At 46.1% G+C, this 57,671-nt stretch carries 56 protein-coding genes, 2 tRNA genes and 1 riboswitch (2 of these 59 cut by a window edge); of the genes, 52 read left to right on the forward strand and 6 right to left on the reverse strand.

The features are described 5' to 3' along the window. The 17 genes from WMO62_RS00485 to WMO62_RS00565 all read left to right on the forward strand — a co-directional run. A protein-coding gene (locus WMO62_RS00485) for an ABC transporter permease (protein WP_349143434.1) crosses the window boundary here: on the forward strand, nt 1–837 show its 3' portion. The gene continues 516 nt to the left of window position 1, outside the view; the window shows 837 of its 1,353 coding nt (coding positions 517–1,353); its start codon lies beyond the left edge, outside the window; its stop codon occupies nt 835–837. 123 nt (nt 838–960) lie between these two features. After that, nucleotides 961–2,760, forward strand: coding sequence for an oligoendopeptidase F (pepF, locus tag WMO62_RS00490; RefSeq protein WP_349143435.1), 1,800 nt, complete (start codon nt 961–963; stop codon nt 2,758–2,760). Between the two features lie 3 nt (nt 2,761–2,763). Further along, entirely contained in the window at nt 2,764–3,540 is a 777-nt protein-coding gene (locus tag WMO62_RS00495) for a nitroreductase family protein (protein WP_349143436.1), read from the forward strand. Between the two features lie 88 nt (nt 3,541–3,628). Continuing rightward, nucleotides 3,629–3,700, forward strand: a tRNA-Gly gene (locus WMO62_RS00500). Between the two features lie 170 nt (nt 3,701–3,870). Further along, nucleotides 3,871–5,325, forward strand: coding sequence for a DUF1846 domain-containing protein (locus tag WMO62_RS00505; protein WP_349143437.1), 1,455 nt, complete (start codon nt 3,871–3,873; stop codon nt 5,323–5,325). Between the two features lie 103 nt (nt 5,326–5,428). After that, nucleotides 5,429–9,187 carry a phosphoribosylformylglycinamidine synthase gene (locus tag WMO62_RS00510; protein WP_349143438.1) on the forward strand — a complete coding sequence of 1,253 codons (3,759 nt, stop codon included), beginning with the start codon at nt 5,429–5,431 and terminating at the stop codon, nt 9,185–9,187. Between the two features lie 71 nt (nt 9,188–9,258). Continuing rightward, nucleotides 9,259–9,346: transfer RNA gene (locus WMO62_RS00515), tRNA-Ser, on the forward strand. A gap of 339 nt (nt 9,347–9,685) precedes the next feature. Further along, entirely contained in the window at nt 9,686–10,096 is a 411-nt protein-coding gene (locus WMO62_RS00520) for a Sec-independent protein translocase subunit TatA/TatB (RefSeq protein ID WP_117496661.1), read from the forward strand. Then, on the forward strand, nt 10,093–10,269 hold the full coding sequence (locus WMO62_RS00525; protein WP_118438083.1) for a Sec-independent protein translocase subunit TatA/TatB: 177 nt from the start codon (nt 10,093–10,095) through the stop codon (nt 10,267–10,269). Before WMO62_RS00520 ends, WMO62_RS00525 begins: the two co-directional genes overlap by 4 nt. Beyond that, nucleotides 10,247–11,041 (forward strand): twin-arginine translocase subunit TatC, encoded by a 795-nt coding sequence (gene tatC / locus WMO62_RS00530; RefSeq protein WP_178756724.1) that lies wholly within the window; start codon nt 10,247–10,249, stop codon nt 11,039–11,041. Before WMO62_RS00525 ends, tatC begins: the two co-directional genes overlap by 23 nt. 3 nt (nt 11,042–11,044) lie before the next feature. Continuing rightward, entirely contained in the window at nt 11,045–13,081 is a 2,037-nt protein-coding gene (locus tag WMO62_RS00535) for an FAD-dependent oxidoreductase (RefSeq protein WP_349143439.1), read from the forward strand. Nucleotides 13,082–13,166: 85 nt separating this feature from the next. Further along, nucleotides 13,167–14,501, forward strand: a complete 1,335-nt coding sequence (gene rsxC / locus WMO62_RS00540) for an electron transport complex subunit RsxC (RefSeq protein ID WP_118438081.1) — start codon at nt 13,167–13,169, stop codon at nt 14,499–14,501. 14 nt (nt 14,502–14,515) lie between these two features. Next, entirely contained in the window at nt 14,516–16,063 is a 1,548-nt protein-coding gene (locus WMO62_RS00545) for an RnfABCDGE type electron transport complex subunit D (RefSeq protein ID WP_349143440.1), read from the forward strand. 12 nt (nt 16,064–16,075) lie between these two features. Beyond that, entirely contained in the window at nt 16,076–16,753 is a 678-nt protein-coding gene (gene rsxE, locus WMO62_RS00550) for an electron transport complex subunit RsxE (protein ID WP_117496666.1), read from the forward strand. Continuing rightward, nucleotides 16,750–17,322 (forward strand): electron transport complex protein RnfA, encoded by a 573-nt coding sequence (locus WMO62_RS00555; protein ID WP_349143441.1) that lies wholly within the window; start codon nt 16,750–16,752, stop codon nt 17,320–17,322. The genes rsxE and WMO62_RS00555 overlap by 4 nt, the downstream gene beginning before the upstream one ends. A 15-nt stretch (nt 17,323–17,337) precedes the next feature. Continuing rightward, nucleotides 17,338–18,126, forward strand: coding sequence for an RnfABCDGE type electron transport complex subunit B (locus WMO62_RS00560; protein ID WP_349143442.1), 789 nt, complete (start codon nt 17,338–17,340; stop codon nt 18,124–18,126). Between the two features lie 2 nt (nt 18,127–18,128). Continuing rightward, nucleotides 18,129–19,163: an FAD:protein FMN transferase gene (locus tag WMO62_RS00565; RefSeq protein ID WP_349143443.1), complete on the forward strand. Its 1,035-nt coding sequence runs from the start codon at nt 18,129–18,131 to the stop codon at nt 19,161–19,163. 242 nt (nt 19,164–19,405) lie between these two features. Here WMO62_RS00565 and WMO62_RS00570 read toward each other — a convergent pair whose 3' ends face one another. Next, nucleotides 19,406–21,145 (reverse strand): Rqc2 family fibronectin-binding protein, encoded by a 1,740-nt coding sequence (locus WMO62_RS00570; RefSeq protein WP_349143444.1) that lies wholly within the window; start codon nt 21,143–21,145, stop codon nt 19,406–19,408. A 114-nt stretch (nt 21,146–21,259) separates the two neighbouring features. Between WMO62_RS00570 and WMO62_RS00575 the strand changes: the two genes are divergently transcribed. The 11 genes from WMO62_RS00575 to nudC all read left to right on the forward strand — a co-directional run bounded on the left by WMO62_RS00575 (nt 21,260) and on the right by nudC (nt 31,305). Next, nucleotides 21,260–22,138: a YicC/YloC family endoribonuclease gene (locus WMO62_RS00575; RefSeq protein ID WP_117496680.1), complete on the forward strand. Its 879-nt coding sequence runs from the start codon at nt 21,260–21,262 to the stop codon at nt 22,136–22,138. 22 nt (nt 22,139–22,160) lie between these two features. Beyond that, nucleotides 22,161–22,793 (forward strand): guanylate kinase, encoded by a 633-nt coding sequence (gene gmk / locus WMO62_RS00580; protein ID WP_349143445.1) that lies wholly within the window; start codon nt 22,161–22,163, stop codon nt 22,791–22,793. A 2-nt stretch (nt 22,794–22,795) separates the two neighbouring features. After that, nucleotides 22,796–23,050, forward strand: a complete 255-nt coding sequence (rpoZ, locus tag WMO62_RS00585; protein WP_118440030.1) for a DNA-directed RNA polymerase subunit omega — start codon at nt 22,796–22,798, stop codon at nt 23,048–23,050. Between the two features lie 36 nt (nt 23,051–23,086). Further along, complete coding sequence (gene ptsP, locus WMO62_RS00590) at nt 23,087–24,703, forward strand: phosphoenolpyruvate--protein phosphotransferase (protein WP_117496683.1); 1,617 nt, start codon at nt 23,087–23,089, stop codon at nt 24,701–24,703. 30 nt (nt 24,704–24,733) lie between these two features. Beyond that, nucleotides 24,734–24,991, forward strand: a complete 258-nt coding sequence (locus WMO62_RS00595) for an HPr family phosphocarrier protein (RefSeq protein ID WP_117496684.1) — start codon at nt 24,734–24,736, stop codon at nt 24,989–24,991. Nucleotides 24,992–25,316: 325 nt separating this feature from the next. Further along, nucleotides 25,317–26,480, forward strand: a complete 1,164-nt coding sequence (locus WMO62_RS00600) for a CdaR family transcriptional regulator (protein WP_118440028.1) — start codon at nt 25,317–25,319, stop codon at nt 26,478–26,480. 2 nt (nt 26,481–26,482) lie between these two features. Continuing rightward, nucleotides 26,483–27,454, forward strand: coding sequence for a leucine-rich repeat protein (locus WMO62_RS00605; protein WP_349143446.1), 972 nt, complete (start codon nt 26,483–26,485; stop codon nt 27,452–27,454). A 24-nt stretch (nt 27,455–27,478) separates the two neighbouring features. Then, on the forward strand, nt 27,479–28,795 hold the full coding sequence (locus WMO62_RS00610) for a vWA domain-containing protein (protein WP_349143447.1): 1,317 nt from the start codon (nt 27,479–27,481) through the stop codon (nt 28,793–28,795). Further along, nucleotides 28,792–30,141: an AAA family ATPase gene (locus tag WMO62_RS00615; RefSeq protein ID WP_349143448.1), complete on the forward strand. Its 1,350-nt coding sequence runs from the start codon at nt 28,792–28,794 to the stop codon at nt 30,139–30,141. The genes WMO62_RS00610 and WMO62_RS00615 overlap by 4 nt, the downstream gene beginning before the upstream one ends. 13 nt (nt 30,142–30,154) lie before the next feature. Then, on the forward strand, nt 30,155–30,484 hold the full coding sequence (locus tag WMO62_RS00620; protein ID WP_435390407.1) for a DUF1622 domain-containing protein: 330 nt from the start codon (nt 30,155–30,157) through the stop codon (nt 30,482–30,484). Beyond that, nucleotides 30,481–31,305, forward strand: a complete 825-nt coding sequence (gene nudC / locus WMO62_RS00625) for an NAD(+) diphosphatase (protein WP_147601942.1) — start codon at nt 30,481–30,483, stop codon at nt 31,303–31,305. The genes WMO62_RS00620 and nudC overlap by 4 nt, the downstream gene beginning before the upstream one ends. A 62-nt stretch (nt 31,306–31,367) precedes the next feature. On the opposite strand, the gene folK is transcribed toward nudC, so the two are convergent. The 4 genes from folK to folE are packed head-to-tail and all read right to left on the reverse strand — an operon-like array spanning nt 31,368 to nt 34,067. Then, nucleotides 31,368–32,186 (reverse strand): 2-amino-4-hydroxy-6-hydroxymethyldihydropteridine diphosphokinase, encoded by an 819-nt coding sequence (gene folK / locus WMO62_RS00630; RefSeq protein ID WP_349143450.1) that lies wholly within the window; start codon nt 32,184–32,186, stop codon nt 31,368–31,370. A 3-nt stretch (nt 32,187–32,189) separates the two neighbouring features. Continuing rightward, the gene (gene folP / locus WMO62_RS00635) at nt 32,190–33,005 is read right to left on the reverse strand and encodes a dihydropteroate synthase (protein ID WP_117496692.1); all 816 of its coding nucleotides are present in this window, start codon (nt 33,003–33,005) and stop codon (nt 32,190–32,192) included. A gap of 19 nt (nt 33,006–33,024) precedes the next feature. Next, a complete protein-coding gene (locus tag WMO62_RS00640) occupies nt 33,025–33,510 on the reverse strand; it encodes an HD domain-containing protein (protein ID WP_349143451.1) in 486 nt (161 codons plus the stop codon). Then, the gene (gene folE / locus WMO62_RS00645; RefSeq protein WP_117496693.1) at nt 33,510–34,067 is read right to left on the reverse strand and encodes a GTP cyclohydrolase I FolE; all 558 of its coding nucleotides are present in this window, start codon (nt 34,065–34,067) and stop codon (nt 33,510–33,512) included. Before folE ends, WMO62_RS00640 begins: the two co-directional genes overlap by 1 nt. 146 nt (nt 34,068–34,213) lie before the next feature. Further along, a riboswitch (THF riboswitch) is annotated at nt 34,214–34,310 on the reverse strand. Nucleotides 34,311–34,502: 192 nt separating this feature from the next. Between folE and WMO62_RS00650 the strand changes: the two genes are divergently transcribed. The 16 genes from WMO62_RS00650 (at nt 34,503) to WMO62_RS00725 (ending at nt 47,738) form a co-directional block, all read left to right on the forward strand. Then, nucleotides 34,503–35,099, forward strand: coding sequence for an anthranilate synthase component II (locus tag WMO62_RS00650; RefSeq protein ID WP_349143452.1), 597 nt, complete (start codon nt 34,503–34,505; stop codon nt 35,097–35,099). Then, the gene (gene pabB, locus WMO62_RS00655; protein WP_349143453.1) at nt 35,089–36,486 is read left to right on the forward strand and encodes an aminodeoxychorismate synthase component I; all 1,398 of its coding nucleotides are present in this window, start codon (nt 35,089–35,091) and stop codon (nt 36,484–36,486) included. The genes WMO62_RS00650 and pabB overlap by 11 nt, the downstream gene beginning before the upstream one ends. A 9-nt stretch (nt 36,487–36,495) precedes the next feature. Continuing rightward, on the forward strand, nt 36,496–37,224 hold the full coding sequence (locus tag WMO62_RS00660; RefSeq protein ID WP_349143454.1) for an aminotransferase class IV: 729 nt from the start codon (nt 36,496–36,498) through the stop codon (nt 37,222–37,224). Between the two features lie 114 nt (nt 37,225–37,338). Beyond that, a complete protein-coding gene (locus WMO62_RS00665) occupies nt 37,339–38,673 on the forward strand; it encodes a putative ABC transporter permease (RefSeq protein ID WP_349143455.1) in 1,335 nt (444 codons plus the stop codon). Next, complete coding sequence (locus tag WMO62_RS00670) at nt 38,664–39,074, forward strand: DUF3592 domain-containing protein (protein ID WP_349143456.1); 411 nt, start codon at nt 38,664–38,666, stop codon at nt 39,072–39,074. Before WMO62_RS00665 ends, WMO62_RS00670 begins: the two co-directional genes overlap by 10 nt. Nucleotides 39,075–39,076: 2 nt before the next feature. After that, nucleotides 39,077–39,526 (forward strand): hypothetical protein, encoded by a 450-nt coding sequence (locus WMO62_RS00675; protein WP_349143457.1) that lies wholly within the window; start codon nt 39,077–39,079, stop codon nt 39,524–39,526. Nucleotides 39,527–39,954: 428 nt separating this feature from the next. Beyond that, nucleotides 39,955–40,086, forward strand: a complete 132-nt coding sequence (locus tag WMO62_RS00680) for an ATP-binding protein (protein WP_349143458.1) — start codon at nt 39,955–39,957, stop codon at nt 40,084–40,086. A 132-nt stretch (nt 40,087–40,218) separates the two neighbouring features. Then, nucleotides 40,219–40,671: a YaiI/YqxD family protein gene (locus WMO62_RS00685; protein ID WP_349143459.1), complete on the forward strand. Its 453-nt coding sequence runs from the start codon at nt 40,219–40,221 to the stop codon at nt 40,669–40,671. A 112-nt stretch (nt 40,672–40,783) separates the two neighbouring features. After that, complete coding sequence (locus WMO62_RS00690) at nt 40,784–40,984, forward strand: helix-turn-helix transcriptional regulator (protein WP_117496704.1); 201 nt, start codon at nt 40,784–40,786, stop codon at nt 40,982–40,984. A gap of 3 nt (nt 40,985–40,987) precedes the next feature. Next, nucleotides 40,988–41,320 carry a HipA N-terminal domain-containing protein gene (locus tag WMO62_RS00695; protein WP_117496705.1) on the forward strand — a complete coding sequence of 111 codons (333 nt, stop codon included), beginning with the start codon at nt 40,988–40,990 and terminating at the stop codon, nt 41,318–41,320. Further along, complete coding sequence (locus WMO62_RS00700) at nt 41,317–42,279, forward strand: HipA domain-containing protein (RefSeq protein ID WP_118759873.1); 963 nt, start codon at nt 41,317–41,319, stop codon at nt 42,277–42,279. Before WMO62_RS00695 ends, WMO62_RS00700 begins: the two co-directional genes overlap by 4 nt. Nucleotides 42,280–42,474: 195 nt before the next feature. Beyond that, nucleotides 42,475–43,725 carry a histidine--tRNA ligase gene (hisS, locus tag WMO62_RS00705; RefSeq protein ID WP_117496706.1) on the forward strand — a complete coding sequence of 417 codons (1,251 nt, stop codon included), beginning with the start codon at nt 42,475–42,477 and terminating at the stop codon, nt 43,723–43,725. Between the two features lie 14 nt (nt 43,726–43,739). Continuing rightward, nucleotides 43,740–45,521 (forward strand): aspartate--tRNA ligase, encoded by a 1,782-nt coding sequence (gene aspS, locus WMO62_RS00710; RefSeq protein ID WP_118440345.1) that lies wholly within the window; start codon nt 43,740–43,742, stop codon nt 45,519–45,521. 155 nt (nt 45,522–45,676) lie between these two features. Further along, nucleotides 45,677–46,495, forward strand: a complete 819-nt coding sequence (locus WMO62_RS00715) for a hypothetical protein (RefSeq protein WP_349143460.1) — start codon at nt 45,677–45,679, stop codon at nt 46,493–46,495. Between the two features lie 21 nt (nt 46,496–46,516). Continuing rightward, complete coding sequence (locus WMO62_RS00720) at nt 46,517–47,290, forward strand: hypothetical protein (protein WP_349143461.1); 774 nt, start codon at nt 46,517–46,519, stop codon at nt 47,288–47,290. Continuing rightward, the gene (locus WMO62_RS00725) at nt 47,280–47,738 is read left to right on the forward strand and encodes a hypothetical protein (protein ID WP_118717953.1); all 459 of its coding nucleotides are present in this window, start codon (nt 47,280–47,282) and stop codon (nt 47,736–47,738) included. Before WMO62_RS00720 ends, WMO62_RS00725 begins: the two co-directional genes overlap by 11 nt. Before the next feature lie 9 nt (nt 47,739–47,747). Here the strand turns inward: WMO62_RS00725 and WMO62_RS00730 are convergent, their stop codons facing one another. Next, nucleotides 47,748–49,124 carry an MATE family efflux transporter gene (locus WMO62_RS00730; protein ID WP_349143462.1) on the reverse strand — a complete coding sequence of 459 codons (1,377 nt, stop codon included), beginning with the start codon at nt 49,122–49,124 and terminating at the stop codon, nt 47,748–47,750. Nucleotides 49,125–49,560: 436 nt separating this feature from the next. Here WMO62_RS00730 and trpE point away from each other — a divergent pair, with 436 nt between their 5' ends. The 8 genes from trpE to WMO62_RS00770 all read left to right on the forward strand — a co-directional run. Next, on the forward strand, nt 49,561–51,033 hold the full coding sequence (trpE, locus tag WMO62_RS00735; protein WP_349143463.1) for an anthranilate synthase component I: 1,473 nt from the start codon (nt 49,561–49,563) through the stop codon (nt 51,031–51,033). Further along, entirely contained in the window at nt 51,030–51,599 is a 570-nt protein-coding gene (locus WMO62_RS00740) for an anthranilate synthase component II (protein ID WP_349143464.1), read from the forward strand. Before trpE ends, WMO62_RS00740 begins: the two co-directional genes overlap by 4 nt. A gap of 50 nt (nt 51,600–51,649) precedes the next feature. After that, nucleotides 51,650–52,675: an anthranilate phosphoribosyltransferase gene (gene trpD / locus WMO62_RS00745; RefSeq protein WP_349143465.1), complete on the forward strand. Its 1,026-nt coding sequence runs from the start codon at nt 51,650–51,652 to the stop codon at nt 52,673–52,675. Nucleotides 52,676–52,708: 33 nt separating this feature from the next. After that, the gene (gene trpC / locus WMO62_RS00750) at nt 52,709–53,566 is read left to right on the forward strand and encodes an indole-3-glycerol phosphate synthase TrpC (RefSeq protein ID WP_349143466.1); all 858 of its coding nucleotides are present in this window, start codon (nt 52,709–52,711) and stop codon (nt 53,564–53,566) included. Further along, on the forward strand, nt 53,563–54,210 hold the full coding sequence (locus tag WMO62_RS00755) for a phosphoribosylanthranilate isomerase (protein ID WP_349143467.1): 648 nt from the start codon (nt 53,563–53,565) through the stop codon (nt 54,208–54,210). Before trpC ends, WMO62_RS00755 begins: the two co-directional genes overlap by 4 nt. Before the next feature lies 1 nt (nt 54,211). Continuing rightward, nucleotides 54,212–55,408, forward strand: a complete 1,197-nt coding sequence (trpB, locus tag WMO62_RS00760; RefSeq protein WP_349143468.1) for a tryptophan synthase subunit beta — start codon at nt 54,212–54,214, stop codon at nt 55,406–55,408. Next, complete coding sequence (trpA, locus tag WMO62_RS00765; RefSeq protein ID WP_349143469.1) at nt 55,401–56,174, forward strand: tryptophan synthase subunit alpha; 774 nt, start codon at nt 55,401–55,403, stop codon at nt 56,172–56,174. The genes trpB and trpA overlap by 8 nt, the downstream gene beginning before the upstream one ends. A gap of 336 nt (nt 56,175–56,510) precedes the next feature. Beyond that, on the forward strand, nt 56,511–57,671 hold the 5' portion of the coding sequence (locus WMO62_RS00770; RefSeq protein WP_349143470.1) for an AAA family ATPase. 324 nt of this gene lie beyond the right edge of the window; 1,161 of the gene's 1,485 nt are visible here — the first part of the coding sequence; it begins with the start codon at nt 56,511–56,513; its stop codon lies beyond the right edge, outside the window.

Here is a 57,671-nt window from a genome sequence, read left to right on the forward strand (position 1 = left end):
GCCATAGATGTGGATCTGATGAATCAGCCGGTGTTTGTGATCTTTGATACGGATGCCTATTATCAGTCACAGAATGGTGGAAGTGGAGACGGCAGTAAGCCTACAACTCCTCCGAAGAAATACATTATTCCTACTTGCGGAATGCTGGCTGGAGGGACTGATGAATATAGTGAAAACAGCTATAGTGTTTATGCTGATATTGATGCACTGAAAGCAGAGCTGAAGAAAATCTTCAAAAATAAAGTGATCCCGGGACAGCCTACGACAAAATCCGGGAAACCTTATAAAGAACTCTATTATGAACAGGTCTATGTACGGGTTGATAAGATGGAAAATGTAACAGAAGTACAGAAGACCATACAGGAAATGGGCTATGGCGCCAACAGCAATGCGGAATGGATGGAGCAGACCCAGGAACAGATGAAGATGATCCAGCTGGTGCTTGGAGGAATCGGTGCGGTATCCTTGTTTGTTGCGGCGATCGGTATTGCAAATACCATGATGATGTCTATCTATGAACGGACGAAGGAGATCGGTATCATCAAAGTGCTGGGCTGTGATCTTGGAAATATCAGAACTATGTTTCTGCTGGAAGCTGGATTTATTGGATTTTTCGGAGGTTTGATCGGTTTGATCCTGAGTGGCATTATATCAATTGTGATCAATATGATTGCCGGATCTGCAGCAGGAGGATACTACGAAGGAATCTCTTACATTCCAATCTGGCTGGTGGTAATATCGCTGGCATTTGCGGTGCTGGTAGGCATGGTGGCAGGATTTTTCCCGGCACTTCGGGCAATGAAGCTGAGTCCGCTTGCAGCGATCCGTAATGAGTAAAAAGAAGGAGGGACATTGTGAAACCTGTTTTGAAAAGCAGATTTTACAGTGTCTTTTTTTCTATCTTGCATTGACTTCTAGGAGCTTTGCGTTAAAATAAGAAACGGTGAAAGGAAGAATACGATGGCAGATAGAGGATTGTGTACAAGAGAGGAGATCCCCGCAGAGGCAAAGTGGGCGATTGAAGATTTATATAAAAATGACGATGAATGGGAGGCGGATTTTACCCGATTGAAGGAGCACCTGCCGGAATTGTCTGCTTATGAAGGTCGGCTGGGCGAGAGTGCGCAGACCCTCCTTTCCATGCAAAGATTATGTGACAAAATGAATATGCTCGCAGAAAAAGTGTATGTTTATGCCAATCAGCGACTACATGAAAATACAGATAATGCCGTCTATCAGAATCTGGCAAGCCGCGCACAGAGTCTTCTGGTGGAGATGTCCGAGCGGACTTCTTATATTGAGCCGGAGATCATGGAGCTGCCAGAAGGAACCATTGAGAAATATTTACAGGAAAACGGTGAACTTCGGGTATATGGGCAGTATTTTGAAAATATGATCAGACAAAAGGCACATGTTCTGCCCGGAGAGATGGAAAAGCTTCTGGCATCTGCCGGTGAACTGGCAGAAAGTCCAAAAGATATTTTTTCCATGTTCAACAATGCAGATATCCGTTTTCCGAAGATCACAGGGGAAGATGGCACGGACGTGGAAGTGACCCATGGACGTTTTATTTCTCTGTTGCAGAGCAAGGATCAGAGGGTGAGAAAGGATGCATTTGAGGCATTGTACGGAGTTTATGAGAAATTCCGCAATACCCTGGCAGCAACGTATCGTGCGAACGTGAAGCAGGAAGTATTCTTTGCGAGAGCGAGAAGATATGGATCAGACCTGGAGGGGGCACTGGATGGAAGCCATATTCCGGTGTCTGTCTATGACAATCTGATCCATGTGGTGCATGAGCATCTGCCGCTGATGCATCGGTATGTGAAAATACGTAAAAAACTGCTGGGTCTTGATGAATTGCATATGTATGATCTCTATACACCCATGACAGAGAACAGTGGAGAACATTTTTCTTTTGAAGATGCAAAGGAAACAGTTCTGGAAGGGCTGGCACCCATGGGAGAAGAGTATCTGTCCCATTTGAAAGATGGATTTGAACATGGCTGGATCGATGTGTATGAGAATCAGGGAAAGAGAAGCGGAGCCTATTCCTGGGGAGCATATGGCACGCATCCATATGTGCTGCTGAATTATCAGGGGACATTAAATGATGTATTTACCCTGGCACATGAGATGGGGCATGCACTCCACTCCTGGTATTCTGACGAGACACAGCCGTATATTTATGCCGGTTACCGGATCTTTGTTGCAGAAGTAGCATCTACCTGCAATGAGGCACTGTTGATCCATCATTTGCTGAAAAAGGCCAAAGATCCGAAGACAAAAGCATATCTGATCAATTATTTTCTGGAGCAGTTCCGTACAACGCTGTATCGACAGACCATGTTTGCGGAATTTGAAAAGATCACCCACGGACTGCAGGAGGCGGGCGAAGCACTGACGGCTGAACGTCTGTGCAGCATTTATTATGATCTTAACAAAGCATATTTTGGTGAAGATATCTGTATTGACCGGCCAATTGAGATGGAATGGGCAAGGATACCCCATTTCTATACGCCATTTTATGTGTACCAGTATGCAACTGGATTTTCCGCAGCAATTGCACTTTCAGGGAAGATCCTGAGAGAAGGAGAAGCAGCAGTAGAGCAGTATAAGAAATTCCTGAAAGGAGGAAGCTCTATGTATCCGCTGGAGCTTCTCAGACTGGCAGGAGTGGATATGGAACAGAAAAAACCGGTGGAGGATGCGCTTTTAGTGTTCTCTGAATATCTGGATGAGATGGAAAGGCTGGCATAAAGCATGACATCATACGAAGCAATTTTCCGAAGAAGATCCATTCGGAAATACAAAAACGATGAAATTTCTCCGGCAATGCTGGAGAAAATTGAAAAATTCGGTGAGGATGCAATCGGCATCCGCCCGGATATTCAGGTGAAATGGAAGATTTTCCATAAGGAAGAGCATCAGTTAAAAGGTCTGTTCCGTGTGGATGCTCCTTATTATGTTGTGCTTTATTCGGAAATCTGCGAAGATTACCGGAAGAATGCGGGATGCCTTATGGAGCAGTTATCCTTGTATCTCTTTACCAAAGGCATTGGAAGCTGTTATCAGGGAGGTGCAAAGCTTAAAAAAGACCAGGAGAAAGATCTGGAGCTGGTCATGATCATGGCATTTGGGTATCCGGCAGAACCTCTGGAGCGCTCTTATGAGGATTTTCGGAGGATTGAACTGAAGAAGCTGGTAACGATCCGGGGAGCTTTTGGAAAAGTTCAGAGAAAGCTTCTGGAAGCAGCCAGACTGGCACCGTCGGCCATGAACCGTCAGCCATGGAGATTTGTGTCTTCTGAAGATCGGATCCATCTGTTTGTTAAAAAACCGGGGAAACTGGGATATCAGACCCAGCAGGATTTTAATCTGTTTGATGCAGGTGTGGCTCTGTCCCATATGCTGGTGACGGCGGAGGATCAATGGTTTGATCTGGAGTATCAGAAGCTGGACAGCATTCTGGAAAAAGAGTTTCAGAACTATGTTTATGTGGGTTCTTTGCTGATTCTCAATGACAGTGAAAAAATCTGACATAAAATCATGGATTTTATATTGACAAATCTGCCATGTTCGGGTAGAATACTGATTGTCGCTGATGCAGTGACAGAACAGGCAGTTTGCACGAGTGGCTCAGTGGTGGAGTATCGCCTTGCCAAGGCGAGGGTCGCGGGTTCGAATCCCGTCTCGTGCTCTAAAATAAAGAGGTTTCGTGTATTGCGGAATCTCTTTTTTGTTTTTACTGCCTGAAAAATGTTTCGGACAAACATTTTGTATTCTGTCATGCTTTGCATCCGTGAGTTAAATAGAAAGAAAATCCGGAGTTTTATCCGGAAATGAACAGCAGACAACAAGGAGGAGATCATGAGAAAAGGCTTTGACAATGACAAGTATCTGGCGATGCAGTCAGAACATATTCGGGAACGGATTCAGCAGTTTGACAATAAACTGTATCTGGAGTTTGGCGGCAAGCTTTATGATGATTATCATGCATCCCGCGTACTGCCGGGATTTGAGCCGGACAGTAAACTTCGTATGCTGATGCAGCTTGCAGATCAGGTGGAGATCGTTATTGTGATCAGCGCAGAAGATATTGAGAAAAATAAAGTTCGTGGAGATCTGGGTATCACTTATGATTCGGATCTGCTGCGTCTGAAGGGCATCTTTGAGTCTAAGAATCTGTACGTGGGAAGTGTCTGCATTACGCATTATGCAGGACAGTACAGCGCACAGATGTTCCAGAACCGTCTGGAAAAGATGGGCGTGAAAGTATATCGTCATTACCTGATCCCAGGGTATCCGAACAATATTCCGCTGATCGTGAGCGAGGATGGATATGGCCATAATGAATATATTGAGACAACCAAGCCGTTGGTTGTTGTAACAGCACCTGGACCGGGAAGCGGAAAGATGGCGACCTGTCTGTCCCAGCTCTACCACGAACATAAACGCGGAGTTCGTGCTGGTTATGCGAAATACGAGACTTTCCCAATCTGGAATCTGCCTCTGTCTCATCCGGTGAACCTGGCTTATGAGGCGGCAACCGCAGACCTGAACGATGTGAACATGATCGATCCGTATCATCTGGAAGCCTATGGAAAGACAACTGTCAACTACAACCGTGATGTGGAGATCTTCCCGGTATTGAAAGCAATGTTTATGGAGATCTACGGTGAGTGTCCGTACAAATCCCCTACAGATATGGGTGTGAACATGGCCGGAAACTGCATTGTGGATGATGAGGCATGCAGGGAGGCATCTGGTCAGGAGATCATCCGCCGTTACTATCAGACGCTGGTAAATATTGCCAGAGGTAAATCAAAAGAAGAGGAAGCTTATAAGATCGAGCTTCTGATGAATACAGCAGGCGTATCGGTAAAAGACCGTAAGGTAGTTCCGGCAGCTCTTAAACGTGCAGAAGAGACCGGATATACTGCAGTTGCCATGGAGCTGGATGACGGAACGATCATTACAGGCAAGACCGGGGAGTTGCTTGGAGCATGCGCAGCTTTGCTCATCAAAGCACTGAAGCATCTGGCAGGCATCGGAGAAGACGTGCTTTTGATCACTCCTAACGTGATCCGTCCGATCCAGAGACTGAAGGTAGACTACCTTGGTAGCAAGAATCCGCGTCTTCACATGGAGGAAGTGTTGATCGCTCTGTCTGCAAGTACGGAAACTAATCCACTGGCAGATCTGGCTCTGAAGCAGCTTCCGCGTCTGCGGGGCAGTCAGGTACACAGTTCCCGTATGCTCAGTGCAGCTGATGAGAAGACCTTCCAGAAGCTGGGAATCATGATGACCTCAGAGCCAAAATAAAAATAGATTTATAAGAATAAGTAATAAAATAAATTATATATATTAAATTTACTAATCTAAAAAAGTGTGGTATGATAGCTTCAAAAAGGTACGCATACATACAATGGAGGGAAATAGCATGGTAAGACGCGTCTTTGTTGAGAAGAAACAGGCATTTGCAGTAAAAGCAAAGGAACTGGAAGAAGAGATCAGAAGCTATCTGGGCATTCAGACCGTGACAGGAGTCCGCGTGCTGATTCGCTACGATGTGGAAAATATTGGTGATGAGACCTTCGAGAGAGCATGCCAGACGGTATTTTCAGAGCCGCCGGTAGATGTACTGTATCGGGAAGAGTTTGAGACTGCACCGGATGCAAGCGTCTTTGGTGTGGAGTTCCTTCCAGGACAGTTCGATCAGAGAGCAGATTCTGCTGTACAGTGTGTACAGTTCCTGAATGCTGCAGAAAAACCGGTGATCCGTACTGCAACGGTCTATGTGATCGAAGGAAATGTGACGGCAGAAGAGTTGTCTGCTATCAAATCCTTCTGCATCAACCCGGTGGATTCCAGAGAGACCGGCATGGTGAAACCAGAGACATTGGTGACTGTATTTGAAGAACCGGCAGATGTTAAGATCTTTGATGGATTCAAAGACATGACAGAAGCTGATCTGGAGGCACTTTACAAATCCCTGAATCTTGCGATGACATTCAAGGATTTCTTACATATTCAGAATTATTTTAAGAAGGAAGAGCACAGAGATCCGTCTATGACAGAGATCCGTGTGCTGGATACCTACTGGTCTGACCACTGCCGTCATACCACCTTCTCTACCGAACTTAAGGATGTAACCTTTGAGGACGGCTACTATCGTACACCGATCGAGAAGACTTATGAGCAGTATGTGGCTGATCATAAGGAGATTTTTAAGGGCCGTGATGACAAGTTCATCTGTCTGATGGATCTGGCGCTGATGGCTATGAGAAAGCTGAAAAAAGAAGGTAAACTTCAGGATCAGGAGGAATCTGATGAGATCAATGCATGCTCTATTGTGGTTCCGGTAGAGATTGATGGAGAAGTAGAAGAGTGGCTGGTCAACTTTAAAAATGAGACTCACAACCACCCGACAGAGATCGAGCCGTTCGGTGGTGCTGCTACCTGTCTTGGAGGAGCCATCAGAGATCCGTTGTCAGGACGTACGTATGTATATCAGGCAATGCGTGTGACTGGCGCTGCTGATCCAACGGTTCCGGTATCTGAGACACTGAAAGGAAAGCTTCCGCAGAAAAAACTGGTGCGTGGTGCTGCCAGCGGTTATAGTTCTTATGGTAATCAGATCGGACTTGCAACCGGCTATGTAAAAGAAATCTATCATCCGAACTACGTGGCAAAACGTATGGAGATCGGTGCTGTCATGGGTGCAGCTCCGAGAAAAGACGTGATCCGCGAGACTTCTGATCCGGGTGATATTATCATTCTGCTGGGAGGCAGAACCGGACGTGACGGCTGTGGCGGTGCAACCGGCTCTTCCAAGGTTCATACGGAGGCTTCCATCGAGACCTGTGGAGCTGAGGTTCAGAAAGGAAATGCACCAACTGAGCGCAAGATCCAGAGATTGTTCCGCCGTCCGGAAGTGACCAGACTGATCCGCAAATGTAACGACTTTGGTGCAGGCGGTGTGTCTGTTGCCATCGGTGAGCTGGCAGACGGACTGGTAGTAGATCTTGATAAAGTACCGAAGAAATACGAAGGTCTTGACGGAACTGAGCTTGCCATCTCCGAATCTCAGGAGCGTATGGCAGTGGTTGTAGACCCGAAAGACGTTGATGAATTTATGAAATATGCTTCTGAGGAGAACCTGGAGGCTGTCTGCGTGGCAGAAGTGACCGAAGATCCGAGACTGGTTCTCAAGTGGAGAGGCAAAGAGATCGTAAATATTTCCCGTGCATTCCTGGATACCAACGGTGCTCATCAGGAAACAAGCGTGGCAGTTGATATGCCGTCTGAGGACGAGCGTTATTTTGAAAGAAAAGAAGTCGGTGATATCCGTGAGAAATGGCTGGCTGTACTGAAAGATCTGAACGTATGCTCCCAGAAAGGTCTGGTTGAGATGTTCGATGGATCCATTGGAGCAGGAAGTGTACTGATGCCTTACGGTGGAAAATATCAGCTGACTGAGACCCAGGCAATGGTTGCAAAACTGCCGGTACTCAAAGGAAAGACGGATACCGTAACCATGATGAGTTATGGATTTGATCCATATCTGTCCAGCTGGTCACCGTATCACGGCGCAGTTTATGCTGTATTGGAGTCTGTGGCAAGAATCGTGGCGACCGGTGGAGATTACAGCAAGATCCGTTTTACCTTCCAGGAATACTTCCGCAGAATGACAGAAGATCCTCATCGTTGGAGTCAGCCGTTTGCAGCACTTCTTGGTGCATACAGTGCACAGCTTGGATTCGGACTGCCGTCCATCGGAGGAAAGGACAGTATGTCCGGTACATTCAATGATATTGACGTACCGCCGACTCTGGTATCCTTTGCAGTAGATATTGCAAGCTATAAACATATCATTACACCTGAGTTCAAGAAAGCAGGCAATAAGATCGTTCTGATGAAGCTTGGCCGTGACAAGTATGATCTGCCGGATTACAAGGAAGCAAGTGATCAGTATGGAAAATTCTTCGAAGATGTAAAAGCAGGCAAGATTGTGTCCGCTTATGCACTGGATGGAAATGGAATCGTTCCGGCAGTGAGCAAGATGGCATTTGGTAATAAGCTTGGTGTAAAGCTGGAGCACAACCTGGATCCGAGAGATGCATTTGCACCGGGATTTGGTTCTATTGTTGCAGAAGTTCCGGCTGGCAAAGTGGGCGAGCTGTCTATCACTTACACTGTGATCGGTGAAGTGACCGAGAAGGATTTCTCCTATGGAAATGTATCCATCAGCTTCGATGAGGCACTGACTGCATGGAAGGGCACTCTTGAGAAAGTATTCCCGACCGTGGCAGTTAAAGATACAACCAAGATTGAGACTCCGATCTACAAAGCAGACAGCATCTATGTGTGCCGTCATAAAGTGGCAAGACCGAAGGTGTTTATCCCGGTATTCCCAGGTACAAACTGCGAGTACGACAGCACAAAGGCGTTTGAGCGTGCCGGTGCAGATGTTGTGACAAAGGTATTCAAGAACTTAAGCGGAAATGATATCCGTGAATCCGTGGATGCATTTGAAAAAGCTATCAGTGATGCACAGATCATCATGTTCCCGGGTGGATTCTCCGCAGGAGATGAGCCGGATGGATCTGCAAAATTCTTCGCAACTGCTTTCCAGAATGAGAAGATCAAGGAAGCAGTAATGAAGCTTCTGAACGAGCGTGATGGACTGGCTCTTGGTATCTGTAATGGTTTCCAGGCACTGATCAAGCTTGGTCTGGTACCGGGTGGCGAGATCGTTGGACAGAACCCGGATGCACCGACTCTGACCTTCAACACCATTAACCGCCATATCTCCAAGATGGTATACACCAAGGTAGTCAGCAACAAGTCCCCGTGGCTTGCAGAAGCTGAGCTTGGCGGCGTATATGTGAACCCGGCTTCCCATGGAGAAGGACGTTTCGTGGCTCCGAAAGAATGGATCGACCGTCTCTTTGCCAATGGACAGGTGGCAACCCAGTATGTGGATCCGGAAGGAAATGCAAGCATGGATGAAGAGTGGAACGTCAATGGTTCTTATGCAGCCATTGAAGGTATCACAAGTCCGGATGGTCGTGTATTTGGTAAGATGGCACACTCCGAACGTCGTGACACCGCGGTTGCCATGAACATCTACGGTGAGCAGGACCTGAAGATCTTCGAGTCTGGTGTGAAATATTTCAAATAATAGAAAAACTTGCACAATAGTTTTACCTATGATAGAATAATAAAGGTGAGTGCAGATGCACTCACCTTTTTGGAGACGTATCGAAGTGGCCATAACGAGCTTGACTCGAAATCAAGTTGTCGGGCAACCGGCACGTGGGTTCGAATCCCACCGTCTCCGCTGCCAGATGTAGCCAGCAGTGTTATTCTTTACTGCTGGTTATTTTATTTGGTTTTTATGAAATATGGTTTAATTATATGTTTCCTGTTGAAAAATACTAAAAAATATAGTAAGATTATGAAAGGAAAGTTAAAAGATGCTAAAAACACAAAGGATGACAATGATGTATCTCCGCAAATGCGGGGATATTTTTATGCAATTCTTTATGTTAAAAAAATGGCAATGGTATTCCGCATGGTTATGCCAGATGGAAATAACATCCATTGACACGGAAAAGGCATACATGGTACTTTTGGCAAATAACAAGCGGCATAAGATTCCGCCGGGAGGTGAAAGATTATGAGGATCGGAATGTCTGAGCTGGTCGTGATCCTGGTTGTTGCTCTGTTTGTACTGGGACCGGATAAACTTCCAGTCTATGCAAAAAAAATGGGAGAAGCGCTGGCTCAGTTCCGTAAATATTCAGATGAAGCTACAAAAGAGATCAGAGAAAGTGTGGTAGAGCCGCTGCAGGAAGCACAAAGACCGCTTCGGGAAGCAGTGGAGCCATTGAATGAACTGGATAAAGCAGTACGTTCAAATGTAAAGGATGTACAGAAATCGCTGGCTGATATCGGAAAAGTGACGCCGGAAAAACCGGAAAAAGAAGTGCAGAAAGAGTGTACGGAAGAAGCAGAGTCTGTGGAAGAAGAACCAACGACAGATGCAGAAGAAAATAAGGACGAGAAGCAGAAAAGAGGAGAACTATGAAAATTGGAACAACAGAACTTTTGATCATTTTAGCTGTTGTAGTGATCGTATTTGGACCTACACAGATCCCGAAGCTGACCCACATGTTTGGTAAAAGTGTAAAGGAATTCCGTAATGGAATGGAAGATGCGGAAGAAAAGGAGAAAGAGAGTGCCGACAGAAAGGACAACTAAGCACTCCAAAGAGCAGGAACAGGATGGGGAGATGAGTCTGTCCGGGCATCTGCGGGAATTGCGGAACCGAATCCTGGCCTGTGTGATCGTGCTTGTGGTGGCTATCCTGGCGGGACTTCACTATGCACCGCAGATTGTACAGGTTTTCCTTCAGATGGGAGAAGGTCTGGATTATGAGTTCGTATACATCGCACCGCAGGAGCTGATGCTTCAGTATTTTTATGTGTCATTCCTGTTCGGAATCTGTGTGACGATTCCGGTACTGCTTTATCAGGCATGGGCATTTATCCGGCCGGGGTTGAAAAAAAGCGAAAATTTTCTGTTTCTGATCGCAATGATATTTGGATTGTTGTGTTTTGGAGCAGGTGCGTGTTTTGCATATAAGATCATGCTTCCATTTATGCTTTATTTTTTCAACACTTTAAGTATTGGAAGCGGAGTCAGTGCTTATATCAGCGTACAAAACTATCTGTCTTTTTTACTGATGGTACTGATTATATTTGGAATTGTATTTGAACTTCCGATGGTATCAGTCGTATTAAACCGGCTGGGACTTTTGAAGGTGTCCTGGATGAAAGCAGGACGCAGGGTGGTGATCGTGGTGATCTTTGTAATCGCGGCACTGATCACTCCACCGGATATTGTATCGCAGATCACAGTGGCGGTGCCCGTGATCCTGTTGTACGAACTGAGTATTTTCCTTTGCTCGGTCTGTGAGAAGATCGGACATAGGAAAGAAGATCCAGAAGAAAATGAGAACGAAAGAGAGTAAACTATGACAAACAAAATTTCAAGAAGAACATTTGTAAAAGGTCTGGCAGCAGGAGCAGCCAGTGTAGCTGCACTGGGAGTGCTTGGCAGCGTGGAGATGAAATATTCCGCAGAAGGTTCAGATGCCGGATCCGGAGCAGGAACTATTCCGGTGCCAGCAGGAAATATGTCTTATACACCGGGAACCTATTCTGCAAGTGCAAAGGGAATTGCCAGTGACGTAACTGTCACCATGACTTTTGATGAGACCAGCATCACAGATGTACAGATCGATGTATCCGGCGAAACACCGGATATCGGTGGAAAGATCGGGGATGAGATGAGCCAGAAGATCCTGGCTGCACAGTCCTGCAACGTGGATGGTGTATCAGGTGCAACCGTAACTGCAGATGCCATTAAAGCCGCAGCTGCTGACTGTATTTCCCAGGCAAGTGGTCAGACCGTTGCTGTAGAAGAGGCACAGGAGTCGGCATCTTCCGACTGGCTGGGAACAGCACCGGAGATCGCAGAGGCAGATATTACAGAGACTGTTGACACCGAGGTACTGGTAGTCGGATGCGGAACCGGTGGATGGATCACCGCCATGACGGCAGCTGAAGAAGGTGCAAAGGTTCTGGTCGTTGAGAAGAGAGAGACAGCAACCGGTATCCGTGAAGATATCGGAGCGATCAATTCTAAATTACAGCAGGAAGCTATCCAGGAAAATCCGGAGCTGGCCATTGATAAAATGGAAGCCATGCAGGAACTGGTACGTTATGGTGCCGGTTATGTGGACAGCGATCTGATCCGTGTATGGATCAATGAGTCTGGCGAAATGGTAGACTGGCTGACAGATCTTCTGGAAAAATCCGGAAATTACTACATGAGCCTGGAAGGCGGTATTGGAAATACAGCTGATCCGGGAAGAGACAAGGCGTATGCAACCGGACACAGCCCGCATAAGACAGAAGCAGCAGCCAAGGATGATGTGATCACTCTGAACAGCACCTTCCAGCAGCATTGTGATGAACTGGGAGTAGAGTGGAAGCTCTCCACCTCTCTTGTAAAACTGGAGCAGGATGAAAATGGAAAAGTAACCGGTATCATTGCTCAGGATGGAAATGATGAGCATTATATTCGTATCAATGCTTCCAAGGGTGTGATCATCTGTGCAGGTGGTTATGCATGCAACACCGAGATGATGCAGGCACTGCAGCCGCAGACCCTGGAAATGAAGATCAACTACTCTTTGGGTTCTACCTGTGATGGATCCGGTATTAAAGCCATGATGTGGGCAGGAGCAGGACTGGATCCGACCCATGCATCCATGATGTTCAACCGTTGTTGCTGTCTGCCGACAGAGACTGCAGGCTATAAGACCAATGGCAAATGGTTCTGGTTTGGCGAGCAGCCGTTCCTGAAAGTAAATCTGAATGGAAAACGTTTCTGTAATGAGTCTGGCCCTTACGAGTTCATGCTTCATTCTATGGAGATGCAGCCGTATCATACCTACTGTGATATTTTTGATGCAAACAACAAACAGTATGCAGAGCAGTTTGATGAAGTGGGATGCTGCCGTCTGTTCCCGTTCCCGAACGGAGCTGCCAGCAACATGGGTTATGACTATGTATGGAGCAAAAATGAAGAGCTGATCGAGGCAGGATATCTTCAGAAAGCAAATACGCTGGAAGAACTTGCTGAAAAATTAAATATTCCGGTCGACAATTTTGTGGCGACCGTAAACCGATATAATGAACTGTGTGCAGCAGGTGTGGATGAGGATTATGGAAAAGAAAAACATCGTCTGACTCCGGTAGACACTGCACCATTCTATGGAATCCGTACGGGTGCATGGCATCTGACCACTCTGAACGGATGCCGCATCAACACAGATATGCAGGTATTGGATACCAATGGAGAGCCGATCGAGGGACTCTATGCGACCGGAGACTGCACAGGTGGTATGTTTGCTACCACTTATCCGAACCTGTTCACAGGACTTGCCTGCGGACGTACCATGACCTTTGGCCGTCATGCGGCTAAGCTCGTGGCAGCAAAATAAGATCAAATTTTTGCATACTTAACAGCCGTATCGCAGCAATGTATTGCGTGCAGGCTGTGTGAGGTATAGAAGGAGGAAAAGCCATATGTATAAGAAAACATTTCATGGCGGCGTGCATCCGTATGACGGAAAAGAATTTGCGCGTGATATTCCGTTTCAGACCTGGCTTCCCAAAGGCGATCTGGTTTTTCACCTGAATCAGCATATTGGAAAGCCGGCAAAACCACTGGTTCAAAAAGGAGACAGTGTACTGGCGGGACAGATCATCGCAGAAGCGGATGGCTTTGTATCAGCTAACATTATCAGTTCTGTTTCCGGAACCGTAAAGGCAATCGAGAAACGGGAGAATGTGCTTGGTACGACAGATCTTTCCATCGTGGTTGTGAACGACGGGCAGTATACGCTGTCTGAAGGCGTAGGAACAGAAGTGGACCCGACTACTCTGACCACACAGGAGATTCTGGAAAAAGTCAAAGCAGCAGGCATCGTAGGACTTGGCGGAGCAGGATTTCCAACTCATGTAAAGCTGGCACCAAAGGATCCGGCAGCGATCAAATATGTGATTGCCAACGGCGCTGAGTGCGAGCCCTATATTACCTGTGATGATCAGCTGATGCGAAACTATGCTGACGAGATCGTTGGGGGTCTGAAGATCATGCTTCAGCTCTTTCCGAATGCAGAAGGCGTGGTGCTGATCGAAGAGAACAAACCAGAAGCAATCGCAGCAGTTCAGAAAGTATGCGCCAATGAAAACAAGATCCATGTTCACCCGGTACATGTAAAGTATCCGCAAGGTGGTGAGCGCGCCATTATGGATGTGGTTGCAGGCAAGCATATTAAGTTAGGAATGCTCCCGGCAGATGTTGGATGTGTGGTAGATAACGTGGCAACTGTTCGCGCTATCTATCGTGCAGTTGCGAAAACAGAGCCGTTAATGGAAAGAGGATTCACAGTATCCGGTGACGGTGTCAACAAACCATGTAACCTGATTGTGAAGATTGGTACCAGCTTTGAAGAAATGCTGGAAGCAGCAGGTGGATTCAAGGATGGTGAGGAGCCGGAGAAGATTCTGTGCGGCGGTCCGATGATGGGATTTGCAATGCCGTGGCTGTCAGCAGCAGTGAATAAGAACAACAATGCTCTGACTGTTCTGAAAAAAGATCCGGTGGCTGAGGCAGAGAAGCAGCAGACCGCATGCTTACGCTGTGGACGCTGTGGTCAGGTCTGTCCGATCGGTCTGGTTCCGCAGATGATGGCGGCAGCTGCAGAGAAAAAAGATTATGCACGTTATGAGAAGAAACTGTATGGACTGGAGTGTATTGCCTGCGGTTCCTGTACATTCACCTGTCCGGCAAAACGTCCGCTGATGCAGCTGTTCAAGCAGACAAAAGCCGAGATCATGGCGGCTAAGAGAAGATAAGGGGGAGGAAAAAGATGAGTAAATTATACAATGTTTCTTCCAGCCCGCATGTAAGAAGCAAGCTGACGACCGGAATCGTTATGTATGACGTAATCCTGTGTCTTCTGCCTGCAACCGTCATGGGTATCTGGCATTTCAAACTGCAGGCACTGATGGTGATCGCAGCTTCGATCGTATCAGCCATGCTGGCAGAATTTGTATTTAATTACATAGCACACAGAAAAAATACACTGATGGATGGCAGTGCCATTGTGACAGGACTTCTTCTGGCACTGTGTCTTCCGGCAAGCGTACCGCTTTATATCCCGTGCCTGGGAGCTGTATTTGCGATTATCGTTGCAAAGAACCTGTTCGGAGGCCTTGGACATAACTTTATGAACCCGGCACTGGCCGGACGTTGTTTTCTGCTGATCTCCTTCAGCGGCATTGTTGCAAATTATGCAGTGGACGGATACAGTTCAGCAACTCCGCTGGCTCAGATGGCAGCAGGCGAGACAATAAGCATCACGCAGATGTTTGTTGGAAATACCAGTGGTGTTATAGGAAACTCTGCGATTGCTTTATTTATCGGCGGTATGATTCTATGGGCAATGGGTGGCATCACCTTTGAGATCCCTGCAGCGATCCTGGTAAGCTTTACCGCATTTGTCGTACTGTTCGGCGGACAGGGATCCAATTTGAATTTCCTGCTGGCACATCTGGCAGGCGGCGGTGTGATCATGGCAGCCTTCTTTATGGCAACCGATCCGGTTACCAGCCCGGTCACTTCAACCGGACAATTGCTTTATGGTATTCTGATCGGTATCCTGTGCGGTGTATTCCGTATCTTCGGAAGCTCTGCTGATTCCGTCAGCTACGCAGTTGTCATTGGTAATATGGTAACTCCACTGATCGATGAGATCTCCGTACCGGTTCCGTATGGCTGCAGAAAACAGAAGGAAGAGGGAGAGAAGAGATTCCCGATTCCGAAAGCAGCTGTGATCCTCTGTGTAATCACCCTGATCGCAGGTGTCTGCTTAAGTGGTGTACATGAGATGACAGCAGAGACCATTGCAGAACAGCAGCTGGCAGCAAGCGCAGCTTCCTATAAGGAAGTATGCCCGGAGGCTGAGACCTTTGAGCATGATGATACATTGAGTGCAGCAGTAGAAGCACTTGATGGAGAGGTATATGGTACTTCCTATGGAAAGGTATATATTAATGATATTATCGTAGGAAAAGATGCATCTGGAAACACCGCAGGTTATGTATTCAGCGTGACCAGCGCAGATGGATATGCAGGAAATATCACGATCTCTGTTGGAATCTCTGCAGACGGTACGGTCAATGGCATCTCCTTCACTGAACTGAATGAGACTGCAGGTATGGGTATGCTCTGTGCAGAGCCGGAGTTCAAGGATCAGTTCAACGGCGTACAGACCGATCAGTTCACATTGAACAAGGCAGGAGATTCTACATCTGAGACAGATATCAACTCTGTATCCGGTGCATCCACCTCTTCAGGAGCTATTGTCAACGCAGTCAATGCTGCACTGGATTTCTATGCAGCAAATGTGAAGTAGGAGGTCTGGAATATGAAACCGTGGGTAGAACGTATCTATAATGGTATTGTAAAAGAAAATCCGTCCTTTGTACTGATGCTTGGTATGTGTCCGACGCTGGCAGTTACCACGTCGGCTTCCAATGGTATCGGTATGGGACTTTCCACGATGGCGGTACTGATCGTATCCAACCTGATCATTTCACTGGTTCGTAAGATCGTTCCGGATGATGTACGTCTCCCGGCATACATCGTAATCGTGGCTTCACTGGTAACAGTGGTTGAGCTTCTGATGGAAGCCTATACCCCGTCCATTTACAGCGCTCTTGGAATCTACATTCCGCTGATCGTTGTAAACTGTATCATCCTTGGACGTGCAGAGGCATATGCATCCAAGAATCCCCCGTTCCTGTCTGTAATGGATGGTGTCGGCATGGGTCTGGGATTCACGATCGCCCTGCTTCTGATTGGTATGGTAAGAGAACTTGTGGGAGCAGGAACTCTGTTTGGTATGCAGGTAACTCCGGAAGCCTATAATCCAGTCGGTATCTTTGTAAAAGCTCCGGGTGCATTTCTGGTACTGGCATTCCTGGTTGCGATCATGAATGCAGTAGGCATGAAAACCCGCGCCAATAAAGTGGTGGAAGGCTGTGACGGCTGCTGTGCTGCCTGCTCTCAGTCCTGCACGGATAAGAAGGAGGAAAAAGCATGACATCCTTGATTATGATCGTGGTGAGCAGTGCTCTGGTCAGCAACGTAGTGCTCAGCCAGTTCCTTGGAATCTGCTCATTCTTAGGTGTATCCCGGCAGATCAAGACATCAGCCAGCCTTGGAGGCGCAGTTATCTTCGTTATTACCATTGCTTCTGCAGTGGCAAGCCTTTTATATGATTATGTACTGCTTCCGCTGAACCTTGATTATCTGAAGACTATCGTGTTCATTCTGGTTATTGCAGCTCTGGTACAGTTAGTAGAAATGTTCCTGAAAAAGACCTCCCGTGCTATCTATGAGGCGCTGGGAATCTATCTTCCGCTGATCACTACCAACTGTGCAGTTCTCGGTGTGGCACTGACCAATGTACAGAATGGTTACAACCTGCTTGAGAGTGTTCTGTGTGGATTTGGTACAGCACTTGGTTATACCATCGCTATTGTACTTCTGGCAGGTATCAGAGGCAGACTGGATGAAGAAGCCATCCCGGCACCGTTCCGCGGAGCTCCGATCGTGCTTCTGTGCGCAGCTCTGATGTCAATTGCATTCATGGGCTTTAGTGGTCTGTAACAGGGGGATAAGAATATGCAGGAAATTATCATTACGACTGTAGTGATCGGTGTGATCGGTCTTATTATCGGTATTGCACTGGTAGCTGCAGGAAAGAAATTTTATGTGGCAGTGGATGAGAAAGCCATTGCAGTCAGAGAGTGTCTCCCGGGAAACAATTGCGGTGCCTGTGGTTATGCTGGCTGCGATGCAGTGGCAGCAGCGATTGCAGCAGGAGATGCTCCGGTCAACGCCTGCCCGGTCTGTTCTGCAGATGCAGTAGCTAAGATCGGTGGAGTTATGGGTGTGGAGGCAGAAGCAGCCGAGAGAAAGACCGCACAGGTTAAATGTTCTGGTGATTGTGAGCATACTTCTGCAAAATGTAATTATGTGGGAATCGAGGACTGTCGTGCAGCAGCACTGGCAGGATTGAACACGGGATCCTGTACTTTCGGATGTCTGGGTTATGGTTCCTGTGTAAAAGTCTGTACCTATGATGCAATCCATGTAGTAAACGGCATGGCGAAAGTGGATACATCCAAATGTGTTGGCTGCGGCATGTGTGCAAAAGCCTGCCCAAAAGGTCTCATTGAGGTGCTGCGTGCTGACAGAACATTTGTAGTTCAGTGTTCTAATAAGGACAGAGGTCCTGCAGTGAAAAAAGTTTGTTCAGCAGGATGTTTAGGATGCGGAGCCTGTGTAAAACAGTGTGAGCATGATGCAATTCATTTGGAAGGAAATCTGGCATATATCGATTATGACAAATGCGTGGGCTGCGGTAAATGCGCAGAGAAATGCCCTGCAAAAAATATTGTCAGACAGTAATTATGGATCGAAGACCGATATTATTCGGACTGGGAATTGTGACAGCCGGCATCATTGCCGGCTGTTTCCTTCAGTACCGGAATGAAACAACAAATAAAGAATGTACCAGGCAGCTATTTGCCATGGATACGGTCATGTCTTTCACTGCTTATGGGAAGAACAGTGAACAGGCTGTGGATGCAGCCATGAAAGAAGTCCAGAGACTGGATGACCTGTTGTCCACTGGTCATCCAGACAGCGAAGTATCTCAGATCAATACCAGGGGGAATGGAACACTGTCAAAAGACACGGAGGCGATTCTGACAGAAGCCATGGAGATCTACAGGGAGACGGACGGACTCTTTGATGTGACGATCTATCCGCTGATGCAGTTGTGGGGTTTCCCGACACAGAAATATCATGTGCCTGCGGAGTCAGAGCTTCAGGAAGCACTGGCGAAAGTAGACGCATCTCAGGTTGTGATAGATGGAGATCAGGTGTCTCTTGGAACCAATCAGGAGATGGATCTGGGAGGAATTGCCAAGGGATATACATCTGCACGGGTCATGGAAATCTTCCGGGAATATGGTATTACATCAGGAATGGTGTCTTTAGGTGGAAATGTGCAGACATTGAACACACGGCCGGATGGAAAACCATGGCAGATCGGAATCCAGAATCCCAATGGGCAGCAGGGATCTCTCCTGGCAGTCCTGTCTGTGGAAAATAAAGCAGTCATCACGTCCGGTGGTTACGAGCGATATTTTGAAGAAGATGGAAATACGTACATTCATATTCTGAATCCGAAGACCGGTTATCCGGCAGACAGTGGACTTGTGTCCGTGTCAGTTATATCAGAAAATGGCATGCTTGCAGATGCACTGTCCACATCCCTCTATCTGATGGGAGAAGAGCAGGCAGCGGGATACTGGCGAACTCATGCAGATGAGTTTGACATGATACTGGAGACTGAAGACGGAACAATGTATGTTACAGAAGGAATCAGTCAGGAAATTCAGACAGACAACACTACGATTGTGTTGAATACAGAAGAATAAAAGTTTTGGAATACAATATAGCCACAGTTGTCGAATAAAAGCTCGTATGACGTGTATCGGACAAAGCAATCTTTGTGTATCGTCTGGATACGTACACCTACCGTGTACGCACCAGCCGACACACGAAGCTCACGTATGTTCGCTCCAAGTCATACAGCGCAGTTTATTTCGACAGCCGCGGCTATTTTAGTTCGTGAAACTTTTATTCGACAGCCGCAGCTATTTTGAAGCTAATGAATTTTTTAATTGACTAACTGGATTCCACTGATATCAGGTTCGATCATCATAGAGTAATTGGTATAATATACCACGAATCCCGGCTTGGAACCATTGGGTTTCTTCACCTGTTTTTTCTCCACGTAATCGATCTCCACTTTCTCACTGTCCCGGAGACTGGAGTAATAGGCGGCCAGTCTGGCAGCTTCTTCAAACGTACGGTCCGGAAGTTCGACACCGTCAGCCTTTACGATCACATGGGAGCCGGGAGCTCCTTTTGCATGGAACCACCAGTCATTTCCTTTGGCAAACTGGAAGGTCAGTTCATCATTTTGAAGATTATTTTTTCCCACATACATATGGAAACCATCCGAAGAAATATAGTGGAACGGTTTGGAAGTGATCTTTGGGCGTTTGCTGCCGGAAGGACGTTTGCGGATATAACCGGATTCCATCAGTTCTTCGCGGATCTGGGTCAGATCCTCCTCCTGAAGCGCAATATCAAGAGCTGTCTGGATGGAGCGCAGATGCTGGATCTCTTCATCGGTCTCTTTCAAAAGAGCGGTAACCGCTTCAAAGGTTCTCTTTAATTTTCCATATTTATCAAAATATTTTGTGGCATTTTCCTGCACCGGGATCTGTGGATCCAGAGGGATCGTGATCTCCTCGCCGGTGTAGTAGTTCAGTGCCTGAAAACTCTTACTTCCCTGAGGTACATCATATCCATAGGTGTTGATCAGTTCCCCATAGATCCGGTATTTTTCACGTTTTTCCGTATCCTTCAGCTGCTTGGCCTGCAGATCGTATTTTTTGATATTTCGCTCCAGAGCTGTCTGCACGATTCGGCGAAGATCTGTGGATTTCTGGCGGATACGGGTGACCGTATTCCGTTCGGCATAATACTGCTCCAGCATGGAGGAAACTGTTGGAAAATGCTCACATCTGCAGTTGTCATAGATACTTAAAGGCAGACAGGAAAATTCCACAGGAACCTTTCCTTCATAATAAATGGAAGGTTCATAGCCTCCTTCGCGGACAGGATCCAGATATCTTCCAAATGTACGATACAGATGAATCAGTTCTTCTGGCTCGTAGGAAGTGGCTGGCCGGTCAGAATCCAGAGATGCCAGATGACAGATCTCCTCGGATGCGATGGGGCTTAAACCGGTGATCGACGTGTAAAGTGCCTTGGATAATTTGCAGGATTTTTCCGCCACTCGTCTGACAAAATCTTCTTCTGTCAAAGTGAACGGATTTGCTTTGTCCTGAGTATCAGGGATAAAATACGGACGGCCCGGAAGAACTTCCCGGACCGAGCTTACCTGGGCGGAAATATGCTTGATACTGTCGATGATCTGATCCTGCTCATTGCAGAAAATAATATTGCTGTATTTTCCCATGAGCTCGACGATCAGAAATTTACGGCACTGATCACCCATTTCATCCAGATGCTCAATCTCAAAACGGAGAATACGCTCCATGGAAGGCTGAGTCACTGCAATGATACGGCCGCCGCTGATGTGCTTACGGAGAAGCATACAGAAATTCGGGGCAGTCAGAGGACTCGGCTTATTGGTCTGGGTCAGATAGACCAGTGGAAGACTGGCACTGGCAGATAAAAGCAGCCGGAAATTTCCTTCCTGAGATTTTATTGTCAATAGAAGTTCATCTGTTTCCGGCTGTGCAATCTTGGAAATACGGCCGCCGGACAGATTTTTATGAAGTTCATGCGCCATACAGGCAACAGTTATACCATCAAAAGCCATAAAATTGTTCTCCTTTATCGCCATCTATTATACTTGACGCAAATTGTGAAATCAACTATAATAAATTAGACTATGGCGAGGAGTCTTCTTCGCATTTTGTATGGGGACGATAAGATGATAAAAAGTATGACCGGATTTGGCCGGTGTGAAGTGTCGGAGGACAGTAAAAAGATCACAGTGGAGATGAAGTCTGTCAATCATCGCTATCTGGATCTTGGCATTAAGATGCCTAAAAAGCTGAATGCCTTCGAGGCAGATATTCGTGCGCTTCTGAAAGAGTATATTCAGAGAGGAAAAGTGGATGTTTACATCACTTATGAAGATTTAAGTGGCAGCGATGAGACGCTTTGTTATCATGAGGATGTGGCAGCTCAGTATGTGGAATATTTCCAGAAGATGGCAGAGAAGTTCAACCTGAGAAATGATCTGTCCGCATCTGTTCTGGCACGTTGCCCGGAGGTGCTGGTGATGGAAGACCAGCAGGAAGATGAGGATGAGATCTGGCATCTGGTGGAAAAGGCAGTCCGCGGAGCAAGTGAGCAGTTTGTGGCAGCACGGATCCGTGAAGGTGAGAGCCTGAAGACAGATCTTCTTGCAAAGCTTGATGAGATGAGTTCACTGGTGGATTTTGTGGAGCAGCGTTCTCCGCAGATCGTTGCGGAATATCGTGCAAAGCTGGAGACCCGTGTCAAAGAACTTCTGGCAGAAGCAGCATTTGATGAAAGCCGGATCGTGGCAGAAGTGTCTATGTTTGCAGATAAGATCTGTGTGGATGAAGAGCTGGTTCGTCTGCGCAGTCATATTGATGCAACTAAGGCAGCCCTTAAGGCAGGTGGTAATGTAGGTAGAAAACTGGACTTCATCGCGCAGGAGATGAACAGGGAAGCCAATACTACATTATCAAAGTCCAATGATATTCAGATTTCTGACTGTGCCATTGAGATCAAGACAGGTATTGAGAAAATCAGAGAACAGATTCAGAACTTAGAATAGAATAAGAAAGGGAGCTGTTTTTATGAACAGACAGGGAATACTGATCGTTGTATCCGGCTTCTCCGGTGCAGGCAAGGGTACGATCATGAAGGCACTTACCGAACGTTATGAGGGATATGCGTTATCGGTTTCAGCAACGACCCGTTCACCAAGACCTGGAGAGGAAGATGGAAAATCATATTTTTTCAAGAGCGTGGAAGAATTTGAGCAGATGATCGCTGATGGTGCGCTGATCGAATATGCACGTTATGTTTCTAATTATTATGGAACACCGAGAAGCTATGTGGAAGAGCAGCTGGCAGCAGGTCATGATGTGATTCTGGAAATTGAGATCCAGGGAGCAAGAAAGATCAAAGAGCAGTATCCGGATGCGGTGCTTTTGTTTGTGACGACCAATGATGCACAGACATTGAAAGATCGACTGACTGGAAGAGGAACGGAATCAGAGGAAGTTATCCGCAACAGATTGTTAAGAGCTGCACAGGAGGCAGAAGGCATCGAAGAGTATGACTATCTGGTAGTAAATGATGATCTGGATACTTGTGTTAATGAGGTGCATGGAATTATTACGAGCGAACATCTGAAGATGAGACGCCGTCTGGAATTTGTTACTAATATCAGAGAAGACCTTCAGGGTCTGATGAAAGGAGAATAATTATGTTACATCCGTCTTATACAGACTTAATGGAAACTATCAACAGCGAGACCGAGGGCGACACCCCGGTAGTTAACAGCCGTTATTCTATCGTGCTTGCAACTGCAAAGAGGGCAAGACAGCTGATCGCAGGTGAGGAAGCTTATGTAAATGCAAAAGGCAAAAAACCGTTGTCTATTGCTGTTGAAGAGATCAGCAAAGGATTTGTTACAATCGAACCGGAAACAACAGATGAAAACGAGGGGCAGACGGAGTAGACGGTTCATGTAAATAAATATTTCTGGAGGAACGACATGATCGTAAGAGAAGGAAAAAGCGTATTTAAAGGCGTTGCCATTGGCAAGATCTTTGTTTACAAAAAAGCTGACAACGCAGTAAAAAAGGAGACAGTTGCAGATACCGCAGCTGAGATGGCTCGTTTTGAAGCAGCAAAGGAGAAAGCTTTAGGACAGCTTAAAGGACTTTATGAGAAAGCCCTGAAGGATGTAGGAGAAGAAGAGGCTATGATCTTTGATGTTCATCAGATGCTTCTTGATGATCCGGATTATAATGATTCCATCAAAGATATCATAGAAAATGAGAAAATGAATGCAGAGTACGCTGTATTCATGACTTCTGAGCAGTTTGCTGCCATGTTCCTGAGCATGGATGATGATTATATGAGAGGACGTGCTGCAGATATCAAAGATATCTCTGAGCGTGTGATCTCTATCCTGAACGGAAGCCAGGTAAGCCCGGAGGCTATGCCGGAGCCGGTGATCATTGTGGCAGAGGATCTTGCTCCAAGCGAGACTGTTCAGTTTGAAAAAGACAAGCTCCTTGCGCTGGTTACCCAGAAAGGATCTTCCAACTCTCATACTGCAATTCTGGCAAGAACCATGAATATTCCGTCCCTGGTAACAACAAATATCGAGATCGATACCGCTTATGATGGACGTACAGCAATCGTGGATGGCTTTACAGGTCTGATCTATATTGATCCGGACGAAGAGACCATGGAGAAGATGAAGGAGAAAAAAGCACGTGCAGATGAGCAGCGCGCACTTCTTCAGGAAATGAAAGGAAAAGAGACAGTTACCTTAAGTGGAAAACATATTCATCTGTATTCCAATATCGGTGGAATCCAGGATGTGGATGCTGTTCTTGAGAACGATGCAGAAGGTATCGGCCTGTTCAGAAGTGAGTTCCTGTATCTTGGATGTGATGATTATCCAAGTGAGGAAGTACAGTTTGAGGCATATAAGACAGTTCTTTCCCGTATGAACGGTAAGAAAGTTATCATCCGTACCATGGATATCGGTGCAGATAAACAGATTGATTACTTCAATCTTCCGAAAGAGGACAACCCGGCACTTGGATATCGTGCGATCCGTATCTGTCTGACCAGAGAGGATATCTTCCGTACACAGCTTCGTGCACTGTATCGTGCATCTGCTTACGGAACCCTGTCCATCATGTTCCCGATGATCATCTCTGTCAAAGAGATTACCAGAATTAAAGAGATCGTGGAAGAAGTTAAACTAGAGCTGGCCAGAGAAGAGCAGCCGATGGGCGAGGTTGAGCTTGGTATTATGATCGAGACTCCTGCAGCAGCAGTGATTAGTGATCTGCTTGCTCCGCATGTAGATTTCTTCAGTATCGGAACCAATGACTTAAGCCAGTATACATTGGCAATTGACCGTCAGAATCAGTCTCTGGATTCCTTCTTTGATCCGCATCATGAGGCAATCCTTCGTCTGATCCAGCTGACCATTGAGAATGCACACAAATACGGTGCATGGTGTGGTATCTGTGGAGAGCTTGGCGCAGATATGGAGCTGACTGCAAAATTCATTCAGATGGGAATCGATGAGCTGTCTGTTTCCCCGGGATATACACTGGAGCTTCGCAAACGCATTCGCGAGTGCTAATAGATAATAAGATAAAAGGAGATTAGAATTATGAAATCATTTACTTACACTGTACAGGATGAACTTGGACTTCACGCAAGACCGGCAGGACTTCTTGCAAAACTGGCAGCAGGCTGCACCAGCACCATTACTATTGATAACGGAACCAAAAAAGCAGACGCTAAAAGACTGATGGCAATCATGAGCATGGGCGTTAAAAAAGGTCATACTGTTACTGTTACTGTTGAGGGTGACAACGAAGAAGCTGATTTCGAGACTGTTGAGAAATTCTTCAAAGAAAATCTGTAATTCTTCAGAACCATGCACATGCCCGTAAATATGGAACTCATGCTTGCATGAAGGCACATATTTCGGAGCATGTATATGACGAGAAGCCATACATGAGCAAAATATAAGCCTCGTCAGAGGCTGTTTTGCGAATGTGGTTCTGGAGTTAAACAAACAGCGCAGGGCGCCGACATGGAGAGGTCTCTCCTGCGGCGCCCTTATTTTACGTGAGCAACGAGCCAAAGTCTGTGTCTGCACAGGATCTTGGCGACTGCAGCGAGAACTTGAAAAACTTGCAGAGAGAGTTTCTTAAAGATATACAGACTACCTGAGGTGGGAGGATAATATGCAGCTTTCGAGACATAATGCTGAGATAATCGTAAAGGAATTGAACACGATCATCAATGACAAAATTAATATGATGAATGAAAAAGGGGTTATTATCGCCAGTACTGATCAGGAGCGTATCGGTCAGGAGCATGAAGGAGCAAAGCGGATCATTAACGACCGGCTGGAGGAATTGATCATCCATTCTCATGATAGATATGAGGGAAGTCTTGAAGGGGTGAACTATCCCATTATCATATCCAATGAGATTATTGGTGTGGTAGGTATCACAGGCCCATATAATAAAGTGGCAAAATATGGACAGATCACGAAAAAAATGACGGAGATCCTGATCCAGGAGATTTCCATCAAAGAACAGAAGAGTATGGATGAAAATCTTAGAAGCCGTTTTGTGGGAGAATGGCTTCAGAATGAAAATGTCATTATCAATACAAATTTTGTGGAACGTGGTCGAAGGATGGGACTGGAGATTACGAATCCACGGCGTGTTATCATTATTTCTGTTTTTGACAATGGTACAGGTTCTGATTCGCTGGATGAAATGCGAAAAGTGGAACGTGTGGAAGAGAGGGTCAAAAATGTGATTCGAAGACTGGATCCAGATAGCATTTATATGAAATCTTCGTCTAATCTGGTATTTGCGATTACCAATCGGAAGGATTCGGAGATTGGTAAAATCAGTGAAATGCTGCGCAGTACAGTGGAAGAACAGCCGGATATGAAGGTGGTTATTGGAATAGATGATAAATGTCGTCCATATACCATGATGCACATTTCCTATTCCAAAGCTTATAAAGCATTGCAGTCTTGCCTGCGGACCAAGGGAGAGGGAATCCGTTTTTATAGTGATATTAATATGGAAATCTTTACGGATGAGATCTCGGATATGTCCAAGAAAGAATATGTTCAGAAACTATTTTCTGGATATGAAAGGGAAGAACTGGCGGAAACAGTCGGATTGCTGGAGACATTATATGATCTGGAAGGGTCGATCACGGCCGCTGCAGAAAAACTTCATATGCATAAGAACACCCTTCAATATAAATTACGAAGAATCTATGAAAGAACAGGCTATGATCCTCGCTCTATTCGTTGGTCTTCATTATTCTATATTGCCATTGATTTTTATCGAGAAATCAGAAACCTGATCGGAGAAGAATAGAAATGTATCTGGAAATTGACTATGAGGAACGGAATTCGGGAATTCGGATCTGGAGATGCCGCGGATATGGAGAAGTTCTGAAAGTGCCGGAGATGCTCGAAGGAAAAATGGCGACAGAATTGGCACCTTATGCGTTATCCTCTTCCAGACCAGCTGAGGAGCCAGATCCGTCTGTCATAAAGCATGTAGTGCTGAAACCGGAAGAGAAGGGTTTTGGGGAGCCTTCTGAGTTGTGTGGAAAGCAGCTGACAGAAGTATACCTTCCATCAGGCCTTCGTCTGATCGGGGATTATGCATTTTATTTCTGCAGGAATCTGAAAGTCATTCATTTTCATGGAAATATAGAAGAGGTGGGTGGCGGAGCCTTCATGTGGTGTCGGGCAGTGGAACAGATCACGTTCCATGAGGTCACACCTGCGGAGAATGGTGTGTCAAAGGTGCTGGGAGAGCTGACCCAGGAGCTGGAGACAGAGATATTTTATACAGATGGCATGCAGGTGCGGCTGACATTTCCTGAATACTATGAGGAAGCGGTGGAGAATACACCGGCCAGAATCATTGACACGCACTGGCATGGTTCTGGTTACAAATATCGCCAGTGTTTTCCAGAGACGAAATTAAATCTGAGGTTATACGATGAATTATTTCCGTATGCAGTTGCCAATGAATTTGGTGATACCTGTATGAATCTGGCATTGAACCGTCTGCGGACACCGGTACAGCTGTCAGAAAAGGCGAGAGAACAGTATCTGGATTACCTTGGAGGACAGATGCAGCACCTGCTTGAAAGGACGATCAAGGAGCAGGATCTGGAAACACTGGAACTTCTGTGTGAGCAGGAGTTGCTCAGTGAAGAGAATATGAGCCAGGCAGCAAAGCTTGCCGCCGGGCAGGGGGCTGCGGAACTGGGCAGTTATCTGCTGGAAGAAAAGCGGAAGAGATTCCGACCAGTGAAGAAGACATTCGATTTGTAGAATTGACAAAAAGGAACAAATAATATGGCATATGAGATTGAACAACGGTTTGAACATATTGGAACAGAAATCCTGGAAGCTTCCAGAAATGCGCTCTATATCAATATGCGGTATCTGGATGTGGCACTTTCAGGCCTTGCATGGGGGATGACTACAGATATTTCGAGAATCGGAACTGACGGGCTGAGACTTTTGTATGAGCCTCATTATCTGGCAGATCTGTATCGAAAGCATCCGATGCTGGTCAACCGGGTGTATCTTCATATTATTTTTCATTGTGTGTTCCGGCATATTCTGCGCCCTTGTCCAAAGGATCAGAAACGATGGCATCTGGCCTGTGATGTGGCAGTGGAATCGTTGATTGATGGCATGCATCACCGAAGCATTCGAATGAGTGTATCACCTCTTCGCAGATCCCTTTATCAGGAACTGCGAAAGGAACTGAAGGTGTTGACAGCAGAGGGTATTTACCGGATCCTTGGAAAAATGGATTTAAATGAGGTTCGTCTGCAGCGGCTTGCAGAAGAATTTTCTTTGGATGACCATACGTACTGGCCGGCTCCGCCTGAGCGGAATGATAAACAGCCCATCCCACCCAATGCCATGATGAGGACTATTCAGAAGAAGTGGGATGACGTCAGTTCCCGAATGCAGACAGAGCTGACCATGGGTCGGGAGAGCGGTCAGGAAGACGGTGATCTGGTGGACGAGCTGGCAGTGGAAAACCGGGAACGATATGACTACAAAGAGTTTCTGCGGAAATTTGCAGTACTTAAGGAAGAGACAGAGATCGATCCAGATTCTTTTGATTATGTATTTTACAGCTACGGACTAAGAGTTTATGGAAATATGCCGTTGATCGAACCGCAGGAATGGAGAGAAGTCAAGAAGATCGAGGAATTTGTGATCGTGATCGATACATCCATGTCCTGCAGCGGTGAACTGGTGCGGAAGTTTCTGGAGGAGACCAGACAGGTCCTGAGTGATTCTGGTAGTTATTTTAAGAAAGTACATATTCGGATCCTTCAGTGCGATGATCAGGTGCGTTCGGATCAGCTGATCACCTCAGCGGAAGAACTGAAAGCCTATATGGAACATCTGAAGCTGTACGGCAATGGTGGAACAGATTTCCGTCCGGCATTTACCTATGTGAATCAGCTTCTGGCCGCTGGTGAATTTCAGAATTTGAAAGGACTTTTGTATTTTACAGATGGAAAAGGAACATTTCCGGGAAAACGTCCGCCCTATGAGACGGCATTTATTCTGTTCCGGGAGGACTATAAGGAAGTGACAGTTCCAGCATGGGCGATCCGGCTGGTTCTGGACGAGGAGGACTTATGAATATCAAACGTGCAAAACAGGAGATCAAAAATACGATCCGGGCCTATCAGCTGAAGAATGCAGATGGTACTTATCGGATTCCATCGATCCGGCAGCGTCCGGTGCTGCTCATGGGACCGCCTGGTGTGGGTAAGACTCAGATCATGGAACAGATTGCGGAAGAATGCGATCTGCCATTAGTGTCGTATACGATCACCCATCATACGAGACAGAGCGCCATTGGTCTTCCATTTATCCAGCAAAAAGAATATGGTGGGAAGACCTATTCTGTAACGGAATATACCATGAGCGAGATCATTGCATCTGTCTATGACCGGATGGAAGAGACGGGCAAGCAGGAAGGTATTCTGTTTATTGATGAGATCAACTGTGTGTCAGAGACACTGGCACCGACTATGCTGCAGTTTCTGCAATGTAAGACCTTTGGAAATCAGAAGGTTCCAGCAGGCTGGGTCATTGTGGCGGCAGGCAATCCGCCGGAGTACAATAAGTCGGTCCGTGAGTTTGATATTGTGACCTTGGACCGTGTGAAGAAGATCAGTGTAGAAGCAGATTTTCCAGTGTGGAAAGAATTTGCCTATGAGCAGAAGATCCACGGAGCCATCATTTCTTATCTGGAGATCCGCCAGGAGAATTTCTGCAGGATTGAGACTACCGTAGATGGAAAACGGTTTGTGACACCAAGAGGCTGGCAGGATCTGTCGGAAATGCTCTATGTTTACGAAGAGCTGGGGATTACCATAGATCAGGAAGTGGTGGGACAGTATCTGCAGAACGCCAGAGTTGCCAAGGACTTTGCGGCATATCTGGATCTGTATGCGAAATACAGGACAGATTATCAGGTGGATGGCATCCTGAAGGGAATCTGGAAGCCATCAGCGATTGAAAAATTAAGATATGCACAGTTTGATGAGCGTCTCAGTGTGATCGGACTTCTGATCAGCCGTCTGGGTGAGATATTCTCGGAGGTACAGACACTGGATGAGCAGGTGACTGCATGCTACGAGGAGCTGAAGCGGAAAAAAGCAGAAGAAGGAGAGCTGGATGAGCAGATCCGAGCAGCCTTTCAGACTTCCGTGGAAGAACGGGAACAGCGGATCAGCGAGGCTGCCGAGAATCTGGAGTGTGCGTTCGATTTCTGCGAGACGGCATTTGGGGAAGGTCAGGAACTGGTCGTATTTGTTACGGAGCTGACGGTTAATCGTTACAGTGCATGGTTTATCGGTGAAAATGGCTGTGACCGTTATTATAAATACAACAAAGGACTTCTGTTCCGGGAACGTCAGAAAGGCATTCTGGAAGAGATGGATGAAGTACGTGATCTGATGGAGGGAAGAAAGGAGTAAGTGCATGGAACTGATAGATATTTTGGAAGTATTCAGGGATCATCTGGTAGAAATTTCTATTCTGATTTTTGAATTTATCGGTGTAGGAATTATCATTGTTTCCGGTATTCATGGATTTTATCTGTATCTGAAAAAATCACCGGATACAAAGCTGGCACTGGCTAAAGGACTTGCCATGGGCCTGGAATTTAAGCTGGGAAGCGAGATCCTGCGTACAGTGATCCTGCGAAGCTGGCAAGAGATCGGAATTGTTGCAGGAATCATTGTACTTCGAGCTGCACTTACTTTTTTGATCCATTGGGAGATCCGTCAGGAAATGAAAGAAAAGAGGGGACAGGAATGATTCAGGATATTGCACCAAAGAAATATGACAATCACTATGAAGAGCAGAATCCTGCTGATGAGGACTGGATGCTGGTCTACAAAGACGGGCAGATTCTGTGTCGGTTTGATCAGGAGAAGATTTATTTTCCAAAGGTAAAGGAAACGGGCTGGAAAGGCAAGGATGTAACCTATCTGTTTACCATCAGTGGAGAGCGGTTCTTTTTATTAAAGGAAGGACTGGAAGAAGTGTTACCCGGGTATCAGTGGGAAAAACCAGTGATCTTCCGAAATGCAAGACCTCAGTATCGTGGGTTTGCCGGAATCACCGGTCAGCAGCTGGATAGCTGGTATCGATCCAACCGGTTCTGCGGCCAATGTGGAAAACTTATGGTACCAGATCACAAAGAACGTATGGTTCATTGTGAACATTGTGGAAATACTGTGTATCCGAAAATCTGTCCGGGCGTTATTGTGGCAGTGACAGATGGTGACAGACTGCTGCTCACAAAATATGCTAACCGCCCAGGCTCCGTCAACTATGCACTGGTGGCCGGATTTACGGAGATTGGTGAAACGCTGGAAGAAACCGTACAGAGAGAAGTCATGGAAGAAGTTGGCCTGAAAGTGAAAAATATCCGCTACTATAAGAGCCAGCCATGGTCCTTCAGCTCCACTTTACTTTGCGGATTCTTCTGCGATGTGGATGGAGATACATCGATTACACTGGATACCAATGAACTGGCACTGGCAGAGTGGTTTGCGAGGGAGAATATTCCAGTTGAAGATGATGGAATCAGCCTTACAAGGGAAATGATCCGTGTGTTCAAACATGGAGAATAAACTTACGACAGCCCAGGCTGACAGAATAAAAGCTTTTATTTTGTCAGTCTGGGCTGTTATATTTACTTCGCCTGCAGTTCTTTGAGAAGCTGCGAAATGGTTTTATTGAGCACTGGATGGCGATAGTAAGGCGCCAGCTCAGTCAGTGGAATCAATACAAAATCCCGGTTTTCCATATCGATATGAGGAACATGAAGCACCGGTGTATCAATGATCATCTGGTCGTATAACAGAATATCAAGATCCAGCGTACGCGGTCCCCAGTGTACAATCCGTTCTCTGTGAGCAGCCTGCTCCAGTTCATGCAGGCGATCCAACAGTTCCTCTGGGGGCAGAAGTGTGCGGAGTTTTAATGCACCGTTCAAGAATACGTCCTGTTCTACACCGCCATAAGGTTCGGTTACCAGATAATCGGATACCTGTTCTACAATACAATCCTCCGTATCAGCAAGTCCTTGCACTGCATCATCCAGATATTTCTGTTTGTCTCCTAAGTTGGAACCAAGAGCAATATAAGCCGTATGCCATTCACGGGTAATCTCTACGGAGACAGTTTTCAGGGGAAGACCTACAGGAGCCCAAGGCTTTTCAATCTTCAGTGTTACTTTCTGAAGGGAAGGAAGAGTCAGCAGAAGCATCCGCGCCAGATTTTCCACAACGGTCTCTAACAGCTTGTAAGTATGTTCCTGTACGAATCTGGTAATCATCTGGCTGACTTCTCCATAATGGATGGAAGCGGTCAGGTCATCAGTCAGACCCGCCGTACGGGTGCTGGTGTACAGAGTCGCAGAGATGACAAATTTCTGCCCTAATACATTTTCTTCTGGAAATACGCCATGGTTGGCGAAGATCTCCAGCTCTTTGATCTCAATTTTATCCATAAATTACTCCATATGGCGTCCAAGGATGGCTTCGGTCATCTGGACAGCGCGTTTATTTTCTTTGACATCGTGAACGCGGACGAAAGCACAGCCTTTCATAACACCGATAACGGAAGTGGCGATCGTTCCCTCCACACGCTGATCAACCGGCAGATCCAGCGCCAGTCCGATCATAGATTTACGGGAAGTTCCAAGAAGCACTGGAAATCCCAGATGCTGGAACAGCTCCAGATGATTCATGGCCTCCAGGTTCATTTCATAGGTTTTTCCAAATCCGATTCCCGGATCAAGGATGATCTTTTCGTCTGAAATACCGGCGCGTCTTGCAATATTGACACATTCCTGGGTCTCGGCCAGCATATCTACCAGGAAATTATTGTACTCTGCTTTTTCTTTGTTGTGCATCAGGCAGCAGGCTGCGTTGTATTTTGCAATGACAGATGCCATCTGCGGATCATATTTCAGTCCCCAGACATCGTTGACCAGATCAGCACCAGCCTGAAGAGAAACTTCCGCAACGGATGCTTTGAAGGTGTCTACGGAAATCGGAACATCAAAGTGGCTGTTGAGTGCTTCAATAACAGGAAGTACACGGGCAGCTTCTTCTTCTGCACTGACTGGTGTGTGGCCTGGTCTGGTGGACTCGCCGCCTACATCCAGGATGTCAGCACCTTCCGCAATCATGGCCTCTGCATGACGCAGAGCATTGTCCATACTGTTCCATTTTCCACCGTCAGAGAAAGAATCAGGAGTGACATTGAGGATTCCCATAATATAAGTTCTATTGGCAACGTCAAATTCGCGGTTTCTTATTTTCATGGCTGTAACAGCCTCCTTTTTAATATGTAATGGTTAAATTTTTCTTTTCAGCAGACCAGTAACATTCTTTTTCTGCCGGACAGGAAAAACAGTTCCGGGATGCTTTGTCCGCATCGTAGATCAGGGAACTTAACGTATCGGAACGAGCGGCATTGCGATGTTCCCGAATGGCAGAAGTGATCTCCTGAATCTCTGATGGATCAAAGGACAGCTCTCGTAAAATCTGTTCTGCAATCTGTGCACCTGCCTCATCATGTGGGATACCAGACCGGTATTGCTCTGCGCGTCCGATATCATGGAGCAGGGCGGTGCAGTAGATCAGTTCCTTGCTGGCAGATGCATGGGATTCCAAAGCATGGATGTAAGCAAGCCGGGCTACATCCAGAAAATGCTCCGGTGTATGGCGGCAGAACTTACGATCTGCTTCCAGCATCTGCAATTCCTGCAACTGTTCCTGATAGATCGGGTGCTTCCAGATCTGATTGACCCGGATCATGGTATCCATCAGTCTTTTACCATGGAGAGGAACATTTTCTGAAGTTCACGGTCTTCCTTGAACTGTCCTCTGGTAATAGTAGTGATGGTTTTGCTGCCCGGTTTTTTGATGCCGCGCATGGTCATACAGGTATGTTCGGCCTCCAGCATTACCATGACGCCCTTTGGAGATAACGCACGTTCCAGTGCATCGGCAATCTGAACGGTCAGACGTTCCTGAATCTGAGGACGTCGTGCGTAGACATCAACGGTACGTGCCAGTTTGCTGAGGCCTGTGACCTTGCCGTCTGGAATATAAGCAATATGGGCTTTTCCATAAAATGGCATCAGATGATGCTCACACATGGAATAGAAAGTGATGTCCTTCTCCAGCACCATTTCATTATTTTCTACTTCAAACTGCTTTAACAGATGCTCATCGGCCTCCTGATCGAGACCGCCATAAATCTCTTCGCACATCCGTGCAATTCGATTCGGTGTTTCTTTCAACCCTTCGCGCTCCACATCTTCTCCGATTCCTTCCAAAAGAAGACGGATCGCCTGTTCAACTTTTGCTTTATCTACCATAAAAGCAACCTCCACTGTAAAATTCTGCGGAGATCTTCCTTTTTTCTGAGGTAAGGTTTTACCGGAATAAAAAAAGGATATCTCCAATTGTGATAGAACGTATGTCGCTAATTCCCTTCACAATATGAGATATCTTCTTATATTGTTGCAACGGGTGCGGATCCTATACCGTAAGACGAGCTTTTCGTTTCGGCGACAACTCCCCATTCGCCGAACACTTGACGCATAAAATCCTATTTTGCATATCATTCATTTCATAGCCCAGTATAGCACAGTTTGTGGAAACAGGAAAGGAGATTTTAGGGAAAATTCCTTGACGGGAAAAATTATCTATGATAATCTGAATTTTACAGATTACGGACCGAAAGGGATAACGACTGTGCATGAAAGTGTGCGCATTCGTTATCTCTTTTTTTGTAGAGAGAGGGGAAATTTATGTATTTAATGATTGATAATTACGATTCGTTTGTGTATAACCTGAAAGCTTATTTTGAAGAGTTGGGGCGTGAAATTCTGGTGAAGCGTTCAGATGAGATCACGCTGGACGAGATCGAGGATCTGAAGCCAGAGGGAATCATTCTGTCGCCCGGCCCAAAGCGGCCCAGGGATGCCGCACTCTGTGTAGAGACGGTGCGCAGATTTCAGAAGCGGATTCCTATTCTGGGAGTATGTCTTGGACATCAGGTACTTGGATATTGTTCCGGCGCTACTGTGGAGAAAGGGGAACGGCCTATGCATGGAAAGGTGACGGAGGTGCATCACAAAGGTACGGGGCTGTTTGCCGGTCTTCCGGAGAGATTTCGTGTGACCCGGTATCATTCTCTGATCGTGAGGCAGGATACGCTTCCAGAAGATTATGAGGTGGACTGCCTCTCCGAGGATGGCGCAGTCATGGGCATTTCTCAGAAGGAGCATATGCTGTATGGGGTACAATTTCATCCGGAAGCGGTATTGACGGAGTATGGACACGAATTGTTGGAAAATTTCTGTAAAATTGCAGAGGGGAGAGAAGAAAATAAATATGTATCATAATAGACGGATCACCAAAAAACTGGAGCAGTATATTCCAGCAGCAAAGATTTTTGAAAAATTTTCACAGGAAGCAGGGATTACATTTCTGGATTCATCCCTGATCAATGAGCTGGGGCAGTATTCTATCATCGGCAGAAAACCTTACGAGATATTGAAGAAAGAACAAGGACAGTTTTTTCAGAATGGATCACTGCGTACAGATACGACATTTGAAGCATATCTGAAACGGTATCTTCAGGATCATGTGGATGAAAATGAACTGGATATCCCAATGGTGTCCGGGGCTATCGGATATCTTTCCTATGAATACGGACGGGAACTGATGGGTATAGATTCCATGGAAAAAGATCCTTGTCCGATTCCGGAGGCGTTATTTACATTTTATGATCTGCTGATTGTGGAAGACTGTAAGAAGAAAGAAATCTATCTAAGTGCCTGCGGCATGACAGAGGATGCACAGAAGTTGCTGGATAGAACCAGGCAGGAGATTCTGAGGCTGCAGGTAAAGGAACAGACAGAATTACAGGGAGAGGAAGATGCCGCATGGAAGGCGGTACAGATGCCGTACAAGATCAAGGTGACTCCGAATTTTGAAAAGGAAGAGTATAAGCAGGCGGTGGACCAGATGATCCAATACATCCGGGAGGGAGATATTTACATTGCAAATATGACGCAGCGGCTGGAAGTGGAGAGCGAAAAGGCACCGCTTGATGTATTTGTTGCTCTTCGGAAAAATAATCCGTCTCCTTTTGGCGGCTATCTGGATTGTGGAACGTATCAGATCATCAGTGCATCACCAGAACGTTTTTTACAGATGCGGGATAAAAAGGTACAGACCAGACCTATTAAAGGAACCAGAAAACGTGGAGCGACACCGGAAGAAGATCAGATGCTTCGGAAGGAACTGGAGCAGTCCGGTAAGGACAAAAGTGAGCTTCTGATGATCGTGGATCTGGAGCGAAATGATCTGAACCGGGTATGCAGGCCAGGCAGCGTGAAAGTGACGGAGCTATTTACCGTGGAGGCATATGCTACCGTATTTCATCTGGTTTCCAATGTTGAAGGGGAACTTACAGAAGACAGAGATGTGATGGATCTGATGGAAGCTGCATTCCCGGGAGGATCTATCACCGGAGCGCCCAAATATCGCGCCATGGAGATCATTGATGAGCTTGAGCATGGAAAACGGGGACTCTATACGGGTTCTATCGGATATCTGACATTGGATGGAGCCTGTGACTTCAATATTGTAATCCGGACGGCGGTCCATAAAAATGGACGCTATTATCTGGGAGTGGGCGGTGGCATCACCGCAGAATCTGATCTGGAATTTGAGTATGAGGAGACACTGCAGAAAGCGAAAGCAGTTCTGGAGGCATTGAAATAAAAGGAGAACATGATGGAGATTACACTGGATGAAGGTTACAGTTTTGGTTTGGGGGCATTTGAGACGATTGCAGTGAAAGATGGAAAGCTGATCTTTCTTGACCGACACCTTCGGCGGCTTGATCGGGCACTGCATTTTCTGAAGATCGGAACACTGGATGAGCGTGGAATCACAGAAAAACAGGTGATAGATTATGTGAAACAGCAAAAACTTACAGATGGCGCGTGTAAGTTGACAGTTTCTAAAGAAAATGTAGTATTTCAACAAAGACAGAATCCATATACTGATGACATTCGTAGAACAGGATTTGTGATGGATTTCAGCTCGGTTCGAAGAAATGAGACCTCACCGTTGACAGCTTATAAGACGCTGAATTACGGGGACTGCATTCTGGAAAACAGACAGGCTCATGGATTGGGAATGAATGAGAGGATCTTTCTGAATACGAAAGGGCAGATCAGCGAGGGAACCGTCAGCAATATATTCTTTGTGAGAAACGGGAAGCTGTATACACCGGATCTGTCCTGCGGATTGCTTCCTGGAATTCTGCGGGAGTATCTGTGCGAGACGGAGAATGTGGAGGAGGCAGTCATTTATCCAGCAGAGTTAGGGCAGTATGAGGAATGTTTTGTAACGAATTCTCTGATGGGGATCATGCCGGTTAATCAGTTAGGAGAGTGGAAGTCTGAAAGCCGGGAGGTCACAAATCAGCTGTTGAAGAAGTATGAAAGTATATGACAATTGTTCTGAGTTGCGTTTGTGTTGAGAAAAATATGAATATCAGTTGATGATTCTTCCGAGGATATCAGTTACAATGGAATAAGATAATCTTGACTTACGGAGGATGACGGAATGATTTATAACACGTATGAACTGATATGGCTGTTTCTGATCTATTCGTTTCTGGGCTGGATGCTGGAGACAATACTGGCTGCGACAGAACAAAGACGCTTTGTAAACAGAGGATTGATCAATGGTCCATTATGTACGATCTATGGTGTTCCAATCGTAATACTGACCATATTCGGACAGGAATTGCCGCTGTTCTGGCTGTTCCTGGGAGCCATGATCGTGGCGACAGTCACGGAATGGATCAGTGGACATATGATCGAACGGTTTTACCATGAGAGATGGTGGGACTATTCCAACGTAAAATGGAATCTGGACGGTTATATCTGTCTTCCGGCATCCTTAGTCTGGGGTGTTCTGGGGACGATCAGCATGCGCTGGGGAAATGGTCTGTTGATCCGGCTCTATGGATTCCTGCCTGAGGGAATCGGACATCTGCTGGTGTGGATACTGGCAGGAATGCTGGTGCTGGATGTGACAGCTACCATATTTGCTTTGTCGGGTATTGGCCGAAGCACGCAGAAGTGGGAGGCAGTAGATTCATGGTTTACCAGCATTAGTCTGCGGATTGGTCAGTGGTTGTACGGACATGTGGATCGAAGAATTCACAGAGCATATCCAAAGACTGTGCGGGTTGAGAAGCCGCAGCGGGATAAGACCGTATTTGCAGCAGGCTGCTGCATGCAGAAGCTGGTGTGGCTGTTCTTTATCGGGTGTCTGCTTGGCGATATCACAGAGACGATCTTCTGCAGGATCACTGCAGGCGTGTGGATGAGCCGGAGCAGTCTGGTGTGGGGACCCTTCAGCATTGTGTGGGGATTTGCTATTGCAGCGGTGACGGATCTTCTTTATAAATACAAAGACCGGTCTGACCGTTTCCTGTTTTTAATGGGGACAGCGCTGGGTGGCGCTTACGAATATCTGTGCAGCGTGTTGTCAGAGATGGTATTTGGAACCGTTTTCTGGGATTACAGTGAGATCCCGTTCAATCTGGGCGGAAGAATCAATCTTCTGTACTGTTTTTTCTGGGGATTTGCAGCAGTGGCCTGGTTCAAGATTTTCTATCCAGTGATCTCTGGATGGATCGAAAAATTACCCATCTGTGCAGGACGGATCCTGACATGGGTGATCGTGGTCTTTATGTGCTGTAATATGGCTGTATCGACCATGGCTCTGATCCGCAGTAATGAGCGGAGCCAGGGAATTCCAGCCACACAGAGCTGGCAGCAGACCATGGATGAACGGTTTCCTGATGAAAGAATGGAGAAGATCTATCCCAATGCCATAAAAGTGGGTATGCAGGTGGATAATAAGAGGAGGACAGACGGATGGAAGTAGGACTGGCATTGACATTGTGTGGACTTGGGGTCGCATTTTGGATTCCGGCAACCATATTGGGCATAATTTTGAAAAGCCGGACACAGAAATGTACGGCGGATGCACAGGCAAAGGTGATGCGGATCAATGTACATAATTCCAGTGACAGCGGACTGCAATATCATCCAGTGTACGAATATTATGCGGCGGGTGAGTATTATACTTCGGAAGGTGCATATCTCAGCGGTCGTGTTCCGGAAGTGGGAGAAACTATCTGGATCAAATACAATCCGGACAAGCCGAAGCAGTCCTATATTCCGGGATATGATAATAAAGTTTATAAGATTCTGACCATTGTATTTGGACTGATTGGAGCAGTGCCGATTCTGGTATGCATTGGTATTGCAATTTGGGTGTTATAAGAATGAAAAAATATATTTCTCTTGTGATTTTTCTTTGCTTAATCGTAGTTTCCGGCGTTACCTATTATAAGAAAATGAATTTGCTTTCGCTTCCAGAGGAAGAAACAGTAGAATATGCAGAAATCAGCTATGGAATCTCGGATGAAGATCCGATTTATCGCATTACGGACGAAGAGAAGATTGCTGAGCTATTTGATCTTGTTGATATGGAAAGCTGGAAAAAGACAAATTATGTGATGGAATACAGTCCGTTGGAATATGTGTTTTTTGAAGAAACACCCTATCGGTGGGAAATAGGCATTTCAGAAAATAAGGACGGAACGGTTTGCTATCAGGTATCTGTCTATGAAAATAATGAGCCTGTTTTTCCTGGAGGGCACTATTTCATATCTGCTGATTCGGATAAATATGAAGATGTGATTCACACATTGAAAATAATACAGCCGAATTAAAAAAATGAGAGATGAGGACTGTTCATAAATCTTGGAGCGTTTATGCCTTTTTAATAAAACTTTGATTGACAGACAACAAAAAGTATCATAGAATAATACCAACATCTGAGATTTCTATATGCGAGCATATCCGGCATTTCGCCGAATTTTCAGAAGTGAGAACTGAATAAGGCGAGTTGGATAGCATGAGCAGCAGATGAAGGATCTTCTATATCCAGCTTCGCAAGAGTAGAGGAATATGGGAAGCAAAGAAGAACCAATGGTAGCATATTATGAAGAGAAAAACCGTGGGATGCATCCGAGAGTCTGCATGAATTGCTGGATTTTACCGATGTGCGGAGAATTTCAGAAAATTTGTTACAGATTATAAGATTCATGTAATTATCAATGCTTTGGCACACAGAGATTATAGTATTCATTCAGAAGGAATGCCCATTCAACTTATCATGTTTGAAGACAGGCTGGAAATTCATAACCCAGGTGGTATTTATGGACGTATCCGTATTGATCAACTTGGAAAGGTTCAGCCGGACACCACGAACAAGAAAGGAAATCTGTGAGTATCTTGGCTTGACCTCCGTTACTTATGCAATACAAAGCAGAGTGTTTCCGTTAGTGGAGACTGGACAGATTAAGATGAGCATTCCCGAAAAACCAAAGAGCCCGAAACAGTTATTTTACAGTGAATAATTATGAAAATATTTGTAGATGCAGATGCCTGCCCGGTGGTGGGCATCGTAGAAGAGCTTGCAAAAAAATATACGATTCCGGTGACCTTGTTATGTGACACCAACCATGTGATTTCCTCCGATTACAGCGAAGTTATTGTGGTGGGAGCAGGTGCAGATGCGGTGGATTATAAGCTGATCAGCATTTGTCACAAAGGAGATATGGTGGTCTCGCAGGACTACGGAGTGGCAGCCATGGCACTTGGGAAGGGCGCTTATGCAATCCATCAGTCTGGAAAATGGTACACCAACGAAAATATTGACCAGATGCTCATGGAACGCCATCTGAATAAAAAAGCCAGAAGAGCCTCACAGAAAAATCACCTGAAAGGTCCGAAGAAAAGAACTGCAGAAGACGATGAATATTTCAGGGAATCTTTTGAGAAAATGATTTTGAAAGTGATGGAAAGGGAATAAACTATACCTGAAAGGGTATAATTATAGGAATAAACAAAAAAATATACCCGAACGGGACTAAAAAACACTTGGATACTTGAAAATATACCCGAACGGGACTATTATAGATAGTATGAATAGAATTGGTGAATATATAAAACAGGAGAGAAAAAAGGCAGGGTTGACCCAGGAAGAATTTGCAATGCGTTCAGGGCTGGGACTTCGGTTTGTTCGTGAACTGGAACAGGGAAAGGAGACTGTGCGTCTGGATAAAGTAAATCAGGCATTGGCAATGTTTGGAAAAGAAGCTGTACCGGGAAAAAAGGAGGAATAACAGGTGGAGTCAGAATATAGAAGAGGTTATGTATATATTCAAAATCATTTTGCCGGAATCATTGCTGAGACAGAAGAGGGATATATCTTTTCCTATGATAAGGAATATTTGTCAAGAGAGGATGCAGTAGCAGTCAGTTTGACTTTACCTTTGAGAGACGAACCATATGAGACAACGATATTTTTTCCCTTTTTTGATGGATTAATACCAGAAGGATGGCTTTTGGGAGTTGTCAGTCGTAACTGGAAAATAAATCAGAAAGACAGATTTGGGTTGTTATTGCTGGCATGTAAAGATTGCATCGGAGATGTGTGCATCAGAGGAGAAAAAATATGAGATGTCTGTGTTGTGGGAAAACGATAACAGAAAATGCGTCCACAAGAGAAAAAGAATGGTGCTGGCATAAGAAGTGTGTAAAAAAATTTTTTCATACAGATGAATTGCCGGTTCTGGATATTACAAAGGAACAACTGGAAATACTGGCAGATGAAACTGTAAATGAAGGACTGACTGTGCCTGGTGTACAGAAAAAACTGTCATTACATTTGTCGACAGATATGCAATCACGCCTCACAATCGTTGACTATCCAACAGGATATATTTTGAAGCCACAGACAGAAGACTTTGAAAATATGCCAGAGTACGAGGATCTTGCTATGCGGCTTGTAGAAATTATGGGAATTCAAACTGTACCGCATGCATTGATAAAGTTGGATCATGAATATGCATATATTACAAAAAGAATTGACAGAGAGATTACAGAAGAAAATGTGAATTTATACGCAATGGAAGATTTTTGCCAGCTATCCAGACGTCTAACACAGGATAAATATAAGGGGTCATATGAAAACTGTGGACGTATTGTAAAGAGATATTCCAGTATGCCTGGTCTGGATCTGACAGAAATGTATCTGCGAGTGGCTGCTGCTTTTGTGGTAGGAAATTCTGATATGCATTTGAAGAACTTCTCGTTGATAGAAAATATGCCTGGAAGTAGGATATTTCAGCTATCAAAAGCATATGATATGCTTCCTGTAAATGTAATTATGCCAGAGGATAAAGAACAGATGGCACTGACAATCAATGGGAAAAAACGTAATATTCATAAAAAAGAATTTCGAAAACTGGCGGAGTCTTACGAAATTTCACCAAAAGCTGCGGAAAATATGCTGAAGAAAATCTGCCGAATGGAAAATAAACTTCTTGATCAGGTAGAGGGAGCCTATTTATCTAAGGAGCAGAAAGAACAGGTGAGCCAGTTGGTTCATGAGAGAATCAAAACCCTGAGCTTATGAATCTTTAGTCCAATACATGTCATACAAGCTTTTATTTCATGCACAGCTTCCTCGCATAACTCCTCTTTTTTACAGCACAAATCTTGACACGCCGAACCGCAAACTTTATAATATCTAATGTATGCCTATATCGCAGACAAATGCTTGTCTGCATGATTATAGAGGAGACTAAGGAACAAGAAAGGAATCAACACCATGCCTTTGAAGAAGAAACCAGTGACTGGTATGAAAGACATCCTGCCTGCAGAGATGCAGATCAGAGATTACGTGACCGGTCTGATCAAAGAGACATATAAAAGCTTTGGATTTTCGCCCATTGAGACTCCGTGTGTAGAACATATCGAGAACCTGTGCAGCAAGCAGGGCGGAGACAATGAGAAGCTGATCTTCAAGATCATGAAGAGAGGCGAGAAGCTGAATCTGGAGACTGCACAGAGCGAAGCAGATCTGACAGACAGTGGTCTGCGCTATGACCTGACTCTGCCGCTGTCCAGATTTTATTCCAATAATGCAAATAATCTGCCGACTCCGTTTAAAGCACTGCAGATCGGAAGCGTATGGAGAGCAGACAGACCACAGAGAGGACGTTTCCGTCAGTTCGTACAGTGTGATATTGATATTTTAGGAGAGGCAAGCTGCCTGGCAGAGATCGAGCTGATCTTGGCAACGACTACATTGCTTGGAAAACTGAATTTCAAGGGATTCAAGGTTCGCATCAATGAGCGCCGGATCTTAAAGGCAATGGCTGAGTACTGCGGATTCCCGGAGGATCAGTTTGATCTGGTATTCATCATTCTGGACAAGATGGATAAGATTGGATGGGACGGTGTGAAAGCAGAGCTGATCGAAGCTGGATTTTCCGCTGACAGCGTAGCAAAATATGTAGATATGTTTGGCGAGATGGAAGCAAGCGAAGATCCGCTTGGATATCTGGAGAATAAGCTGACCGGTGTACTGGCAGCAGATGTGATCGGAAACCTGCGTACCATCCGTCAGAGTGTGGAAGCAACCAAGGCTGCAGATTTTGAACTGGTATTTGACCCGACGCTGGTTCGAGGAATGTCCTATTATACAGGAACCATCTTCGAGATCGAGATGCCGGAGTTCGGAAGCTCTGTAGCAGGCGGCGGCCGTTATGACAAGATGATCGGTAAATTTACCGGAAATGATACGCCGGCTTGTGGATTTTCCATCGGATTTGAGAGAATCGTTACGATCCTTCTGGAGAACAATTTCCAGGTGCCGGGTGCAGCAGGTAAGAAAGCATTCCTGATCGAGAAAAATATGCCGGCTGACAAGCTGTGTGAGGTGCTCAAAGAGGCAAGAGCAGAGCGCGAGAACGGTGCAACAGTACAGGTGGCACTGATGAACAAAAATAAAAAATTCCAGAAAGAGCAGCTTTCCAAAGAAGGCTATACCGAGTTCAAAGAATTTTTTAACAGATAAGAGAGGTATATAACATGCAGGGAAGAACCCATAACTGCGGCGAACTTCGTCTTTCCAATGCAGGTGAGCAGGTCCGTCTGGTAGGATGGTATGAAAACATCCGTAAAGTCAGCAAAAATTTAGGATTCCTGATCTTAAGAGATTTCTACGGAACTACGCAGATCGTTGTGGAGACCGAGGAGATCATGGAGCAGCTGTCAGAGCTTAACTATGAGTCCACGATTCAGGTAGATGGTGTGGTTCGCGAGAGAAGCAGCAAAAATAACAAGATTCCAACTGGTGATATCGAGGTCGTTCCGAGCAAAGTAGAAGTGCTTGGAAAGTGCCGTTATAATGAGCTGCCGTTCCAGATCAACCATTCTAAAGATGCAGACGAGAATATCCGTCTGAAATATCGTTATCTGGATCTGCGTAATCCGGAAGTAAAGAGCAAGATCGTGCTGAGAAGCAAGATCGTGGCTGATCTTCGTCAGAGCATGACTGCTCATGATTTCATGGAGATCACTACCCCGATCCTGACCTGTTCTTCACCGGAGGGAGCAAGAGATTATCTGGTACCGTCCAGAAATCATCCTGGAAAATTTTATGCACTTCCGCAGGCACCGCAGCAGTTCAAACAGCTTCTGATGGCTTCTGGATTTGACCGTTATTTCCAGATCGCTCCGTGTTTCCGTGATGAGGATGCCAGAGCTGACCGTTCTCCGGGAGAGTTCTACCAGCTGGATATGGAGATGGCTTTCGCAAGCCAGGAGGATGTATTTGCAGTGCTGGAAGATGTGCTTCCGCCGATTTTCTCAAAATACGGCATTTACAATGAGGCTTCCAAGCCGCCATTTAAGAGAATTCCATATCTTGAGGCTATGGATAAATATGGTTCCGATAAGCCGGATCTGCGTATCAACCTGTTAGTACAGGATGCAACCGATGTACTGGCTGACTGTGGCTTCGGACCGTTTGAAGGAAAGAAAGTAAAAGCAATCGTGGCACCGGCATTTACCGGCACCAGAAAAGTGATTGATAAACTGTGTGCTGATGTAGAAGTGCAGAGCGGACAGAAAGCATACTGGTTCCGTCTGGATGACAAGATGGAGCTGGTTGGAGGCATCTCCAAGTTCCTGCAGGATAAGAAAGATGCAGTAGTAGCAGCTCTTGGACTGAAGGCTGGAGATTTCGTTGGACTGACTGCAGGCGACTTAAAGACTGCTCAGAAGACTGCAGGCGTGCTCAGAAAGATGCTGGGTGCTTCCTCTGATGCTTACATGAAGAAGGACTGCTACGAATTCTGCTGGATCGTAGACTTCCCGATGTATGAGATCGGTGAGGAGTCTGGCGAGCTGGAGTTCTGCCATAACCCGTTCTCCATGCCGCAGGGCGGACTTAGTGCTCTTGAGAATCAGGATCCGCTGGAGATCCTTGCATATCAGTACGATCTGGTATGTAATGGTGTGGAACTGTCTTCAGGTGCTGTTCGTAATCATGATCCGGAGATCATGGTCAAAGCATTCAATATCGTTGGTCTTGGTGAGGATGATGTGAAAGCAAAATTCCCGGCAATGTACAATGCATTCTGCTACGGAGCACCGCCACATGCTGGTATCGCTCCTGGCGTAGACCGTATGGTTATGCTGATCGCAGGTGAGGAGAGCATCCGTGAGATCATTCCGTTCCCGATGAACAAGAACGCACAGGATGTGATGATGGGAGCACCGGCTGAGGTTGAAGAAAAACAGCTTCGCGATGTTCATATTCAGATCATCAAGGAAGACCTGAAAAAAGAAGAGAAAAGTGCAGAATAAATAAATGCATATGGGATCCCGCGGGGGCTGGCAAACAGTCAGAACTCGCGGGATTTTTTTGACAAAATATTTTCTGGCGTGGACGACAGAAAATGTTGTCATCTCTCGGAGTATTTCGTATAATGAAACCAGCAGAGTCCGGGAGGATAAAAAATATGATTACGTGCAGAGAATGCGGTGCACTGATAGAAGAACTGGCAGAACGATGCCCTTATTGCGGCGCCATCAATGAGCTTGGTGCAGAACATAAATACATGCAGGATATGTATGACCTGAAGGATGATCTGAAAGAGGTGGGAAATATCCCCAGCGAAGAGATCAAAGCAGAAGTAAAGTCGAATGTCCATTTTACAGGAAAGGCAGTCGCAGTACTGCTGGCACTGGTTCTGATCCTTGCAGCGGTGTTTCTGTTTTTGCGGTATTCAGGGGATATTATTTATTCCGTGTACAATAAAATGACCGATACTCGTATGGCAGATACCCGGGAACAGATGCAGTGGGAAAGGGAGAATTTCCCCAAGCTGGATGCTTGGTATGAGGAAGGTGACTACGACTCGATCCTTGCGTTCTGCAATGAAATTGATGCGGCAACAGGCGGTATTTCTTACAGTTATACTAACTGGGAGCACTGGAATATTCTTCCTTTTTATGACACTTATCAGGAGTGCATGGAGCTAAAGAAGTACATCCAGCAGGGGGAGGAGACCTATCTCTATGAGTATCAGGCAGCACTCTATGATGCGTTGACCATGAATTATGATAAGGAATTGTTCCATCAGGTGGATGACAAGGATGAAAGTCTGGTGGATGGCTGGATCAAAGAGACTATGAGGTTTGTCAAAGACACCTATCAGATGGGCGATTCAGAGATCAAGGATCTGGAATATCAGGCAGAAAAGGATCATTTTCTGGATTACAAAGTGATCTATAAATATGTGGAAGAACACAAAGACCGGGTTCCGGTTACAGATTAAACGAACAGGGGGAAACAAAAAGTGAAATGTGATTTTTGCGGGGCAAATCTGACGATCGATGATGAAGTATGCCCATACTGCCATACTCCCAATACTCATTATGTGAAGCATCGGGAGGATATGCACCGCTACGAGCAGGACTATCAGAGTACGAAGACAGAAGTGTATGAGACGGCTGGAAAGACCAGTAAAAAAGCGACGCAGATCGCAGTACTGGCTGTTCTGGGACTTCTGTTTCTGGGAAGCATTGTGATGAACAACAGTATCTGGACGATTGAACGGGCATTGTTGGTTCAGAAAGCGCAGAAAAATCTGTCGACTCATGTAGAAAATCTGGACAAATATATTGCAAATGAAGACTGGAAATCATATGCCGCGTACATAGACGTGAATGAACTTTACTATTCGGGCATCAATGGATTTGACGATTACCGGTATTTCCAGAGGATGGTGACAGATTATAATTATATTTATGACGCCTGCATGCATCTGGTGGATCATGAAAATATCGACAATGAGTATATGTACTACACGCCGGACCGTTGTATGGAAGAGATTGCGGACAACCTGAAGGATATGTATGACTTTGTGAAGGCAGACGAGTATTCCACATACTATGAGGTTTACCAGAATCACAGTGACTGGTGTGACACGGTGCTGACACAGGCAGAAGAGCTGGTACAGGCATATGTAGGTGTGGATCCACAGGTGATTGAAAGTGGTGAGATCCGTACCATGTCAAAGACCAGACTGATCGTATTATTGGAAGGGAGCTATCGGCAGAATGAATCGTAAAATATATCGGGCAGTTGTAATCGTGCTGGTCGTTCTGACCATCGGACAGATCATAAGATTTGGATTTCAGCTCTACGGAGATCAGTACCATTATCACTATGATGAAGATACTTTTCTCTATTCTATTCAAGATGGACAATATTCTGAACTGCCGGAGAAAAAGAACCGCAATGAGATGGAGCATGTGAAAGCAGATGCGCAGATGCTGGAATGTTATGCAGTGGCTGATTACTATGAGGCAGCATCTCTGTATTATGCTTATGAAAATATCGGAAATGCAGCAAAAGCGGCAATTGCAAAGGCAGATATGGAAGAAGCTGAAGGCCGCATGGGAGACTTAAGCTACTGTGCAGAAGAAATCGATGGATATTTTGTGAAATATTTTGCTTCTGCAGACTCCCAAAGTCAGTCTACAGACGTTGAGGGGCAGTCTACAGAAGCTGAGTAACGATAAAAATTAAGCCGTCAGTTTGTGGATCCAGCGATAACTTCGGAACCGAAGGAAGATTGGAAGCCCTTTGAAAATCTGGTCACATTGTACTGCTACGACTACCAGTTCCACCGGCCATTTCCAGACAAAAGCGGCCAGGAAAGACAGCGGCATAACGATGAGCCAGGTGGAGATCAGATTCAGGCGGAGAGTAAATTTCGTATCGCCGGAACTCTGAATGATGCCCATAGAGACTGGCATCTGGTAAGACATACCAACCATGATAACACTCATGATGATTATAAAGTGATCAGCCAGGATCATGGCTTCGTTGCTGAGCCGGTACATGGACAGCAGTGGGGTGCGGCACACAAACAAAATAGTTGCGAGAATCAATCCAATCAGAATATCAATGACAGACAGGGTGCGGGCATCGGACCGCACCCTTTTCAGGTCTCCGGCTCCGATACTGTTGCCAATCATAACTGCAGAGGCAGAAGACAGCGCAATCACTACCACTTTCAGATACTGGTAGAAAGTAGAAGACACGGAGTTAGCTGCAATTGCATCAGAGGACAGATGTCCTAGAATCGCAGTCTGCATGGGGACGGAGACCGCCCACAACAAGGACGTGATCATAATCGGAATGCCGACTTTCAAAAAGGATCGCACTTGTTCTCTGCTTCCGGAGAACAGGGAGCTGGAGAACAGGTGGATCTTTGTGTCCATTTTTGCCACATAGAACAGCAGGATCAGAAGTTCTGCGATACGGGAAATCAGTGTTCCGATCGCAGCACCCTTGATACCCATTTCCGGAAATCCAAAGTGGCCGAAGATCAATGTATAGTTGATGCAGCCGTTGACGATCAGGGACACTACGGACACGATAAACGAGATCCGCACTGTTCCCACACTTCGCAGCATGGCGATGAGCAGATTGCTGAAAATAAAAAGCACGAAGGTCCATTTCAGGATAGAGAGATAGACCAGTCCTTCTGCAATGATCTCATCGGAAGTGGTAAAAATTCTCAATAGCTGCACAGGAAAGACAGTACACACCACCATAACCAACACAGAGACCAGCAGACAGAACTTCAGAGCAATTCCAGTCAGCTCCCGGATCGGCTGTGTCTGCTTCTGGCCCCAGTACTGAGAAGCAAGAGCTACCAGTGCATTTCCAATGGGAAGGGCAGTCTGCTGTACCATGAAGAAGACCTGGTTCACAGTGGCTGCTCCAGACAGAGCATTCTGACTGTAACTTCCCAGCATAATATTGTCCAGCATGTTCACACTGTAGGCAATCAGATTCTGAAGGGTGATGGTCAGGATCAGACCAAATAACGTCTTATAAAAGAGAGTATCTTTCGTGAAAAAAGACTCTCTGGTGGATAATTCGGTGTTCATAGATTCTATTCTCCTCGAGTAAAATAACTTTGCATTTGAATACTCACAAATTATAGCATATTAAATTTTTTCTTGACAAATAAAATCGGCTTTGCTATGATGTAAAAAAATTGAATTGAGCATCACTTTAAACCGATGAAGCGGAGATAACGGTATTTATGGTCGCACAGAGAGTCCGGGGAGCTGAGAGCCGGATGGAACCCAGAATATCAAATGGACCGCTGAGGGCACAGTCAAAGGCAGAGATGAAAAGCCGAGTATTCTGTGACGTGAGGACATACGTCAGTTGTCAGAGATATGTTAGTATTTCGTAAGGGTGTGAAGGCAGAGATACCTTCACAAATCAAGGTGGCACCGCGGGAAATGTAATGACTCGTCCTTGGTAAGTTAGACAGACTTATCAAGGGCGATTTTTTATGCCAGAAAAGGAGACGACATGAGACCGGAATTCAAAGAAGCAGTTAAGATCGCAGCAACAGGAGAGTACAAGTGCATTCCAGTCAGTCTGGAATTATATGCAGACCAGTACACACCGCTGATGGTACTCAGAAAGCTGAAAAATGTAAGCAGACATTGCTACATGCTGGAATCAGCGGAGGATAATCAGAAATGGGGGCGCTACACATTTCTGGGATATGACCCGCGGCTTGAGATCACCTGTACAAACGGAAAACTCACGATCAAAAACGGAACATCCGTGAATATGGAGACAAAGCATCCAGGTGAGTATATTCGACAGATACTTGATGAAAATAAAAGTCCGAAGATTGAAGGTTTTCCTACATTTACCGGTGGACTGGTAGGATATTTTTCCTACGATTATATGAAATATGCAGAGCCGTCTCTAGTGCTGGATGCAGAAGACAAGGAAGGGTTTAAGGATGTGGATCTGATGTTGTTTGACAAGGTCATCGCATTTGACCATTTCCGTCAGAAGATCATCCTGATCGTAAATATCCGATGTGAGGATCTGAAGACCGAGTATCACCGGGCAGAACTGGAACTTTCTACCATGAAGCAGCTGATCCAGAGCGGCGAGATGGCGGAAGAAATACCGGGCAGATGTACTTCTGAATTCCGGGCATTGTTTAATCAGAAGCAGTATTGCAGCATGGTCGAGAAAGCAAAGCATTACATTCGGGAGGGAGATATTTTTCAGGTGGTGCTTTCCAATCGAATGGAATCGGATTATGAAGGAAGCCTTCTGGATACCTACCGGGTACTGCGGACGGTGAATCCTTCCCCATATATGTTTTATTTTTCCAGTGACGATATGGAGATCGCGGGAGCTTCCCCGGAGACACTGGTAAAGCTGGAAAATAAGACGCTCCATACGTTCCCACTGGCAGGTACTAGACCAAGGGGAGCCACTGAGGCGGAGGATCAGAGGCTGGAACAGGAACTGCTGGCAGATGAAAAAGAATGTTCTGAGCACAACATGCTGGTGGATCTGGGACGAAATGATATCGGTAAGATCAGTGAGTTCGGAACCGTGGAAGTGGAAAAATACATGAGCATTCAGCGGTTTTCACACGTGATGCACATAGGTTCTACTGTGAAAGGAACCATCAGGAAAGGGTTGGATGCCATCGATGCGGTGGATTCCATTCTGCCGGCTGGAACCTTATCGGGAGCACCGAAGATCCGGGCCTGCGAGATCATCAATGAGCTGGAAAATAATAAGCGGGGCATCTACGGAGGAGCCATTGGTTATCTGGATTTCACCGGAAACCTGGATACCTGTATTGCGATCCGCATTGCATATAAGAAAAATGGCAAGGTATTTGTCAGAAGCGGTGCAGGCATCGTGGCTGACAGCGTGCCACAGAAAGAATATCAGGAGTGTATCAACAAGGCAAAGGCAGTGATGAATGCACTGGCTACCGCACAGGGAGGCATCGACCAATGATCATACTTATCGACAATTACGACAGTTTTTCTTATAACCTGTATCAGCTGGTCGGAACCATTGCCCCGGATATCAAAGTGATCCGGAATGATGAACTGACCGTGGATGAGATCCGGGCACTGAAACCATCACGGATCATTCTTTCACCGGGACCTGGCTTTCCAAGGGATGCGGGCATCTGTATCGAGGCGGCAAAGACACTGGGAAAAGAGATACCGACATTGGGTGTCTGCCTGGGACATCAGGCTATCTGCGAAGCCTATGGAGCTACCGTTTCTTATGCAAAAGAGCTGATGCACGGCAAGCAGTCCACCATAACCATTGATGAGACCTGCCCCATCTTTCAGGGCATGGGAAATACCATGAAAGCAGCCAGATATCATTCGCTGGCAGCTGTGAAAGAGACTATTCCAGAAACATTAAAGGTGACTGCCAAGACCAAAGACGGCGAAGTTATGGCAGTTATGCATCGGGAGTATCCCATTTACGGTGTACAGTTCCATCCAGAATCCATCCTGACACCAGATGGAAAAATCATATTGAGTAATTTCTTAAAAGAAATATAAATAACGCAAACATACAGCAAACATATAAAATATATGAGGAGGATAAGAAAATGATTAAAGAAGCAACAGCAGCATTGATCGATGGAAAAGACCTGACTTATGAGCAGGCAAATGCAGTAATCAATGAGATCATGAACGGAGAGACTTCACAGGTACAGACAGCCGCATTTCTGACTGCTTTGTCCACCAAGGGTGAGACCATTGAGGAAATTACCGCCTGCGCAGCAGCTATGAGATCCCATGCACTTCCGGTACAATATGACGGAGATCTGCTGGAGATCGTAGGAACAGGTGGAGACGGAGCTGGCTCCTTTAATATTTCTACCACATCTTCGATAGTGATTGCTGCCGGAGGCGTTCCAGTGGCGAAACATGGCAATCGGGCAGCTTCTTCAAAGAGTGGTGCAGCGGACTGTCTGGAGGCATTGGGAGTAAATATTCAGCTTGCCCCGGAACAATGTGTAAAACTTCTGAAAAAGATTGGTATCTGTTTCTTCTTTGCACAGAAATATCACACTTCTATGAAATATGTAGGACCAGTTAGAAAAGAGCTGGGTGTGAGAACGGTCTTCAATCTGTTGGGACCGCTGACCAATCCGGGACATGCCAATCTTCAGGTGTTGGGAGTATATGCTGAGCATCTGGTGGAGCCGATGGCAAAGGTGCTTTATCAGCTGGGGGTAAAACGGGGCATGGTAGTCTACGGACAGGACAAGCTGGATGAAATCTCCATGTGTGCACCTACAACGGTCTGTGAATTTGGCAAAGGTGAGTACAAGACCTATGTGATCCGGCCGGAAGATTTTGGTATGAAGACTGCTCAGAAGGATGCACTCAAAGGCGGTACTCCAGAAGAAAATGCAGCCATTACAAGAGCTATTCTGGCGGGTGAAAAAGGAGTCAGAAGAGATGCGGTCCTGTTAAATGCAGGAGCCGGTCTCTATGTGGGCGGCAAGGCAGACAGCCTGGCAGATGGTGTGAAGCTGGCAGCTACTCTGATCGATGAGGGCATGGCACAGCAGACGTTGAATGCTTTTATCCGCGAATCAAATAAGCAGGAATCGGTGGCATCTTAGTGGCATAAAAACAGACAGGCGAAGGAGACAGATATGATATTAGATGAGTTGGCAGCTTATGCATCCTTCCGGGTGGCGGAGGCGAAGAAAAAGATAGCAGCGGACGAAATGGAACGAAAAGCCCGCAGCCTTCCTAAAGGAGATTTTCGATTTGAGCATGCTCTTTGTAACACAGGAGTATCCTTTATCTGCGAAGTAAAACGAGCATCACCTTCCAAAGGGTTGATTGCCGAGGATTTTCCTTATGTGGAGATTGCCAGGGAATATGAGCAGGCCGGTGCAGACTGTGTATCGGTACTGACAGAGCCAAAATGGTTCTTAGGTTCTGATGAGATCTTCAAAGAGATTCGGGCGGCCATTACCCTTCCTATGATCCGTAAGGATTTCACGGTGGATGCTTATCAGATCTATGAGGCAAAATGCATGGGAGCAGATGCAGTACTTCTGATCTGTGCCTTGCTTCCAACCGAGACCATTCGGGAATATCTGAAGATCTGTGATGATCTGGGATTGACTGCACTGGTAGAGACTCATGATGAAAATGAGATCCGGTCAGCACTGAAGGCAGGAGCCAGAGTGATAGGTGTTAATAACCGGAATTTGAAAAATTTTACTGTGGATTTTTCTAATGCAGCGAACCTTCGGGAGCAGATCCCCACGAATGTGATCTTTGTGGCAGAATCTGGAGTGAAGGAGCCGCAGGATGTGGGTGTTCTGGCAGAGATCGGAGCCGATGCGGTGCTGATCGGTGAGGCGCTTATGCGTGCGGAAGACAAGACGGAACGGCTGGCTGAATTTAAACAGGCAGCGGCACAAGGACGAGAGAAGGCTGCAGAGCAGGTGCAGACATCGGACGCACAGAGTCAGGCATCTGACGGAGGCAAGGCATGAGAAGCCAGAACGCTAATCAGATGGTAGATAGTGGGCAGACGAAAATCAAGATCTGCGGCCTGTATCGGGATGCAGATATCGACGCAGTCAATCAATACCAGCCCGATTATGCAGGTTTTGTATTCTATCCACCCAGCCACCGATATGTGACATGGGAGCAGATGAAAGACTTTCGGGAAAAGTTGCGGTCAGAGATCCCGGCAGTGGGTGTATGTGTAAACTTGCCGGTGGAGGAGGTGGCAGCGCACCTGAAGGAAGGTTTTATCCAGATTGCTCAGCTTCATGGAACGGAAGATGAAGCATATATGGAGATGCTGCGGAGCCTGGTACCTGGATGCGAGATCTGGAAAGCATGTAAAATAAGATCTGCAGAAGATTTACAGAAGATCGAGAACAGCAGTGCAGACCGGATCTTATTGGATAATGGATATGGAACCGGTAATTGTTTTGACTGGCGGCTGTTGAAAGACTGGTCGACAAAGCATTCATTTCTGCTGGCAGGTGGGCTTCAGTCGGAAAATATCAAAGAAGCAATAAATAATTTTGCACCATGGGGTGTGGACATCAGCTCCGGTGTGGAGACAGACAAGAAAAAAGATCCTGACAAGATCAGAAAAATCATAGAACAAGTGAGGAGTAAGTAAGATGGCAGAGAACAGATCCAAAGGCCGGTTCGGCGTACATGGCGGACAGTATATTCCAGAAACGCTGATGAATGCAGTGATCGAACTGGAAGAGGCATATAATCATTACAAAAATGATCCAGAATTTAATGCGGAACTGCAGGATTTATTTAACAATTATGCAGGTCGTCCGTCCAGACTGTATTTTGCAAAGAAAATGACAGATGATCTGGGTGGAGCAAAGATTTATCTGAAACGTGAAGATTTGAACCATACCGGTGCTCATAAGATCAACAATGTGCTTGGACAGGTGCTGCTGGCAAAGAAAATGGGTAAGACCCGTGTGATCGCAGAGACCGGAGCAGGCCAGCATGGTGTGGCAACGGCCACAGCTGCAGCTTTGATGGGAATGGAATGCGAAGTATTTATGGGAAAAGAAGATACTGAGCGCCAGGCACTGAATGTGTATAAAATGCGTCTGCTGGGAGCTACAGTCCATCCGGTTTCTTCCGGTACCGGCACCTTGAAGGATGCTGTATCTGAGACCATGAGAGAATGGACAAATCGAATCGCAGACACCCATTATGTGCTGGGATCAGTCATGGGACCACATCCATTTCCAACCATTGTCCGTGATTTTCAGGCAGTGATCTCCAAGGAGATTAAGGAGCAGTGTATGGCAGCAGAAGGAAAACTGCCAGATGCTGTGCTGGCATGTGTGGGCGGCGGATCCAATGCCATTGGCGCGTTTTATCATTTTATTGAGGACAAGAGTGTCCGTCTTATTGGCTGTGAGGCTGCGGGAAGAGGTGTTGATACTTTCGAGACGGCTGCAACCATCGCAACCGGAAAGCTTGGTATTTTTCATGGGATGAAATCTTATTTCTGTCAGGATCAGTATGGACAGATCGCACCGGTCTATTCCATTTCTGCCGGACTTGATTATCCGGGCATCGGACCGGAACATGCATGGCTTCATGACACTGGCCGGGCTGAATATGTAGCCGTTACTGATGATGAAGCGGTAGATGCATTTGAATATTTAAGCAAGACCGAGGGCATTATTCCGGCTATCGAAAGTGCCCATGCGGTAGCTTATGCGAAAAAACTGGCTCCGACCATGAGCAAAGATCAGGTCATGGTCATCAATATTTCCGGAAGAGGCGATAAAGACTGTGCAGCCATCGCCCGCTACAGAGGGGAGGATATCCATGAGTAGAATCAAAGAAGCCTTTGCTGGTGGCAAGGCATTTATTCCATTTATTACCTGCGGGGATCCAGATCTGGATACCACAAAAGAGATCGTCAGAGCTATGGAGAAAAATGGTGCAGATCTTATTGAACTTGGCATTCCATTTTCAGACCCGACCGCAGAAGGCCCGGTGATCCAGGCCGCAAACTTGCGTGCCCTGACCGGCGGTGTGACGACCGACAAGATTTTTGACATGGTGGAAGATCTGCGCAAAGACGTGAAAGTGCCCATGGTGTTCATGACCTATGCCAATGTGGTATTTTCCTACGGCATTGAACGATTTGCGAAGAAAGCCGCAGCCGTAGGCATGGATGGCGTGATCCTGCCGGATGTTCCATTCGAGGAAAAAGAAGAATTTGCCGCTGTATTCCGTAAAGAAGGGATGGCTCTCATTTCATTGATCGCACCGACCTCCCATGACCGCATCAGTATGATCGCCAAAGAGGCAGAAGGATTTGTATATTGCGTATCTTCCCTGGGTGTGACTGGTATGAGAAGCCAGATCACTACCGATGTAGGAGCTATGGTAGAGCTGGTGAAAAAATCCTCTGACATTCCGGCAGCCATCGGATTCGGTATCTCCGGACCGGAGCAGGCGAAGAAAATGGCTACTGTCTCAGATGGTGTCATCGTAGGATCCGCCATCGTGAAACTGGTGGAGAAATATGGCAAAGATGCAGTGCCTTATGTGGCTGAATTCGTGAAGCGTGTGAAAGACGCGATCCGGGAGTGAGTTGGGCTTGAGGTTGGCGGCACAGCCGTCGTGCCTGTCGCAGGCAGCATGTTCAGAGGGACCGCTCTCGCTAATTCCTCGCCCAGCGGTACTAAGCTTCGATCTTCGCCAGTGGGCTTGATCGAAAGCAAGTACCGGGGCTGCGGACGTCCCCAGAACAAGCAGACCTGCGGTAAGTACGATGACTGTGCCGCCAACTTATGCGTGAAAAGGATGCTGTCCTGATGGGTTGGCATCCCTTTTTGAGAGCATAGCTTTGTACGAAAATCCACTTGAGAAAACAAAAACGATATGTGATAATAGAAGCCGAAATACATACGAGGGGAGAAGCATCAGATGCCAGTATTTGATTTTAATGATGTAAAAGATGCGAGAAATCACGCAGAGTGTACATATACCACATTTAATTCCAGGGAGAGTATGCCTACACCGGAGAAGCCAATTCTGCTTCTGGATAATCAGAAGTGCCAGTGGAAGCACCATTCCTGCGGTGTGTTCACCAATCCTGTGAAGCGCAGTTCTTTCGAGTTTGAGGAAGACGGTGGAAAGGTGAGTGCAGATATTTTAAAGATTGATTCTCGATTTGTAAGTCTTCTTCGTTGGCTGGGCGAGAATCATATTAATGTGTGTCTGTCCGGTAAAAATAGTGAAGCTGGATATGCAGTTTACAAGATCCGTGAGATTGCATTTGGCGGAGGAACGAAACTGTCTGCGGAAGATGGCTTTTTACAGTTTATGATCGAGAGATTGCTGGCAAGTGATCCGCCAGTGGAGATTGACGAGGATGAGGACAGAGAAGAGACCGGTGACGATATGCGTCTGACCAGTATTCAGAGCATCACAGATTTCATGACTTGTGCTGGCAATACCATGCCGGAAAATATCCGTCTGTGGGCCAGAAGAAACCTGGCGGTTGCCCGTTCTCATGAAGTTTCCCCGGAGGAGCGCCGCCATGCACAGCGGGCGCTGTCTCTTATGATGAATGTACAGTGGAAGAGCGAGTATTTTGAAGCAATTGATCCGGTAGAAGCAAGGCGGATCCTGGACGAAGAACTTTATGGCATGGAGAGGGTTAAGCAGCGGATCATCGAGACCATTATCCAGATCAACCGTACCCATACCCTTCCTGCTTATGGACTTTTACTCGTGGGTCCGGCAGGAACCGGTAAATCTCAGATTGCCTATGCGGTGGCAAGAATCCTGAAATTGCCGTGGACCACGCTGGACATGAGCTCCATCAATGATCCGGAACAGTTGACCGGAAGTTCAAGAATCTACTCCAATGCAAAACCGGGCATTATTATGGAAGCATTTTCCGTATCTGGCCAGTCCAACCTGGTGTTTATCATCAATGAGCTTGATAAAGCAGCGGCAGGAAAAGGAAATGGTAACCCGGCAGATGTACTGCTGACTCTGCTTGATAACCTTGGATTTACGGACAACTATATGGAATGCATGGTGCCGACAGTGGGTGTATATCCTATTGCGACTGCCAAT

Source organism: Hominiventricola aquisgranensis, assembly GCF_040096225.1.
GTDB classification, from domain to species: domain Bacteria; phylum Bacillota; class Clostridia; order Lachnospirales; family Lachnospiraceae; genus Hominiventricola; species Hominiventricola aquisgranensis.

Bases quoted from the DNA above. Each gene is read 5' to 3' on its own strand.
- pepF (WP_349143435.1), top strand. From the start codon at position 961: ATGGCAGATAGAGGATTGTGTACAAGAGAGGAGATCCCCGCAGAGGCA.
- WMO62_RS00495 (WP_349143436.1), top strand. From the start codon at position 2,764: ATGACATCATACGAAGCAATTTTCCGAAGAAGATCCATTCGGAAATAC.
- WMO62_RS00505 (WP_349143437.1), top strand. From the start codon at position 3,871: ATGAGAAAAGGCTTTGACAATGACAAGTATCTGGCGATGCAGTCAGAA.
- WMO62_RS00510 (WP_349143438.1), top strand. From the start codon at position 5,429: ATGGAGGGAAATAGCATGGTAAGACGCGTCTTTGTTGAGAAGAAACAG.
- WMO62_RS00520 (WP_117496661.1), top strand. From the start codon at position 9,686: ATGAGGATCGGAATGTCTGAGCTGGTCGTGATCCTGGTTGTTGCTCTG.
- WMO62_RS00525 (WP_118438083.1), top strand. From the start codon at position 10,093: ATGAAAATTGGAACAACAGAACTTTTGATCATTTTAGCTGTTGTAGTG.
- WMO62_RS00535 (WP_349143439.1), top strand. From the start codon at position 11,045: ATGACAAACAAAATTTCAAGAAGAACATTTGTAAAAGGTCTGGCAGCA.
- rsxC (WP_118438081.1), top strand. From the start codon at position 13,167: ATGTATAAGAAAACATTTCATGGCGGCGTGCATCCGTATGACGGAAAA.
- WMO62_RS00545 (WP_349143440.1), top strand. From the start codon at position 14,516: ATGAGTAAATTATACAATGTTTCTTCCAGCCCGCATGTAAGAAGCAAG.
- rsxE (WP_117496666.1), top strand. From the start codon at position 16,076: ATGAAACCGTGGGTAGAACGTATCTATAATGGTATTGTAAAAGAAAAT.
- WMO62_RS00555 (WP_349143441.1), top strand. From the start codon at position 16,750: ATGACATCCTTGATTATGATCGTGGTGAGCAGTGCTCTGGTCAGCAAC.
- WMO62_RS00560 (WP_349143442.1), top strand. From the start codon at position 17,338: ATGCAGGAAATTATCATTACGACTGTAGTGATCGGTGTGATCGGTCTT.
- WMO62_RS00565 (WP_349143443.1), top strand. From the start codon at position 18,129: ATGGATCGAAGACCGATATTATTCGGACTGGGAATTGTGACAGCCGGC.
- WMO62_RS00570 (WP_349143444.1), bottom strand. From the start codon at position 21,145: ATGGCTTTTGATGGTATAACTGTTGCCTGTATGGCGCATGAACTTCAT.
- WMO62_RS00575 (WP_117496680.1), top strand. From the start codon at position 21,260: ATGATAAAAAGTATGACCGGATTTGGCCGGTGTGAAGTGTCGGAGGAC.
- gmk (WP_349143445.1), top strand. From the start codon at position 22,161: ATGAACAGACAGGGAATACTGATCGTTGTATCCGGCTTCTCCGGTGCA.
- rpoZ (WP_118440030.1), top strand. From the start codon at position 22,796: ATGTTACATCCGTCTTATACAGACTTAATGGAAACTATCAACAGCGAG.
- ptsP (WP_117496683.1), top strand. From the start codon at position 23,087: ATGATCGTAAGAGAAGGAAAAAGCGTATTTAAAGGCGTTGCCATTGGC.
- WMO62_RS00595 (WP_117496684.1), top strand. From the start codon at position 24,734: ATGAAATCATTTACTTACACTGTACAGGATGAACTTGGACTTCACGCA.
- WMO62_RS00600 (WP_118440028.1), top strand. From the start codon at position 25,317: ATGCAGCTTTCGAGACATAATGCTGAGATAATCGTAAAGGAATTGAAC.
- WMO62_RS00605 (WP_349143446.1), top strand. From the start codon at position 26,483: ATGTATCTGGAAATTGACTATGAGGAACGGAATTCGGGAATTCGGATC.
- WMO62_RS00610 (WP_349143447.1), top strand. From the start codon at position 27,479: ATGGCATATGAGATTGAACAACGGTTTGAACATATTGGAACAGAAATC.
- WMO62_RS00615 (WP_349143448.1), top strand. From the start codon at position 28,792: ATGAATATCAAACGTGCAAAACAGGAGATCAAAAATACGATCCGGGCC.
- nudC (WP_147601942.1), top strand. From the start codon at position 30,481: ATGATTCAGGATATTGCACCAAAGAAATATGACAATCACTATGAAGAG.
- folK (WP_349143450.1), bottom strand. From the start codon at position 32,186: ATGGATAAAATTGAGATCAAAGAGCTGGAGATCTTCGCCAACCATGGC.
- folP (WP_117496692.1), bottom strand. From the start codon at position 33,005: ATGAAAATAAGAAACCGCGAATTTGACGTTGCCAATAGAACTTATATT.
- WMO62_RS00640 (WP_349143451.1), bottom strand. From the start codon at position 33,510: ATGGATACCATGATCCGGGTCAATCAGATCTGGAAGCACCCGATCTAT.
- folE (WP_117496693.1), bottom strand. From the start codon at position 34,067: ATGGTAGATAAAGCAAAAGTTGAACAGGCGATCCGTCTTCTTTTGGAA.
- WMO62_RS00650 (WP_349143452.1), top strand. From the start codon at position 34,503: ATGTATTTAATGATTGATAATTACGATTCGTTTGTGTATAACCTGAAA.
- pabB (WP_349143453.1), top strand. From the start codon at position 35,089: ATGTATCATAATAGACGGATCACCAAAAAACTGGAGCAGTATATTCCA.
- WMO62_RS00660 (WP_349143454.1), top strand. From the start codon at position 36,496: ATGATGGAGATTACACTGGATGAAGGTTACAGTTTTGGTTTGGGGGCA.
- WMO62_RS00665 (WP_349143455.1), top strand. From the start codon at position 37,339: ATGATTTATAACACGTATGAACTGATATGGCTGTTTCTGATCTATTCG.
- WMO62_RS00670 (WP_349143456.1), top strand. From the start codon at position 38,664: ATGGAAGTAGGACTGGCATTGACATTGTGTGGACTTGGGGTCGCATTT.
- WMO62_RS00675 (WP_349143457.1), top strand. From the start codon at position 39,077: ATGAAAAAATATATTTCTCTTGTGATTTTTCTTTGCTTAATCGTAGTT.
- WMO62_RS00680 (WP_349143458.1), top strand. From the start codon at position 39,955: ATGCCCATTCAACTTATCATGTTTGAAGACAGGCTGGAAATTCATAAC.
- WMO62_RS00685 (WP_349143459.1), top strand. From the start codon at position 40,219: ATGAAAATATTTGTAGATGCAGATGCCTGCCCGGTGGTGGGCATCGTA.
- WMO62_RS00690 (WP_117496704.1), top strand. From the start codon at position 40,784: ATGAATAGAATTGGTGAATATATAAAACAGGAGAGAAAAAAGGCAGGG.
- WMO62_RS00700 (WP_118759873.1), top strand. From the start codon at position 41,317: ATGAGATGTCTGTGTTGTGGGAAAACGATAACAGAAAATGCGTCCACA.
- hisS (WP_117496706.1), top strand. From the start codon at position 42,475: ATGCCTTTGAAGAAGAAACCAGTGACTGGTATGAAAGACATCCTGCCT.
- aspS (WP_118440345.1), top strand. From the start codon at position 43,740: ATGCAGGGAAGAACCCATAACTGCGGCGAACTTCGTCTTTCCAATGCA.
- WMO62_RS00715 (WP_349143460.1), top strand. From the start codon at position 45,677: ATGATTACGTGCAGAGAATGCGGTGCACTGATAGAAGAACTGGCAGAA.
- WMO62_RS00725 (WP_118717953.1), top strand. From the start codon at position 47,280: ATGAATCGTAAAATATATCGGGCAGTTGTAATCGTGCTGGTCGTTCTG.
- WMO62_RS00730 (WP_349143462.1), bottom strand. From the start codon at position 49,124: ATGAACACCGAATTATCCACCAGAGAGTCTTTTTTCACGAAAGATACT.
- trpE (WP_349143463.1), top strand. From the start codon at position 49,561: ATGAGACCGGAATTCAAAGAAGCAGTTAAGATCGCAGCAACAGGAGAG.
- WMO62_RS00740 (WP_349143464.1), top strand. From the start codon at position 51,030: ATGATCATACTTATCGACAATTACGACAGTTTTTCTTATAACCTGTAT.
- trpD (WP_349143465.1), top strand. From the start codon at position 51,650: ATGATTAAAGAAGCAACAGCAGCATTGATCGATGGAAAAGACCTGACT.
- trpC (WP_349143466.1), top strand. From the start codon at position 52,709: ATGATATTAGATGAGTTGGCAGCTTATGCATCCTTCCGGGTGGCGGAG.
- WMO62_RS00755 (WP_349143467.1), top strand. From the start codon at position 53,563: ATGAGAAGCCAGAACGCTAATCAGATGGTAGATAGTGGGCAGACGAAA.
- trpB (WP_349143468.1), top strand. From the start codon at position 54,212: ATGGCAGAGAACAGATCCAAAGGCCGGTTCGGCGTACATGGCGGACAG.
- trpA (WP_349143469.1), top strand. From the start codon at position 55,401: ATGAGTAGAATCAAAGAAGCCTTTGCTGGTGGCAAGGCATTTATTCCA.